Source organism: Pantoea sp. Acro-807 (genome assembly GCF_011752675.1).
Classification (GTDB): Bacteria; Pseudomonadota; Gammaproteobacteria; order Enterobacterales; family Enterobacteriaceae; genus Pantoea; species Pantoea eucrina.
Map to the genome: position 1 here is coordinate 286,523 of NZ_VWXE01000003.1, position 57,671 is coordinate 344,193.

General features: G+C 58.4%; 49 protein-coding genes and 1 other RNA gene (2 of these 50 running past the window's edge). 37 read left to right on the top strand and 13 right to left on the bottom strand.

Annotated features, from left to right (window positions below):
- The 5 genes from F3J39_RS10065 to speB form a co-directional block, all read left to right on the top strand.
- A protein-coding gene (locus tag F3J39_RS10065) for an Ig-like domain-containing protein (protein WP_166714137.1) crosses the window boundary here: on the top strand, nt 1-1,266 show its end. It extends 13,272 nt beyond the left edge of the window; only the last 1,266 of its 14,538 coding nucleotides appear in the window; the start codon falls outside the window, past its left edge; its stop codon occupies nt 1,264-1,266.
- Between the two features lie 71 nt (nt 1,267-1,337).
- Entirely contained in the window at nt 1,338-2,789 is a 1,452-nt protein-coding gene (locus F3J39_RS10070) for a TolC family outer membrane protein (RefSeq protein ID WP_166714138.1), read from the top strand.
- A complete protein-coding gene (locus F3J39_RS10075; RefSeq protein WP_039380067.1) occupies nt 2,786-4,963 on the top strand; it encodes a type I secretion system permease/ATPase in 2,178 nt (725 codons plus the stop codon). Before F3J39_RS10070 ends, F3J39_RS10075 begins: the two co-directional genes overlap by 4 nt.
- Complete coding sequence (locus F3J39_RS10080) at nt 4,960-6,183, top strand: HlyD family type I secretion periplasmic adaptor subunit (protein WP_104085461.1); 1,224 nt, start codon at nt 4,960-4,962, stop codon at nt 6,181-6,183. The genes F3J39_RS10075 and F3J39_RS10080 overlap by 4 nt, the downstream gene beginning before the upstream one ends.
- A gap of 144 nt (nt 6,184-6,327) precedes the next feature.
- A complete protein-coding gene (speB, locus tag F3J39_RS10085) occupies nt 6,328-7,248 on the top strand; it encodes an agmatinase (protein ID WP_094111525.1) in 921 nt (306 codons plus the stop codon).
- A gap of 45 nt (nt 7,249-7,293) precedes the next feature.
- Here the strand turns inward: speB and F3J39_RS10090 are convergent, their stop codons facing one another.
- Entirely contained in the window at nt 7,294-8,049 is a 756-nt protein-coding gene (locus F3J39_RS10090) for a M48 family metallopeptidase (protein WP_094111524.1), read from the bottom strand.
- A gap of 272 nt (nt 8,050-8,321) precedes the next feature.
- Here F3J39_RS10090 and tkt point away from each other — a divergent pair, with 272 nt between their 5' ends.
- From tkt to F3J39_RS10125, 7 genes are all read left to right on the top strand, one after another.
- A complete protein-coding gene (gene tkt / locus F3J39_RS10095) occupies nt 8,322-10,313 on the top strand; it encodes a transketolase (RefSeq protein WP_039380061.1) in 1,992 nt (663 codons plus the stop codon).
- Between the two features lie 353 nt (nt 10,314-10,666).
- Nucleotides 10,667-11,686 (top strand): erythrose-4-phosphate dehydrogenase, encoded by a 1,020-nt coding sequence (epd, locus tag F3J39_RS10100; protein ID WP_039380059.1) that lies wholly within the window; start codon nt 10,667-10,669, stop codon nt 11,684-11,686.
- 51 nt (nt 11,687-11,737) lie between these two features.
- Entirely contained in the window at nt 11,738-12,901 is a 1,164-nt protein-coding gene (gene pgk, locus F3J39_RS10105; RefSeq protein ID WP_166714139.1) for a phosphoglycerate kinase, read from the top strand.
- 102 nt (nt 12,902-13,003) lie between these two features.
- On the top strand, nt 13,004-14,083 hold the full coding sequence (fbaA, locus tag F3J39_RS10110; protein ID WP_039380055.1) for a class II fructose-bisphosphate aldolase: 1,080 nt from the start codon (nt 13,004-13,006) through the stop codon (nt 14,081-14,083).
- Nucleotides 14,084-14,391: 308 nt separating this feature from the next.
- Complete coding sequence (gene mscS, locus F3J39_RS10115) at nt 14,392-15,273, top strand: small-conductance mechanosensitive channel MscS (protein WP_039380053.1); 882 nt, start codon at nt 14,392-14,394, stop codon at nt 15,271-15,273.
- Between the two features lie 131 nt (nt 15,274-15,404).
- Nucleotides 15,405-16,025 (top strand): arginine exporter ArgO, encoded by a 621-nt coding sequence (gene argO / locus F3J39_RS10120; protein ID WP_166714140.1) that lies wholly within the window; start codon nt 15,405-15,407, stop codon nt 16,023-16,025.
- 76 nt (nt 16,026-16,101) lie between these two features.
- The gene (locus F3J39_RS10125; protein WP_166714141.1) at nt 16,102-16,800 is read left to right on the top strand and encodes an IclR family transcriptional regulator; all 699 of its coding nucleotides are present in this window, start codon (nt 16,102-16,104) and stop codon (nt 16,798-16,800) included.
- Here F3J39_RS10125 and F3J39_RS10130 read toward each other — a convergent pair.
- Nucleotides 16,784-18,097 (bottom strand): MFS transporter, encoded by a 1,314-nt coding sequence (locus F3J39_RS10130; RefSeq protein WP_104085464.1) that lies wholly within the window; start codon nt 18,095-18,097, stop codon nt 16,784-16,786. The two genes, F3J39_RS10125 and F3J39_RS10130, sit on opposite strands and share 17 nt — an antisense overlap.
- A gap of 214 nt (nt 18,098-18,311) precedes the next feature.
- Here F3J39_RS10130 and F3J39_RS10135 point away from each other — a divergent pair, with 214 nt between their 5' ends.
- Complete coding sequence (locus tag F3J39_RS10135; protein WP_104085465.1) at nt 18,312-19,046, top strand: oxidative stress defense protein; 735 nt, start codon at nt 18,312-18,314, stop codon at nt 19,044-19,046.
- A gap of 39 nt (nt 19,047-19,085) precedes the next feature.
- Here F3J39_RS10135 and F3J39_RS10140 read toward each other — a convergent pair whose 3' ends face one another.
- Nucleotides 19,086-19,991 (bottom strand): LysR family transcriptional regulator ArgP, encoded by a 906-nt coding sequence (locus F3J39_RS10140; RefSeq protein ID WP_094111519.1) that lies wholly within the window; start codon nt 19,989-19,991, stop codon nt 19,086-19,088.
- Nucleotides 19,992-20,173: 182 nt separating this feature from the next.
- On the opposite strand from F3J39_RS10140, the gene rpiA reads away from it, so the two are divergent.
- Together rpiA and serA are read left to right on the top strand one after the other, a co-directional pair.
- Nucleotides 20,174-20,833: a ribose-5-phosphate isomerase RpiA gene (gene rpiA, locus F3J39_RS10145; RefSeq protein ID WP_039380041.1), complete on the top strand. Its 660-nt coding sequence runs from the start codon at nt 20,174-20,176 to the stop codon at nt 20,831-20,833.
- 278 nt (nt 20,834-21,111) lie between these two features.
- Complete coding sequence (gene serA, locus F3J39_RS10150; protein ID WP_039380039.1) at nt 21,112-22,350, top strand: phosphoglycerate dehydrogenase; 1,239 nt, start codon at nt 21,112-21,114, stop codon at nt 22,348-22,350.
- Between the two features lie 21 nt (nt 22,351-22,371).
- On the opposite strand, the gene F3J39_RS10155 is transcribed toward serA, so the two are convergent.
- From F3J39_RS10155 to zapA, 3 genes are all read right to left on the bottom strand, one after another.
- Nucleotides 22,372-22,974, bottom strand: coding sequence for a 5-formyltetrahydrofolate cyclo-ligase (locus tag F3J39_RS10155; protein ID WP_104085466.1), 603 nt, complete (start codon nt 22,972-22,974; stop codon nt 22,372-22,374).
- Between the two features lie 134 nt (nt 22,975-23,108).
- Nucleotides 23,109-23,292: non-coding RNA, 6S RNA (gene ssrS / locus F3J39_RS10160), on the bottom strand.
- A gap of 39 nt (nt 23,293-23,331) precedes the next feature.
- Nucleotides 23,332-23,661 (bottom strand): cell division protein ZapA, encoded by a 330-nt coding sequence (gene zapA, locus F3J39_RS10165; protein WP_034823204.1) that lies wholly within the window; start codon nt 23,659-23,661, stop codon nt 23,332-23,334.
- A 169-nt stretch (nt 23,662-23,830) separates the two neighbouring features.
- On the opposite strand from zapA, the gene F3J39_RS10170 reads away from it, so the two are divergent.
- The 8 genes from F3J39_RS10170 to F3J39_RS10205 all read left to right on the top strand — a co-directional run bounded on the left by F3J39_RS10170 (nt 23,831) and on the right by F3J39_RS10205 (nt 34,053).
- A complete protein-coding gene (locus tag F3J39_RS10170; protein ID WP_039380033.1) occupies nt 23,831-24,412 on the top strand; it encodes a YecA family protein in 582 nt (193 codons plus the stop codon).
- A 51-nt stretch (nt 24,413-24,463) separates the two neighbouring features.
- Nucleotides 24,464-25,786 (top strand): Xaa-Pro aminopeptidase, encoded by a 1,323-nt coding sequence (gene pepP, locus F3J39_RS10175; protein WP_108570044.1) that lies wholly within the window; start codon nt 24,464-24,466, stop codon nt 25,784-25,786.
- Nucleotides 25,783-26,961 (top strand): 2-octaprenyl-6-methoxyphenyl hydroxylase, encoded by a 1,179-nt coding sequence (ubiH, locus tag F3J39_RS10180; protein ID WP_166714142.1) that lies wholly within the window; start codon nt 25,783-25,785, stop codon nt 26,959-26,961. Before pepP ends, ubiH begins: the two co-directional genes overlap by 4 nt.
- A gap of 13 nt (nt 26,962-26,974) precedes the next feature.
- Nucleotides 26,975-28,177: an FAD-dependent 2-octaprenylphenol hydroxylase gene (gene ubiI, locus F3J39_RS10185; protein ID WP_039380028.1), complete on the top strand. Its 1,203-nt coding sequence runs from the start codon at nt 26,975-26,977 to the stop codon at nt 28,175-28,177.
- A 599-nt stretch (nt 28,178-28,776) separates the two neighbouring features.
- A complete protein-coding gene (gcvT, locus tag F3J39_RS10190) occupies nt 28,777-29,874 on the top strand; it encodes a glycine cleavage system aminomethyltransferase GcvT (RefSeq protein ID WP_039380026.1) in 1,098 nt (365 codons plus the stop codon).
- A 20-nt stretch (nt 29,875-29,894) separates the two neighbouring features.
- Nucleotides 29,895-30,281 carry a glycine cleavage system protein GcvH gene (gene gcvH / locus F3J39_RS10195; protein ID WP_039380024.1) on the top strand — a complete coding sequence of 129 codons (387 nt, stop codon included), beginning with the start codon at nt 29,895-29,897 and terminating at the stop codon, nt 30,279-30,281.
- Nucleotides 30,282-30,377: 96 nt separating this feature from the next.
- Nucleotides 30,378-33,251, top strand: a complete 2,874-nt coding sequence (gene gcvP / locus F3J39_RS10200; RefSeq protein WP_166714143.1) for an aminomethyl-transferring glycine dehydrogenase — start codon at nt 30,378-30,380, stop codon at nt 33,249-33,251.
- 58 nt (nt 33,252-33,309) lie between these two features.
- Entirely contained in the window at nt 33,310-34,053 is a 744-nt protein-coding gene (locus F3J39_RS10205) for an SDR family oxidoreductase (RefSeq protein WP_166714144.1), read from the top strand.
- Between the two features lie 19 nt (nt 34,054-34,072).
- On the opposite strand, the gene F3J39_RS10210 is transcribed toward F3J39_RS10205, so the two are convergent.
- Together F3J39_RS10210 and F3J39_RS10215 are read right to left on the bottom strand one after the other, a co-directional pair.
- On the bottom strand, nt 34,073-35,512 hold the full coding sequence (locus F3J39_RS10210; RefSeq protein WP_166714145.1) for a 6-phospho-beta-glucosidase: 1,440 nt from the start codon (nt 35,510-35,512) through the stop codon (nt 34,073-34,075).
- Between the two features lie 125 nt (nt 35,513-35,637).
- Nucleotides 35,638-36,369 (bottom strand): MurR/RpiR family transcriptional regulator, encoded by a 732-nt coding sequence (locus tag F3J39_RS10215; RefSeq protein ID WP_039385630.1) that lies wholly within the window; start codon nt 36,367-36,369, stop codon nt 35,638-35,640.
- 174 nt (nt 36,370-36,543) lie between these two features.
- Between F3J39_RS10215 and F3J39_RS10220 the strand changes: the two genes are divergently transcribed.
- Entirely contained in the window at nt 36,544-37,197 is a 654-nt protein-coding gene (locus F3J39_RS10220; protein WP_166714146.1) for a hemolysin III family protein, read from the top strand.
- A gap of 55 nt (nt 37,198-37,252) precedes the next feature.
- Here the strand turns inward: F3J39_RS10220 and ygfZ are convergent, their stop codons facing one another.
- A complete protein-coding gene (gene ygfZ / locus F3J39_RS10225; RefSeq protein WP_039380012.1) occupies nt 37,253-38,236 on the bottom strand; it encodes a tRNA-modifying protein YgfZ in 984 nt (327 codons plus the stop codon).
- 226 nt (nt 38,237-38,462) lie between these two features.
- Here ygfZ and sdhE point away from each other — a divergent pair, with 226 nt between their 5' ends.
- Both sdhE and F3J39_RS10235 read left to right on the top strand, forming a co-directional pair.
- Nucleotides 38,463-38,729, top strand: a complete 267-nt coding sequence (gene sdhE, locus F3J39_RS10230) for an FAD assembly factor SdhE (RefSeq protein ID WP_039380010.1) — start codon at nt 38,463-38,465, stop codon at nt 38,727-38,729.
- Complete coding sequence (locus F3J39_RS10235; protein ID WP_166714147.1) at nt 38,704-39,120, top strand: protein YgfX; 417 nt, start codon at nt 38,704-38,706, stop codon at nt 39,118-39,120. The genes sdhE and F3J39_RS10235 overlap by 26 nt, the downstream gene beginning before the upstream one ends.
- Here F3J39_RS10235 and fldB read toward each other — a convergent pair.
- Complete coding sequence (gene fldB / locus F3J39_RS10240) at nt 39,117-39,635, bottom strand: flavodoxin FldB (protein WP_071668567.1); 519 nt, start codon at nt 39,633-39,635, stop codon at nt 39,117-39,119. The two genes, F3J39_RS10235 and fldB, sit on opposite strands and share 4 nt — an antisense overlap.
- A gap of 68 nt (nt 39,636-39,703) precedes the next feature.
- Between fldB and xerD the strand changes: the two genes are divergently transcribed.
- The 5 genes from xerD to lysS all read left to right on the top strand — a co-directional run bounded on the left by xerD (nt 39,704) and on the right by lysS (nt 45,823).
- Entirely contained in the window at nt 39,704-40,630 is a 927-nt protein-coding gene (gene xerD / locus F3J39_RS10245; protein ID WP_104085473.1) for a site-specific tyrosine recombinase XerD, read from the top strand.
- Nucleotides 40,631-40,652: 22 nt separating this feature from the next.
- On the top strand, nt 40,653-41,366 hold the full coding sequence (dsbC, locus tag F3J39_RS10250; protein WP_071668566.1) for a bifunctional protein-disulfide isomerase/oxidoreductase DsbC: 714 nt from the start codon (nt 40,653-40,655) through the stop codon (nt 41,364-41,366).
- Between the two features lie 9 nt (nt 41,367-41,375).
- Nucleotides 41,376-43,100, top strand: a complete 1,725-nt coding sequence (gene recJ, locus F3J39_RS10255) for a single-stranded-DNA-specific exonuclease RecJ (protein WP_104085474.1) — start codon at nt 41,376-41,378, stop codon at nt 43,098-43,100.
- A 94-nt stretch (nt 43,101-43,194) separates the two neighbouring features.
- Nucleotides 43,195-44,293, top strand: a protein-coding gene (gene prfB, locus F3J39_RS10260; RefSeq protein ID WP_104085475.1) for a peptide chain release factor 2 whose coding sequence is annotated in 2 segments (ribosomal slippage) — nt 43,195-43,269 and nt 43,271-44,293 — 1,098 coding nt in all. Because the reading frame shifts where the segments join, the coding sequence is not laid out codon by codon here.
- 9 nt (nt 44,294-44,302) lie between these two features.
- A complete protein-coding gene (gene lysS, locus F3J39_RS10265) occupies nt 44,303-45,823 on the top strand; it encodes a lysine--tRNA ligase (protein ID WP_039380000.1) in 1,521 nt (506 codons plus the stop codon).
- Between the two features lie 51 nt (nt 45,824-45,874).
- Here lysS and F3J39_RS10270 read toward each other — a convergent pair whose 3' ends face one another.
- Complete coding sequence (locus F3J39_RS10270) at nt 45,875-46,501, bottom strand: hypothetical protein (protein WP_104085477.1); 627 nt, start codon at nt 46,499-46,501, stop codon at nt 45,875-45,877.
- 291 nt (nt 46,502-46,792) lie between these two features.
- On the opposite strand from F3J39_RS10270, the gene F3J39_RS10275 reads away from it, so the two are divergent.
- On the top strand, nt 46,793-47,956 hold the full coding sequence (locus F3J39_RS10275; protein ID WP_071668563.1) for an MFS transporter: 1,164 nt from the start codon (nt 46,793-46,795) through the stop codon (nt 47,954-47,956).
- Here the strand turns inward: F3J39_RS10275 and F3J39_RS10280 are convergent.
- Entirely contained in the window at nt 47,932-48,873 is a 942-nt protein-coding gene (locus F3J39_RS10280; RefSeq protein WP_094112156.1) for a LysR family transcriptional regulator, read from the bottom strand. The two genes, F3J39_RS10275 and F3J39_RS10280, sit on opposite strands and share 25 nt — an antisense overlap.
- A 109-nt stretch (nt 48,874-48,982) precedes the next feature.
- On the opposite strand from F3J39_RS10280, the gene lysA reads away from it, so the two are divergent.
- Nucleotides 48,983-50,236, top strand: coding sequence for a diaminopimelate decarboxylase (gene lysA, locus F3J39_RS10285; protein ID WP_104085478.1), 1,254 nt, complete (start codon nt 48,983-48,985; stop codon nt 50,234-50,236).
- A complete protein-coding gene (locus tag F3J39_RS10290) occupies nt 50,236-50,688 on the top strand; it encodes a GNAT family N-acetyltransferase (RefSeq protein ID WP_175540455.1) in 453 nt (150 codons plus the stop codon). Before lysA ends, F3J39_RS10290 begins: the two co-directional genes overlap by 1 nt.
- 626 nt (nt 50,689-51,314) lie before the next feature.
- Here the strand turns inward: F3J39_RS10290 and galR are convergent.
- Nucleotides 51,315-52,316 (bottom strand): HTH-type transcriptional regulator GalR, encoded by a 1,002-nt coding sequence (gene galR / locus F3J39_RS10295; RefSeq protein WP_039379986.1) that lies wholly within the window; start codon nt 52,314-52,316, stop codon nt 51,315-51,317.
- Nucleotides 52,317-52,510: 194 nt separating this feature from the next.
- On the opposite strand from galR, the gene F3J39_RS10300 reads away from it, so the two are divergent.
- The 3 genes from F3J39_RS10300 to aas form a co-directional block, all read left to right on the top strand.
- A complete protein-coding gene (locus F3J39_RS10300; protein WP_039379984.1) occupies nt 52,511-54,784 on the top strand; it encodes a molybdopterin guanine dinucleotide-containing S/N-oxide reductase in 2,274 nt (757 codons plus the stop codon).
- A 274-nt stretch (nt 54,785-55,058) separates the two neighbouring features.
- Nucleotides 55,059-56,789 (top strand): penicillin-binding transpeptidase domain-containing protein, encoded by a 1,731-nt coding sequence (locus F3J39_RS10305; RefSeq protein WP_071668559.1) that lies wholly within the window; start codon nt 55,059-55,061, stop codon nt 56,787-56,789.
- A gap of 346 nt (nt 56,790-57,135) precedes the next feature.
- Nucleotides 57,136-57,671, top strand: the 5' end (the start) of a protein-coding gene (aas, locus tag F3J39_RS10310; RefSeq protein ID WP_039379979.1) for a bifunctional acyl-ACP--phospholipid O-acyltransferase/long-chain-fatty-acid--ACP ligase. 1,615 nt of this gene lie beyond the right edge of the window; the window shows 536 of its 2,151 coding nt (coding positions 1-536); the start codon lies at nt 57,136-57,138; its stop codon lies off the right edge, out of view.

Sequence of the window (57,671 nt, forward strand, 5' to 3'; positions counted from 1 at the left end):
TCGCTAAACCTCTACACGCAGCTGAGTAACGGCTCCTGGCAGCTGGTGAGTTCGCAGAGCAACTACATCAGCTCTCTGCTCTCAATCGGAACGATTCGCGGCGGTAACGTCACCTACAGCAATCTGAGTACCGGTAACTACGCGGTAGTGGTCGGCGCGAATACCAACCTCAGCGTACTGCCCACCACTACCGTGAGCACGGTGTCAGACTACACCACGCTGGCGGTGACCACGGCGGCCACCGTCACCGGTAATCTGCTGGCGAACGACACCAGTTCGATAGCCGGTACGGTACCGGCCGGTGTGGCGGTTACAACGGCGGGCGGCGCAACGGTTGCTGGCACGGGTAATACGGTGATCAACAGCAGCTACGGTACGCTGACCCTGGATGCGCGAGGCAACTATACCTATGCGCTGAAAGCGGGACTGAATATCGACACGCTGCCGGCGACGGATACCTTTACCTATTCAGTGCGGGACGCCAGCGGCACGGTAACCTCCGCCACGCTGACGGTAACGCTGCATAACGGCCCGGCGGCCACGCTGTTTGCCGCCACCAGTCTGCTGGCGGAAAGCAGCAGCGCTGAGCATGACGCGAGCGGCAGCATCTGGGCTGACAGCGCCGGCACGCACAGCGGAACCTTAACCATCACTAATGCTCTGGGGGCAGAAACCACGGTGGGAGCGGCCGGTATGACGCAGGTAGCCGGTGAGTTCGGCGTGCTGCAGGTCAGCGCCAGCGGAAGCTACACCTACTCACTCAATGCGGATGTTAACGTCCAGAACATTACGCATAAGGAGGTATTCAGTTACACCCTGGCGGGCCGGGACGGCACCCTGACCAGCCACAGCTTCACCATTGAGCTGCACCCGACCATTAACGGAACCGGCGGTAACGATACGCTGACCAGCAGCGCCTACGATGACACCATCACCGCTGGCGCCGGCGCAGATACGCTGGTTTACCATCTGCTGGATCGCGCTGACGCCACCGGCGGCAACGGCCACGACACCTGGACCGACTTTAACGTCGCCCAGGGAGACAAGATTGATATCAGTGAACTGCTGATCGGCTGGAATGATTCCACAAGTAATATTAATGATTTCGTGAAAGTGGACCATACTTCTGATGGCAGCACCGTGCTTTCAATCGATCGTGACGGTAGCGGGACGGGCTACAGCACTACGCAGCTGATCACGCTGGAAGGCGTTAACGTGTCACTGGAGGAGCTGCTGCAGCAACCGCACCAAAACCACACGGCATAGTGGTGTGTGACGCAGGGAAGCATCACGGGCACAGGAGGTGCCCTTTCTCTATTCTGACTGGTGGATAATCGATGGATCTGATGCAATCCGGCGCACCTTTTCGCCGTTCCTCTCTGCCCGCCGCAGTAAGCGCGGGCTTTCTGTTGTTTTACAGTGCGCATCTTAGTGCCGCCAGTGAGACGCTGATACGCGCTGGATCTATTACGCAAAGCGAGCTGGTTCAGCAGCAGGAGCTGCCGTCGCTCGCGGGCGAAGTCGCCGAACCGGCGCTAAGCCGCGTGCCGGACACCCTGACAATTGAGCAGGCGGTGCAGCGTGCGGTGCAGTGGCATCCTGATATCGCGCAGGCGATTGGCACCATGCTGGAGCAGGCGAATCAGGTCGATGTGGCAAAAGCAAAATATTATCCGCAAATCAGTGCGGGCATGAACAATGGCTATAGCAACAGTTACAGCGGCAGCGGCTTCAGCCCCTCATTTGTGCTGTCGGTGTCGCAGATGCTTTATGACTTTGGCAAAGTCAGCAGCTCGGTGCGCTCTGCCGAGGCGGGCGTGGCGCAGGAGCAGGCAAACGTGCTGGTGAGTATCGATAGCGTGGCGCACGATACCGCAGCGGCACTGGTTCAGGTGCAGGGCTATCAGCAGCTGGTAAAGATTGCCCGCGATCAGCTCAGCGCCCTGAGCCGGATTGGCGTACTGGCGCGGCAGCGTAATGAGGAGGGCGCGGCCTCGCTCTCCGACGCGACCCAGACCGATGCGCGTATTGAAGGCGCGCGCACCACCCTGACGCAGTATCAGGCGAGCCTTAACCGCTGGCGCGCAACCTTAGCCACCTATCTGGGCTGGCCGCTGGTAAAGCAGGTCAGCGACCAGTTTCCCGCAACGCTGACCCGCGGCTGCGCCAGTGGCAAAGCGGATGACAAAACCAATCCGGCGGTGCTGGCCGCGTGGGCGCAGGCTAATCAGGCGCAGGCCAAACTTGATAACGCCAGCGCGCAGAACCTGCCGACTATCTCGCTGGAACCGCAGGTTACCCACTATCTCAACGATCGCTACGCCGGCAGTCAGTCGCTGGACCGCACGCAGTACTCTGCCTTTGTCAAAGTCGAGATGCCGCTTTATCAGGGCGGCGGGATCACCGCCGCGCGCGACGCTGCCGCCAGCGCGCTGCAGGCGGCAAACGCAGCGGTAAATTCCGCACGGCTGAAGGCGCGTCAGCAGCTGAGCGAATCGCAGAATGAGGCGCTCAGCCTGTCGCAGAGTCTGGCGATCATGGGGCGCCAGCAGGCGCTGGGCGAGAAAACCCGCCAGCTCTATCAGGATCAGTATCTGCAGCTTGGCACGCGCCCGCTGCTGGACGTACTGAATGCCGAACAGGAGGTGTGGCAGACCCGCTTTACGCTACAGCAGACCGTAAGCCAGCTGCGATCGCTGCAGCTCGACTGCCTCTACAGCACCGGACAGATCCGTTCAGCCTTTACGCTTAATAACCAGCGCATCCAGACCGTGGAGATTCAGCCATGACCCAATTACCGATTCCGGACGCGCCTGAGGGCCAGTCCGCCAGCGGCGGCGAGCTGCCGCTTAACGGCTGGGCCACGGCCATTATTCAGATCGCCACCCACTACCGGCTGCCCTGTTCGCCGGGCATGATCATGGCGGCAGCGGAGTGGCAGGGCAAACAGACGCGCGATAAAGCGCTGCGCCATCTGGCACGTCAGGCGGGGCTGTCGCTGCAGCTGTTTGCAGAGGAGAGCCGGGAGATCACGCGCTGGCGCCTGCCGCTGGCAGTAGAGCTGGATGATGGCCAGGTCGGCGTGGTGACGGCGTTTGATGGTGATGACCGCGTTCGGGTGCACTTTTCCGGCGATGAACAGCCGACGCCGGTGATGCTCACCGATCTGCTGCCCGCCCTCCGCGTGGTGGCCGCGCTGCGACCGGTGGCGGCGGCGAAAGATAGCCGGGTCGATCGCTATCTCGCCACCGTTCGCCCCGACTGGCTGCGGCGGCTGGTGCTGCACGATCTGCGTCCCTACGGCTATGTGATGCTGGCGTCCTTCTTGATCAATCTGCTGGCGCTGGTAGGGATTGTGTTTTCGATGCAGGTCTATGACCGGGTGATCCCGGCGCAATCTTATCCCACGCTCTATGTCCTCTATGCTGGCGTGATCATTTCGGTGGTATTTACCTATATTCTGCGCGTGGGCCGCGATCACGTCACCGATCTGCTGGGCAAGCGCGCCGATATGCGCGTCTCCGATCGGGTGTTTGGTCATGCGCTGCGGCTGCGCAACAGCGTGGTGCCGCGCTCTACCGGCACTTTTATCTCCCAGTTGCGTGAACTGGAGGCGATCCGGGAAATGGTGACCTCAACCACCGTGACGGCGATTGTCGATATGCCATTTTTCCTGCTGTTTCTGCTGGTTATGGCGATTATCGCGCCACAGCTGGCGTGGATCGCCCCGGTGGCGGTGCTGCTGATGGTGTTGCCGGGCCTGCTCAGCCAGAAAAAACTGGCGAAGCTGGCGCAGCAGGCGCTGAAAGAGTCCACGCTGCGTAACGCAGTGCTGGTGGAGAGCGTACAGGGGCTGGAGGATATCAAGCTGATGCAGGCGGAAGATCGCTTTCTGCAACAGTGGAACAGTTATATCCGTATTACTGCGCAGTCAGGCGTGGCGATGCGTAAGGTGATGCACTCGCTCATTAGCTGGGGTGTAACGGTGCAGGGGCTGGTTTACGCCAGCGTCATTGTGGTGGGCGCGCCGATGGTGATCAACGGCGATATCACCACCGGGGCGATTGTCGCGGCGTCGCTGCTCTCCTCGCGCATGATTGCGCCGATGGCAACGCTGTGCGGCGTACTGGCGCGCTGGCAGCAGGTCAGGGCGGCGAAAACCAGCCTCGACGGCCTGATGAATCTGCCGGTAGAGAACAGCAGCGATGAGACGCGTATTCACTGTCCGGTGCTGTTTGGCCACTATCAGTTCACCGACGCCATGTTTCGCTACTACAGCGACTCGCTGACCATGGCGCTGCGCATTAAATCCCTGACCATTCAGCCTGGGGAGCGTATTGCGGTGCTGGGCCGCAACGGCTCCGGTAAATCCACGCTACTGCAGGCGATGGCGGGCGGCATGGATCTGGTGAGCGGTGAGCTGCGGCTTGATAACCTCAGCCTGCCGCACATTGACGTGGCCGACGTGCGGCGCAACGTCGGGCTGCTGACGCAAAACGCGCGTCTGTTTCACGGTACGCTGCGTGAAAACCTGACGCTCGGCGCGGCGCACGCTACCGACGACGCCATCTTCTCTGCGCTGACGGTGAGCGGCGGAGCGGAATTTATTCGCCGCCTGCCGCTGGGGCTGGATCACCCGATCATGGAGGGGGGCACCGGCCTCTCCGGCGGGCAGCGGCAGTCGCTGCTGCTGGCGCGCATGCTGCTGCGCGATCCTAATATCGTGCTGCTGGATGAACCCACCGCCGCGCTCGACGACCATACGGAGAAAGAGTTTATTGAGCGCCTCGGCGCATGGCTGAACGGCCGCACGCTGATCGTGGCGACGCATCGCGCCGCGATTCTGTCGCTGGTGGATCGGATACTGGTGCTGAAAGAGGGGCAGCTGGTTATGGACAGTCCGAAAGAGAAAGCGCTGCCGCCAGCGCGCAGCGGCGGAAATCTGCCGGAGGTGAACGCATGAAGCAGCTGCCGGCAAAACTGCGGCTGGTCACGGCTGCTGAAACAGACGCGTCAGACGATCTGCTGGGCGAACTGAAATCGGAAACGCACTACAGCGGGGCGGTGCGGCTGATTGTTATCAGCGCCGCGCTGATGCTGGTCGCGCTGATCTGGGCGTGGTTTGGCGTGCTGGATGAAGTCTCAACCGGGACCGGCAAGGTGATCCCCAGCTCGCGCGAGCAGGTGCTGCAGTCGCTGGAGGGCGGTATTCTGACGGAGCTGTACGTGCATGAGGGCGATCAGGTGCAGGCGGGTGAGGTGGTGGCGCGTCTCGATCCGACCCGTTCCCAGTCAAGCGTGGGTGAGAGCGCGGCACGCTATCGCGCCGCGCTGGCGGCGGCGTCACGCCTGCGGGCAGAGGTTAACGACACCCGGCTGACCTTTCCGGATGAGCTCAGAGGCTGGCCCGATCTGATCGCGGCAGAAACCCGTCTCTATAATACTAAACGGGCACAGCTCAACGACGCGACGAAGCAGTTTAACGCGTCGCTGGCGCTGGCTAACCGCGAGCTGGCGATTACGCAGCGGCTGGCAAAGAGCGGGGCTGCCAGCAATGTGGAGGTGCTGCGCCTGCAGCGTGAAAAATCCGATCTGGAGCTGAAGCTGACCGATATGCGTTCGCAATATTATGTCCAGGCGCGTGAAGAGCTGGCCAAAGCGAGCGCGGAAGCGGACAGCCTCGCTGAAGTGATTAAAGGACGCGAAGATACGGTGACGCGACTGACGATCCGCGCCCCGATGCGCGGCATCGTTAAAAATATTAAAGTCTCCACGGTCGGTGGCGTGGTGCCGCCTAACGGCGAGCTGATGAACATTGTCCCGCTCAACGACCGGCTGCTGGTGGAGGCGCGCCTGTCGCCGCGCGATATCGCCTTTATTCATCCGGGGCAGCGCGCGGTGGTGAAGATCTCCGCCTACGATTACGCCATCTATGGCGGTCTTAACGGCGTAGTGGAGAGCATCTCGCCGGATACCATCCAGGATGAGGTGAAACCAGAGATCTACTACTATCGGGTGTTTATCCGCACCGATAACGACTATGTGCAGAACAAAGCGGGCCGGCGCTTTTCTATCACGCCCGGCATGGTCTCCACGGTGGATATCAAAACCGGAGAGAAAACCGTGATGGATTATCTGGTCAAGCCGTTTAATAAAGCTGAAGAGGCGATGCGCGAGCGCTAAGCGGATGAGGATTGCAGGGGAGTATATTCCCGGCGATAATCACGCCATCAATCCCTTCCTCGTCGGGCTTAACGACGCGGAAGGGATTTTTTTATACCTGACCCGTAATCAGGCCGGTGCTGCCTGACGTAAAGAGGATGAATTATGTACAACACCCTGGGCAATCAGTATGACAACTCCCTGGTTTCCAACGCCTTTGGCTTCATGCGTTTTCCGCTCAACTTTCAGCCGTATGACAGCGATGCTGAGTGGGTGATCACCGGTGTGCCGTTTGACGCCGCTACGTCGGGCCGTCCGGGCAGCCGTCTGGGGCCGGGCGCGATTCGTCAGATCTCAACTAACCTGGCGTGGGAAGGGTGCCGCTGGCCGTGGGAGTTTGATCTGCGTCAGCGCCTGAATGTCGTGGACTGCGGTGACCTGGTTTACGCATTTGGCGACTCGCAGGATCTCTCAGACAAACTGCAGGCGCATGCGGAAAAACTGCTGGCCAGCGGCAAGCGCATGCTGACCTTTGGCGGTGACCACTACATTACGCTGCCGCTGCTGCGCGCCCACGCGAAGCATTTCGGCAAAATGGCGCTGGTGCATTTTGATGCGCATACCGACACCTACTCTAACGGCCCGACGTTTGACCACGGCACCATGTTTTTCACTGCGCCAAAAGAGGGGCTGATCGATCCGCAGCACTCGGTGCAGATCGGTATTCGTACTGAATATGATAAGAGTCTGGGCTTTAACGTGCTGGACGCGGCGCAGGTTAACGATCGCAGCGTGGATGATATTCTGGCGGAGGTGAAGCGCACCGTGGGCGACCTGCCGGTCTACCTGACGTTTGATATCGACTGCCTCGATCCGGCGCACGCGCCAGGCACCGGTACGCCAGTGATTGGCGGCCTGAGCAGCGACAAAGCGACCAAACTGGTGCGCGGTCTGCAGGGAATGAATATTGTCGGCATGGATCTGGTTGAGGTGGCGCCGGGTTACGATCACGCCGATCTGACCGCGCTGGCAGCGGCTACGCTGGCGCTGGATATGCTGCACGTGCAGGCAGCGAACAAAGGCTGATAGCAGCAGCCCTTCTCCCGTCGGGAGAAGGGCTGCATCAGGCGCTTATTTACCGTCTGCGGCGATACGATCGCGGATATGCTGCGCGCGCGCTTCTGAATCAGGATGGGAGTCAAACATCGAACTCTGATGCCCCTGATCCATCTTCGCCAGCTTCTCAAAGCTGGTGGCTAAACCGAGCGGATTGATGCCGCGCTTTTTCAGCAGATCATATGAGTAGTCATCTGCCTGCGACTCCTGAGTCTGCGAGAACTGCGCGTTAACCAGCTTCTCGCCGATATCGCCCAGCTGCGACTGCGACAGCGAACCAATAATACCGCCGACCGAGGCGGCAGCCCCGCGTGCGGCTTCGGTGGCAAAAGCAACCTGCATCGCTTTACGCGTGTGGCCCAGTGCGACGTGACCCATCTCATGGCCCAGCACGCCTTCCACTTCATTATCGGTCATCATATCCATCAGGCCGCTGTAAACGCGGATGCAGCCGTTGGCCATCGCCCAGGCGTTGACATCTTTGGTGACGTACACCTTGTAGTTCGCCGGCGTGCCGTTGATATTGTCGCCCAGCGCGGCAGCGATCTTATTCAGACGCTGCTGATAGCTGCTGTTTGCCGCCGCGACCTGATTCTCTTTATCCATTTGTGCACAGGACTGGTCACTCAGCTGTTTTACCTGCGCATCGCTGAGCGAATAGGCCTGATAGGCCTGCGCGCCCGACTGCAGCAGCGCGTTGTTATCAAACCCCTGACAGCCGCTCAGTAGCGCTGCCATTCCGATTGCCGTAACCGTAGCCCGGATTTTCATATCATCATCCTTTAAGTAACTCGTCGTAAAAACAGACACCTGAAAGCAGGCCAGATGTATAAACCCGATGTTTATAGCGCGCCCGTTTCGCGGTTGCTAGCAGACGCGACTTAAAATGCAATCGCAGCCATGATAATTAGCACGCGGATGCATGTACTTTTGTGCCGATTTTCATGTACATTGATGGGCGACTTCTTTCACGCTTCGCCTTATAACTGATTAATTACAATACGTTAAGCGCGGCGGAGCCTTAATCCGATCTGGAGTAGAACATGCCCTCTCGTAAAGAGCTTGCCAACGCCATTCGTGCGTTAAGTATGGACGCAGTACAGAAAGCTAAATCGGGACACCCGGGTGCCCCGATGGGCATGGCGGATATCGCTGAAGTGCTGTGGCGCGACTTCCTGAACCACAACCCGGTTAACCCGCAGTGGGCTGACCGCGACCGCTTCGTGCTCTCGAACGGGCATGGCTCTATGCTGATCTACAGCCTGCTGCACCTTGCCGGCTACGATCTGCCAATGAGCGAGCTGCAGAACTTCCGCCAGCTGCACTCTAAAACCCCAGGTCACCCGGAATATGGCTACACGCCAGGCGTGGAAACCACAACCGGCCCGCTGGGTCAGGGTATCGCCAACGCCGTGGGCTTTGCGATCGCCGAGCGCACGCTGGCCGCACAGTTCAACCGTCCGGGTCATGATATCGTAGACCACCATACCTATGTTTTCATGGGTGACGGCTGCATGATGGAAGGGATTTCGCACGAAGTCTGCTCTATTGCCGGTACGCTGAAGCTGGGCAAGCTGGTCGCGTTCTATGACGACAACGGTATCTCCATTGATGGTCACGTTGATGGCTGGTTCTCCGACGACACCGCAGCACGTTTTGAAGCCTACGGCTGGCATGTTGTGCGCGGCGTGGATGGTCACGACGCAGAAGCGATCAAACAGGCGGTGGAAGAGGCGAAGCGCGTCTCTGACAAGCCGTCACTGCTGATGTGTAAAACCGTTATCGGTTTCGGTTCACCTAACAAAGCGGGCACGCACGATTCACACGGCGCGCCGCTGGGCGACGATGAAATTGCGCTGACGCGCAAGCAGCTGGGCTGGAGCCACGCGCCGTTTGAGATCCCGGCCGATATCTATGCGCAGTGGGATGCCAGAGAGGCGGGCCAGGCGAAAGAGTCAGCGTGGAATGAGAAATTTGCAGCTTATAAGGCGGCTTTCCCGGCGCTGGCTGAAGAGTTTACACGTCGCGTTAACAATGAGCTGCCGGCTAACTGGCAGGCGGAGTCGCAGCAGTTTATTGAGCAGCTGCAGGCGAACCCGGCTAAAATCGCCAGCCGTAAAGCCTCGCAGAATGCGATTGAAGCTTTTGGCAAGCTGCTGCCGGAGTTCCTCGGTGGTTCTGCCGATCTGGCACCCAGCAATCTGACTATGTGGTCCGGTTCTAAACCGATCAATGAAGACGCAGCGGGTAACTATATCCATTACGGCGTGCGTGAGTTTGGTATGACCGCGATTGCCAACGGCCTTGCGCTGCACGGCGGTTTCCTGCCTTATACCGCGACCTTCCTGATGTTTGTTGAGTATGCCCGCAACGCAGCGCGTATGGCGGCGCTGATGAAGATCCGTCAGATCATGGTTTATACCCACGACTCTATCGGTCTGGGTGAAGATGGCCCGACGCACCAGCCGGTTGAGCAGATGGCCAGCCTGCGTACGACGCCAAACATGAGCCTGTGGCGTCCCTGTGACCAGGTTGAGTCTGCTGTCGCGTGGAAATATGCCATTGAGCGCGTCGATGGCCCGTCAGCGCTGATCTTCTCCCGCCAGAACCTGGCGCAGCAGGATCGTACCGCTGAGCAGCTGGCAAATGTAGTACGCGGTGGCTATGTGCTGAAAGATTGCAACGGCACGCCGGAACTGATCCTGATCGCTACCGGCTCTGAAGTTGAGCTGGCGGTAGCTGCCGCTGACAAACTCAGCAGCGAAGGCCGCAATGTGCGCGTGGTCTCCATGCCATCAACGGATGCGTTTGATAAGCAGGATGCCGCCTACCGTGAAGCGGTGCTGCCGAAAGCGGTTGGCGCACGCGTTGCCATTGAAGCGGGTATTGCCGATTACTGGTTTAAATATACCGGCCTGCACGGTGCGGTCGTGGGTATGACCTCATTTGGTGAATCTGCACCGGCAGAGCTGCTGTTTAAAGAGTTCGGCTTTACCGTTGAGAATGTGGTTAATACCGCAAAATCTATTCTGTAATCCGGAGTCGCCTTAAAGGGCGGGTTACCAGATCAGATATTGTGAACCACAGGGTGCGCATTGATGCGCGCCCTGTTTTATTTTCTTCGCCTTCTCCACCTGAAACGTTTCAATTATTCCTGCAGTAATCGATTAATCGCTGCATTTTTGTGACGCAGATCCAATAATCATCACCATCCTTGATCGCAATCATTCCGGTTATTCCTCGCATGCTTTATTCTGGCTGAACCGTTTCAGTTAGCAGGATATCTCTCAGCAATGCTCCAGGCGCTGCGTAAGAATTCCCTGTACAAAATGGCATGAAACGCTCAAGGTATCTGGCACATTTCAGAGGTGCAGTTGCAGGAAAAGCGATGACCATTCGTATTGCTATCAATGGCTTTGGTCGTATCGGGCGCAATGTGTTGCGTGCGCTCTATGAAACGGGACGCCGGGCGGAAATTACGGTTGTGGCGATTAACGAGCTGGCAGACGCCGCCGGTATGGCGCATCTGCTGAAGTACGATACCAGCCACGGTCGCTTCGCCTTCGACGTGCGGCAGGAGCGCGATCTGCTGTGGGTAGGGGAGGACACTATCCGCATCCTGCATCAGGCTGAGATCGGCACGCTGCCGTGGCAGCAGCTGGATGTTGATGTGGTGCTGGATTGTACCGGCGTTTACGGCAGCCGCGCCGACGGTGAGGCGCATCTGCAGGCGGGCGCCAGAAAAGTCCTGTTTTCGCATCCGGGCGGCAACGATCTGGATGCAACCGTGGTGTTCGGCGTAAACGAACAGGCTCTTAAACAAACTGACCGCATTGTGTCTAACGCATCCTGTACCACCAACTGCATTATTCCGGTGATCAAGCTGCTGGATGATGCCTTCGGGATCGAGTCTGGCACCGTGACCACGATCCACTCAGCGATGCACGATCAGCAGGTGATCGACGCCTATCACAGCGATCTGCGCCGCACCCGTGCAGCGAGCCAGTCGATCATTCCGGTCGATACGCGGCTGGCTGCCGGCATCACCCGCATTTTTCCGAAATTCAACGATCGCTTCGAAGCGATAGCGGTGCGCGTACCCACTATCAACGTGACGGCGATTGATCTGAGCGTCTCGGTACGGGCGGCGGTAAAGGCGTGTGAGGTCAATGCGCTGCTGCAAAACGCATCAGCAGGGGCATTTCGTGGTATAGTTGACTATACGGAATTACCGTTAGTCTCAGTAGATTTTAACCACGATCCGCACAGTGCCATCGTTGATGGTACGCAGACGCGGGTCAGCGGTCATCACCTGATCAAGACGCTGGTCTGGTGTGACAACGAATGGGGCTTTGCTAACCGGATGATCGATACTACGTTAGCAATGGCCGCAAGCGGTTTCAGGTAAGACGCGGATGGCGTCTGGCAAAACTTACGAGAATCAACGAGAGGATTCACCATGTCTGTAATTAAGATGACCGATCTGGACCTTGCTGGTAAGCGTGTTCTGATCCGTGCCGATCTGAACGTGCCAGTGAAAGAAGGAAAAGTGACATCTGACGCACGTATCCGAGCTTCCCTGCCAACCATCGAAGCGGCACTGAAACAGGGCGCGAAAGTGATGGTTACCTCTCACCTTGGTCGTCCGACCGAAGGTGAATATAACGAAGAGTTCTCGCTGCTGCCGGTTGTTAACTATCTGAAAGAAAAACTGAACGGTACCCAGGTTACGCTGGCGACAGAGTATCTTGACGGCGTGGAAGTCGGCGCGGGCGAGCTGGTCGTGCTGGAAAACGTGCGCTTCAACAAAGGCGAAAAGAAAGATGACGAGACGCTGGCGAAGAAGTATGCCGCGCTGTGTGACATCTTTGTAATGGATGCGTTTGGTACCGCGCACCGCGCGCAGGCTTCGACTCACGGCGTGGGCAAGTTTGCGCCAGTCGCCTGCGCAGGCCCGCTGCTCTCTGCTGAGCTGGAAGCGCTGGGTAAAGTCATGAGCAACCCGGAGCGTCCGCTGGTTGCCGTAGTCGGCGGTTCAAAAGTATCGACTAAATTTGATGTGCTGCAGTCGCTGGTAAAAATTGCGGATACCGTGATTGTGGGCGGCGGCATCGCCAACACCTTTGTGGCTATCGACAACAAGGTCGGTAAATCACTCTACGAGCCGGATTTCGTTGAAGCGGCCAAAGGCCTGCGTGACCAGTACGGTATTCCGGTGCCGACCGATTCCCGCGTAGGCACGGAATTCTCTGAAACTGCACCTTCTACCGTGAAAAAGGTTTCAGAAGTGCAGGATAACGAAGAGATTATGGACTTCGGTGATGAAACCGCACAGAACATGGCGAAGATCCTGAAAGAGGCCAAAACCATTCTGTGGAACGGCCCGGTAGGCGTCTTTGAGTTCCCTAACTTCCGTAAAGGCACCGAAATTGTGGCCAATGCAATTGCCGACAGCGACGCGTTCTCTGTAGCAGGCGGCGGCGACACTCTGGCGGCTATCGATCTGTTCGGTATCGAAGAGAAGATCTCTTACATCTCAACCGGTGGCGGTGCATTCCTGGAGTTCGTGGAAGGCAAAAAGCTGCCTGCGGTGGCGATGCTGGAAGAGCGCGCTAAGCAGTAATTCTGGGGGCAGCGCTCCGGCGCTGCCTTAAAACTGGCCCCGAGCGGGGCAAATAAATCCCATTCCCTTCGGGAATGAACGGTAACGAAACGGGACACAACCATGTCTAAAATTTTTGATTTCGTAAAACCCGGCGTTGTCACTGGTGATGACGTTCAGAAAGTCTTCAAGGTAGCGAAGGAGCACAAATTCGCTCTGCCTGCAGTTAACTGCGTCGGCACGGACTCCATCAACGCGGTACTGGAAGCTGCTGCCAAAGTTAAAGCGCCGGTCATCGTTCAGTTCTCTAACGGCGGTGCTGCATTTATCGCCGGTAAAGGTTTCAAAACCGACAAACCACAGGGCGCGGCAATTTTCGGCGCTATCGCCGGTGCGCACCATGTGCATCTGATGGCTGAGCAGTATGGTGTGCCGGTTATTCTGCACACTGACCACTGTGCGAAAAAACTGCTGCCGTGGATCGACGGTCTGCTGGATGCCGGTGAAGAGCACTTCAAAAAAACCGGTAAGCCGCTGTTCTCTTCACACATGATCGACCTCTCTGAAGAGTCGCTGGAAGAGAATATCGAAATCTCCAGCAAATATCTGGCGCGCATGGCGAAAATCGATATGACGCTGGAAATCGAACTCGGCTGCACCGGCGGTGAAGAAGATGGCGTGGACAACAGCCATATGGACGCTTCAGCTCTCTACACCCAGCCTGAAGATGTGGATTACGCCTACACCGAGCTGAGCAAAATCAGCCCGCGTTTCACTATCGCCGCCTCTTTCGGCAACGTGCACGGCGTGTACAAGCCAGGCAACGTGAAGCTGACCCCAACCATCCTGCGCGACTCACAGAAATATGTGTGCGAGAAGCATGGTCTGGAACATAACGCGCTGGACTTCGTGTTCCACGGCGGTTCCGGCTCTTCCGCAGCAGAGATTGAAGAGTCAATCAGCTACGGTGTGATCAAAATGAACATCGATACCGATACCCAGTGGGCAACCTGGGACGGTATTCTGCAGTACTACAAATCTAACGAAGCGTACCTGCAGTCGCAGCTGGGCAACCCGAACGGCCCGGATAGCCCGAACAAGAAATACTACGATCCACGCGTCTGGCTGCGTGCAGCACAATCTTCAATGGTTGTGCGCTTAGAGCAGGCGTTCAAAGAGCTGAACGCAGTCGACGTACTGTAAGTCCGCTGCAGTAAAAAGGCCCCATTGGGGCCTTTTTTATGTGCTTTTCACGATGCGGCACCGTACTCTCTTCCCGACAAAACCACACGCCAGCCCGCCATACTTTGCCGCATACGTACCAGCAACCTGCAGGTCTGTGCTGCGCTAATCTGCATCAATTCCGGTACGTTTTTCCCTCAATACAATGTTAAATCAGCTTAATTTTGGCGCTTCATGCTGTTTTTGTTTAACCTTGAAGCCTGGAGTGCCGGAGTCAATCTGGCCGTTTTTGTAATTTCCTGCGGGAAACTCAACAACAGGGCTGACAAATGGAAGATTTAAATGTCGTAAATGGCATTAACAGTGCAGGTGGATGGCTGGTGCGTAACCAGGCGCTGATCCTGAGCTATGCGGTCAATATCGTGGCAGCAATTGCGATTATTATCGTGGGTATGATTATCGCGCGTATTGTTTCAAACGGCGTGAATCGTCTGCTGGTGGCACGCCACATCGATGCGACCGTGGCAGATTTTCTCTCAGCCTTAGTCCGCTATGGCGTTATCGCATTTACTATCATCGCAGCGCTGGGGCGAGTGGGTGTACAGACCGCGTCAGTTATCGCCGTGCTGGGTGCAGCGGGTCTGGCCGTAGGCCTGGCACTGCAGGGCTCGCTCTCTAACCTTGCCGCAGGGGTACTGCTGGTGACTTTCCGTCCATTCCGCACCGGCGAATTTGTTGACCTCGGTGGTGTGATGGGTACCGTTCAGAATGTGCAGATCTTCTCAACCACGCTGAAAAGCGCGGACGGTAAAATGGTGGTGGTGCCGAACGGTAAAATTATCGCCAGCAATATCGTTAACTTCTCCCGTGAGCCGATCCGCCGCAACGAATTTATTATCGGCGTGGCCTATGACGCGGATGTCGATCAGGTAATCGATCTGCTGCGAGAAGTTGTGGAAGCGGATGAGCGCGTGCTGAAAGATATGGGTATTCAGATTGGTTTGAACGAGCTGGCGGCTTCGTCACTGAACTTTGTCGTGCGCTGCTGGAGCAAAAGCGGCGACCTGCAGAACGTTTACTGGGATCTGATGAAAAACTTTAAGCGTACCCTGGATGCGCACGGCATCGGCATCCCTTATCCGCAGATGGATGTGCATCTGCACCAGGTTAAGGGTGAGGCGCAGGAGCAGCCGGTTAACCTGACTAAATAACGTTAGCGTAAGGCACCTGCGGGTGCCTTTCTTATTAACAACGCTAATGACCGATTAAATCTTTCAATTTCCGCTAATACCCTCCGGCCGATATACTGCGTCCATCCTCTTCTCTTTTCAGGTTATTCAACGTGTTATCAATTTATCTGCAGGGGCTGGCGCTGGGCGCTGCACTGATTTTGCCGCTGGGCCCGCAAAACGCCTTTGTTATGAATCAGGGCATCAAGCGCCACTATCATCTGATGACTGCCACGCTCTGTACCCTGAGCGATATTGCGCTGATCTGCGGCGGCATATTTGGCGGCAGCGCGCTGCTGCATCAGTCACCGCTGCTGCTGACGCTGATCACCTGGGCTGGCGTTGCGTTTCTGCTCTGGTATGGCTGGGGAGCGTTACGCAGCGCATGGCGCGGCGGTATTGCGCTGGAGCAGGACAGCGCGCTGAAACAGGGGCGCTGGCGCATCGTCGCCACGATGCTGGCGGTGACCTGGCTCAATCCGCATGTCTATCTGGATACGTTTGTGGTGCTGGGCAGCCTCGGCAGTCAGCTGCCCTCCGCCGATGCCCGCCGCTGGTTCGCGCTGGGCACCGTCAGCGCCTCCGTAATCTGGTTTTATGGTCTGGCGCTGCTGGCGGCCTGGCTGTCGCCCCGGCTGCGCACCGTGCGCGCGCAGCGCATCATCAACCTGCTGGTCGGCAGCGTCATGTGGCTTATCGCTTTCCAGCTGGCGCATCAGGCGCTGACGGATTAAAAAGTAAAACGCGCAGGGGGCATTATTGACGCGACGAGGCTGCTAAGATTGAGTTTTTAGCGCCAGGAGGTGACCGATGTCTTCTCAACCTAACCAGAGCCTGATTGACGGTATCCGCTGCCTGCAGTATCTGGTCTCCAGCGACAGAGCCATTGGCGGGCGTGAGCTGGCGCGTCAGATGGGTATGAACAGCACGCGCGTTAACCGCCTGCTGATGACGATGGCGTCGATCGGCCTCACCGTTCAGGATGAGCAGCGTCGCTATCTGCCAGGACCGGGGGTTCACGCCCTGGCGGCGCAGGCGATTCGGGGTTCCTCGCTGTTTGCGCAGGCGCTGCCGCAGCTGGAGCTCTATGCACCGCACGATATCGTGGTGGCGCTGGGCGTGCTGTGGGAAGATCAGGTCATCTATATCTGGCACTCAGAACCCGGTGAACGCACCCGCACCAGTCAGGCGCTGGCCGGATTTCGCATGCTGCCGGCGTGGCAGTCGGTGATTGGCATGGCGCTGCTGGCCGCAGAGCCCGATGTGCAGCTGCAGCCGCGTTTTGCCGCGGCGCAGTGGACGCAGATGGCGCCTCTGCTGGCGCGCAAGCGCCAGAGCGATCATCTCATCTGGCAGCGTGATGATGGTGAGATTGGTATGGCGCTGCCGATCAATCATAATCGCGCAGCGCTGGCGTTCGCTAAAATCTGGCAGAGGGATGACGAGCATCTGGCGCAGCGGGTGACGCAGCTGAAAAAGCTGGCGCAGAAGATCACCGGCGAGCAGTAATCTCATCGGGGCGGCCAACGATAAACAGATAGCTGCCGATCCCCACCAGCGCCAGGGCGGCGATAAATATCAGCGCCGGAGCAAAATCACTGCCGTCGATCAGCGCGCCAATTGCAATCGGCACCACAATCGCGGAGAGCGCACCGGTAAAGTTAAACATCCCGCCTGCCAGCCCGACCAGATGACGCGGAGCCAGCGTGGTGACAAAAACCCAGGTTATGGTTGCCAGCCCGTTGCCGAAAAAAGCCAGCGACATAAATAGCACGATCAGCGTGGTGTTATCCGTGTAGTTGGCGCCGAGAATAAACAGCGTCATCGTCAGCCCGAGCAGAACCGGCAGCTTGCGCGCTACGCTCGCTGAAACGCCGCGCCGCATCAGATAATCGGAGATAAACCCCGCCAGCAGCACGCCACAAAACGCCGCCAGATAAGGCAGCGAGGCGACATAACCGCTTTTGATGAAATTCATATGCCGGTACCGGACCAGATAGGTCGGAAACCATGTCAGAAAGAACCAGAACGTAGCGGAAATAGAAAACTGGCCCAGACAGATGCCCAGCAGTCTGCGGTTGCACAGCATCTGCTGCACGTCGCTCAGGCGTAGCGATGTGCGCCCGGCGGATGCGCTGTCGGGCAGCGCGCCATTCTCCAGCAGCCAGGCGCGCTCTGCGGCTGATACCCGTTTATGCTCGCCAGGCTCGCGATAGAGCGCAAACCAGACGCCCGCCCACAGAATGCCGGTCAGGCCGGTGATAGCGAACAGCCCGCGCCAGCCAAATGCGGCTTCAATATGAAACAGCAGCGGCGTGACGCAGGCGAGACCAGCAAACTGCGCCGAAGAGTAAATGCCAATGGCGCTGGCGCGCTCATGCAGGGGAAACCAGCCGGAAATAATACGGTTATTCGCCGGCATCACCGGCGCTTCAAGCGCGCCGACGCCAAGCCGCAGTCCGACCAGCGCCGCCACGCTGCTGGCGCAGACGTGCAGCAGGGTGATAAGCGACCAGCCGATCATCGCCACGCCATACACCATACGCGCACCAAGTCGATCAATCAGCCAGCCGCCCGGGATCTGCAGCGCGGCGTAGATCCAGCCGAACGCAGAAAAAATCAGCCCCATCTGCAGCGGCGTGAGCTGTAACTCAGCGCTCAGCGCTGGTGCTGCCACGGCCAGATTAGCGCGATCCATATAGTTGATAATGATGTTCACAAACACCAGCGCCAGCATCAGAAAACGCGTGCGCCCGACGCGCACGTCAGCAGCGGGCGCGCCAGGGCTTGAGGGATCGTGCGCCATGGGCAGGGTTCCTGGAAACAGAGAGTATCCATCAAGCGAAACGCACAATGCTGTTTTTAGCAACCCTGTAGTGATAAGTTTGCAGCCGGCAGCAGGTTAAAACGCAGCGCGAACGAACTTTTCTGTCTGCGTAAACTCAGAGCATCACGCATAGTAAAGCGGTAGCGGTTTCGCCATAGTGGCAGCCGGTAACCCGATTTCCAAGGAGGAGTTTGTGAAACTGAAAGCACTGGCGCTGGTCGCCGCAATGAGCACTGTCGCACTGTCGGGCATGGTACAGGCCGGAGAAGTGCCTGAAGGACCGCACGTGGTCACTTCCGGCCAGGCAAGCGTTGATGCGCGTCCGGATATGGCGACGCTCTCAATTATGGTCAGCGTCGCCTCCAAAGAAGCCGCCGATGCTAAAAAACAGGCTGACGCGCGCGTGGCGCAATATTTTGATTTTCTGCAAAAGAGCGGTATCGAAAAGAAAGATATCGATGCGGCTAATCTGAGCACCCAGCCAGAATATGACTACACCAAAGAGGGTAAGTCGGTACTGAAAGGCTACCGCGCGGTACGCCAGGTGGAAGTGACGCTGCGTCAGCTGGATAAGCTGAACGATCTGCTGGATGGCGCGCTGAAGTCGGGTCTGAACGAAATCCGCACCGTTGAGCTGGGTGTGGCAGACGCAGAAAGCTATAAAGAGCAGGCGCGTAAAGCCGCAATTGCTAACGCGACGCAGCAGGCCAGCGCGCTGGCAGAAGGCTTTAACGCGAAGCTGGGACCGGTCTACAGCGTTCGCTATCACGTAGCCAACTATCAGCCGATGCCGATGGCGCGCATGTATAAAGCTGCCGCCGCGCCGGCGGATACCACCGCGCAGCAGACGTATGAACAGCAGAGTATTCACTTTGACGATCAGGTCGATGTGGTGTTTGAAATCAAACCAAACGCCGCGACGCCCTGATAGCTGACAGCCGCAGCGGCATCTGCCGCTGCGCTATGCTCAGGCTGCGACCTCATCCTGACGCAGTACCCGATGCCCGTGAGCAATCAGCGCGTCGGTGACGCTGCGCATCAAACGACTCTCAGGCGCAAAGCGGTGCCAGTAGAGCATCCGGCGCTGATAGAGCCCCGGCGTCAGATCCACCAGCTCTCCCTGCGCCAGTTCGCGCTCAATCTGCAGATGCGGGATCATACAGCAGACCGATCCCTGCCGCGCCAGCTGCACAAACGCCTCTGACGAGTTAACGATATGGCAGGGTACGCTGCCCGGTGACAGATCAAAATTCTGCTGCAAAAACGCCTGATGCATATCATCCAGATGGTCAAACGCCACCGCCGGCGCTTTCAGCAAAGCAGATCGCGTCACGCCGTTGGGGAAATAGCGGGCGGCAAAATCGGGTGAGGCGCAGAACAGGTAGTCGAGCGCTCCCAGCTGATCGACCAGGCAGCTCGGCAGCGGCTGCGGCTGGATACTCACGGCGCCCACCACTTCACCGCGGCGCAGACGTTCCTGCGTACGCGTTTCATCTTCTACCTGCAGATTCAGCCGCACCGGGGAGTCCGCCAGCACATCTTTCAGCGCCGGCAGCAGCCAGGTAGCAAGGCTGTCGGCGTTGACCGCCAGCGAGAGCAGCAGCGGCGTGGTCCCGCTCTGATCGTCACCCAGCCACTCCTCCTCCAGCAGCTCTACCTGATGCAGCAGCGCCAGCAGCTTCTGCCCCTGCTCAGTCGGGCGGGGCGGAACGGTGCGCACCAGCAGCGGCTGACCAAACAGGTTTTCCAGCTGTTTGATACGCTGCGATACGGCTGACTGGGTAATACAAAGCTTCTGTGCGGCGCGTTCAAAGCCGCGCTCGCGAATCACTGCATCCAGCGCCTGAAGCGTACGGTAATCCGGGCGTTTCATTATTGTTCTCTCTCGTTCAGGGTGGAAAGTACTATGCCACAAAATGGCCGCGCTGTGCGGCGGGTGCATTTTTGCGGACTGGCTTCCAAAGGTAAAAATCGGTGGTGCGTGAGTCGCGCACTTTTACAGCGCGTTGTTTTATACTACGCGCACTTTGATGTCGCACAGGTTTTAAACATACCATGACCCAGGATGAACTGAAAAAAGCGGTAGGGTGGGCGGCGCTGCAGTATGTGCAGCCAGGCACCATTGTTGGCGTAGGCACCGGCTCAACGGCCGCGCATTTTATCGACGCGCTGGCTACCATGAAGCACCAGATTGAGGGGGCGGTCTCCAGCTCTGAAGCCTCCACCCTGAAGCTGAAATCGCTGGGCATACCGGTTTTCGATCTTAACGACGTGGATGATATCGCGGTCTATGTCGATGGTGCCGATGAGATCAACCCGCATATGCAGATGATCAAGGGCGGCGGCGCGGCGCTGACGCGCGAGAAGATTGTGGCGGCGGTCGCACGGAAGTTTATCTGTATCGCGGATGCGTCCAAAGAAGTTGATATCCTTGGCCGTTTCCCGCTTCCGGTTGAGGTGATCCCGATGGCGCGTGCCTATGTCGCGCGCGAGCTGGTTAAGCTTGGTGGCCAGCCGGAGTATCGGCAGCAGGTGGTGACCGATAATGGCAATATCATCCTCGACGTGCACAATCTGCAGATCCTCGATCCTGTCGCGATGGAAAAAAACATCAACGCGCTGGCGGGCGTGGTCACGGTCGGCCTGTTTGCCACGCGCGGCGCTGATGTCGCGCTGATTGGCACGCCGGATGGCGTCAAAACCATTCTCAAATGATCTCTCCGGCGCGCCTGACGCGCCGTTTTTCCCCCGGCTAATTCTGCTTTTCTTTATCAGCCTGAATTTGGTGACTTATGTCACAAACAGAGCATGGAGAGCCGATTCCTGCTCTCTGCTCCCGGCATCCTGCGATTTTGTATGGATTTGTGCTGCCTGAAAGCCGGGGCGTGCTGCCGTGGTCGCAATCGTTTGTATTGCCGCATTGCCAGAATTTGTTATTTTGGCAGAAGGTAATCTTATGGCACTCCACGTTGAATTCTGAATAGGGTCGGGAAATGGCAAAGGTATCACTGGATAAAGACAAAATTAAATTTCTGCTGGTGGAGGGCGTGCATCAGAGCGCGCTGGAGAATCTGCGCGCGGCAGGCTATACCAACATTGAGTTTCACAAAGGGGCGCTGGATGCGGAGTCGCTGAAAGCCTCTGTCCGTGATGCGCACTTTATCGGTATCCGCTCCCGCACCCAGCTCACGGAAGAGATTTTCGCCGCAGCGGAAAAACTGGTCGCGGTCGGCTGCTTCTGTATCGGCACCAATCAGGTCGATCTCAACGCCGCCGCCCGGCGCGGTATTCCGGTCTTTAACGCGCCTTTCTCCAACACCCGCTCCGTGGCTGAACTGGTGATTGGCGAGATGCTGCTGATGCTGCGCGGCATTCCGGAAGCGAACGCCAAAGCGCATCGCGGTATCTGGAACAAAGTGGCAACCGGCTCCTATGAAGCGCGCGGCAAAAAGCTGGGTATCATTGGTTATGGTCATATCGGTATGCAGCTCGGCGTGCTGGCTGAAGGCCTGGGGATGCACGTTTTCTTTTACGATATTGAAAACAAGCTGCCGCTGGGGAACGCCACGCAGGTACGTCACCTGTCGGATCTGCTTAATATGAGTGATGTGGTCAGCCTGCATGTGCCGGAGACCGCCTCAACCCAGAACATGATTGGCGCGGAAGAGCTGGCGCTGATGAAGCCGGGCGCGCTGCTGATCAACGCCGCACGCGGCACCGTTATCGATATTCCGGCGCTGTGCCATGCGCTCTCCAGCAAACATCTGGCGGGTGCGGCTATTGACGTCTTCCCGACCGAACCGGCAACCAACAGCGATCCGTTTAATTCACCGCTGTGCGAGTTTGATAACGTTATTCTGACGCCGCACATTGGCGGTTCAACGCAGGAAGCGCAGGAGAATATCGGCCTGGAAGTCTCGGGTAAGCTGGCAAAATACTCCGACAACGGCTCGACGCTCTCTGCGGTTAATTTTCCGGAGGTATCACTGCCGATGCACGGTGCCAGCGCCAGCCGTCTGCTGCACATTCACGAAAACCGTCCGGGCATTCTTACCGCCATCAACCAGATTTTCGCTGAGCAGAATATCAATATCGCGGCGCAGTTCCTGCAGACCTCGCCACAGCTTGGTTACGTGGTGATTGATATCGATGCGGAAAAAGATGTGGCGGATAAAGCGCTGCAGCTCATGCGCGCTATTCCGGGCACTATGCGCGCGCGCCTGCTTTACTGATTAGTGACGGGCATATGCCCGTCAGAACGAAGCATCCCACTGCCACAGCTTTGCCGGCGTCAGCACGGCGGGTAGCGGGATGTCCCATGCGGCTGCCGGCAGCGCCTCAACGCGCTGGCAGTCGTGGGCAATGCCAATCGGCAGACAGCCGTGGCGCTGCCAGTTCTGCAGCGTGCGATCGTAAAAGCCGCCGCCCATCCCCAGCCGTTGTCCACTTTCATCAAACGCCACCAGCGGAACCAGCATGACATCCAGTCGATCCAGCGTCGTCATCTGCGTAATATCCAGTGGCGGCTCCGGAATGCGCAGCTTATTCATGACCAGCTGCGTCTCAGGGGTATAACGCAAAAACAGCAGGTTGCCTGGCGCAAACGGATGCAGTACCGGCAGATAAACCGCTTTTTTTTGCTGCCAGAGACGGGCAATCAGCGGGCGGGTATTGATTTCACCGTCGGTAGAGAGAAACAGCGCAATGCTTTGTGCCGCTGAGACAGGTGCCAGGTTAATCGCGTGCTCAGCCAGCTGTTCGGCCGCTTCACTCTGCTGTTCAGGCGTCAGATGCCGGCGCAGGTGGCGGATATGCTGACGCAGCAGCTGGCGTTCAGAATAATCGATAGCGGACACAGGATCCCCCTAAAGAGTGGGTTAGCTTGCGCTGACTATAACATGCAAAAGAAGGGGAAGGGGACTGGCTTCAGGTAGCAGCCGCAGTCTCGGCTGACGCTACTACCTGAAATGATGCCGGATAAAACAGAAAAGAGATCTCCGAGATGCCGCCGCAGGCTGTAACCCTTGAACCCTTGGTTCAAGGTGAGTATGCCGTCGCAACCATCAGGCTTCTCGGACGAACCGAGCATGCTCACAGGCTACAGAGCGTCACACTCTGTTGGTATGAAATATCGGCTCAGGGGACTGGCCCGCTTGCAAACATCTCAGAGAAACAGGACTTCATCGTTGCTCTGGCATGAGAACCATGAAGTATTATTCGAATTTAGGGCCCTGGCGGTCGGTAATGCGACCCTGCTCAACTAAAGCCTGTTCAATCGTCTGCTGCAGCATGCGGATACGTTGTTCCATGTTTGCTGCGTAGTCTCGCGTTTTACCTTTCTCTTGCGCCAGCTCGTGGCAGATATTTAACGCGGCGATGAACACCAGTTGCTCTGTATTTGTGACTCTAGTGCGAACTTTTAAATCTTGCAACCGTTGATTGAGGTCCTCTGCGGCAAGATTTAGTGCATCCTGCTGTTCAGGCGGACAATTTACTCTCAAAGAACGACCAAAAATTTGTATATCTACCGGTTGTGCAGACATGCCACCATCCTGACTGATTACTTCGTTCGCTCCACCCGGCTCGCCACTGGCCCGGAAGGTGCGCAACTATATAGACGCGGGTAAGAAGATACAACCCCTTTTCTGGAAACCCTGAGGCACCTGGTGGTAGCATATCACGAACTTATTCTGCCAACGACGACCAAAGCTTATGTCTTTACAGAACGCAACACCCACTTACAACGCGCTGGCCGCAGCCCTCTCTCAGCAGGGTGTGGGCATGACGCCTGCCGAAATGCATGGACTGCTGTGTGGCATCCTGTGTGGCGGTAATCAGGACGCCAGCTGGAAGACGCTGGTGCACGATCTGGCTAATGAAGGCATGGCCTTCTCGCAGAGCCTGGCGCAGCCGCTGCAGGCGCTGCATGACAGCCTGACTACGACCCTGGAAGAGGATGGCTTTCTGTTTCAGCTGATGCTGCCGGATGAAGATGATATTACCGTGTTTGACCGGGCTGATGCGCTGGCGGGCTGGGTTAATCACTTCCTGCTTGGCCTGGGCGTTACGCAGCCTAAACTGGATAAAGTCACCGGTGAAACCGGCGAGGCGATTGACGATCTGCGTACCATTGCTCAGCTTGGCTATGAAGAAGATGAAGATCAGGAAGAGCTGGAGCAGTCGCTGGAAGAGGTGATTGAGTATGTGCGCGTCGCGGCGCTGCTGTGTCACGACACCTTCACACGCCCGCATACGCCAACCGCACCGGAAGTGCAGAAACCTACGCTACACTAAGCGCGTCATTGCGGGCAGCGCTGCTGCCCGTTATCAACAGGGAGTGCAACTATGATCACACTGGAACAGTTCCGGCAGCGTCGTCAGGCGCTGATTACGCAGATGGCCCCCGGCAGCGCGGCGCTGATTTTTGCAGCACCTGAAGTCACGCGCAGCAACGACACCGAATATAGCTACCGCCAAAACAGCGACTTCTGGTATTTCACCGGGTTTAACGAGCCGCAGGCGCTGCTGGTGCTGATCAAAAGCGATGAACATCACAATCACAGCGTGCTGTTTAACCGCATACGCGATCTGACTGCCGAGGTGTGGTCTGGCCGTCGCCTCGGGCAGGAGGCTGCGCCGGCGAAGCTGGGTGTTGATCGCGCACTGCCGTGGGATGATATTGGCGAACAGCTGCACTTGCTGCTGAACGGGCTTGACGTGGTGTATCACGCGCAGGGCGAATATGGTTACGCTGACCAGCTGCTGTTTAGCGCACTGGAAAAATTACGTCGCGGTTTCCGGCAGAATCTTAGCGCACCAGCCAGCGTGACCGACTGGCGTCCCTGGGTGCATGAGATGCGGCTGTTTAAAAGCGCAGAAGAGATTGAGATACTGCGTCAGGCGGGAAAAATCAGCGCGCTGGCGCATACCCGCGCCATGCAGCAGTGCCGCCCCGACATGTATGAGTATCAGCTTGAAGGGGAGATCCACCATGAATTCTCCCGCCACGGCGCGCGCTTTCCTTCCTACAACACCATTGTCGGAAGTGGCGAAAACGGCTGCATTTTGCACTACACCGAAAATGAAAGCGCAATGCGCGACGGCGATCTGGTGCTAATCGACGCCGGCTGTGAGTTTCACGGTTATGCGGGTGATATTACCCGTACCTTTCCGGTAAACGGCAGGTTTACACCGCCGCAGCGGGAAATCTACGACATTGTGCTGGCTTCGCTGCATAAAGCGCTGTCGATGTTCCGGCCCGGCGTCAGCATTCATGAAGTGAATGATGAAGTTGTGCACATCATGATCACCGGCCTCGTTGATCTCGGTATTCTTGACGGCAATATCGACGAACTATTTGAAGCGCAGGCGCATCGCCCTTTCTTCATGCACGGCCTCGGCCACTGGCTGGGCCTGGATGTGCATGACGTCGGCGATTACGGTACGCCGAGCCGCGACCGCGTGCTGGAGCCGGGCATGGTGCTTACGGTAGAGCCGGGCCTCTATATTGCACCTGATGCCAGCGTGCCGCCGCAGTACCGCGGCATAGGCGTGCGCATTGAGGATGATATTGTGATTACGGCGACAGGCCATGAGAATCTTACTGATAGCGTGGTGAAAGATCCGGATGCGATTGAAGCCCTGATGGCAGCGGCGCGCGGCGTATGACCATTCTGATTGCAGGCGGGGGCATGACCGGCGCCACGCTGGCGCTGGCGATATCGCATCTGACGCAGGGCAGGTTACCGGTCACGCTCATTGAGCGCAGCGAGCCGGCCAGCCGTGCGCACCCCGGTTTTGATGGCCGGGCGATTGCGCTGGCTGCTGGCACCTGCCAGCAGCTGGCAGCAATCGACCTCTGGCGTTCGCTGGCGGACTGCGCCACGCCGATCACCCGCATTCATGTCTCCGATCGCGGTCACAGCGGCTTTGTGCAGCTCAGCGCAGAGGCGTATCAGCTGGCTGCGCTGGGGCAGGTGGTGGAGCTATTCGATGTCGGACAGCGCCTGTTTGAGCGTCTCCGGCAGGCGCCCGGCGTAACATTGCGCTGCCCCGATTACGTCACGCAGGTCACGCGTGATAAAGCGCATGCGCAGGTGACGCTTAACAGCGGCGAAACGCTGGAGGGTACGCTGCTGGTGGCTGCAGATGGGTCGCGCTCATCGCTGGCGGCATCATGCGGTATTCAGTGGCAGCGCGAGGATTATCAGCAGCTGGCGGTGATTGCCAACGTGTCCACTCAGCTGCCGCATCAGGGGCAGGCGTTTGAGCGTTTTACGCCGCACGGGCCGCTGGCGCTGCTGCCGATGTCCGGCAATCGTATGTCGCTGGTGTGGTGCCATCCGGCAGCCGCAGAATCCCGGGTGCGGTCGTGGGATGAAGAGACATTCCGGCGCGAACTGCAGCGCGCATTTGGCTGGCGGCTGGGTCGCTTTACCCATGCCGGTCAGCGTGAAATTTACCCGCTGGCGCTGCAAACCGCCGATCGTCAGGTGACGCACCGGCTGGCGCTGGTCGGCAATGCTGCCCAGACGCTGCATCCGATCGCCGGACAGGGCTTTAACCTTGGCCTGCGCGATGTCATGTCGCTGGCGGAAACGCTGGCCGGCGCCTGGCGCCAGCAGCAGGATCCTGGCAGTTATGCGGTGCTGCAGCATTTTGCCGCCCGGCGTCAGGCTGACCGCGCGGCGACAATCGGCGTGACTGACGGCCTGGTGCGCCTGTTCGCTAACCGTTATGCACCGCTGGTTGCAGGACGAAATCTCGGGCTGGTGGCTATGGATCACCTCCCCTGGCTGCAACATCCGCTGGCCGCGCGTACGCTCGGCTGGGTAAAGCGTTAATAAAGAGGCAGCAATGCAAACATTTGATGTGGTGATTGCCGGTGGCGGCATGGTCGGTCTGGCAGTGGCCTGCGGTTTGCAGGGAAGTGGTCTGCGCGTTGCAGTACTGGAGAAAGCGGCGGAACCGCAGTTCGATCCGGCAGCCGCCGCTTCGATTCGGGTATCCGCAATTAATGCAGCCAGTGAACGTCTGCTACAGAAACTCGACGTCTGGTCATCTATTCTCGCCCTGCGCGCCAGCGCGTATCACGGTATGGAAGTGTGGGATCAGGACAGCTTTGGATCTGTCAGCTTTGATGATGAGCAGCAGGGGCTGTCGCATCTTGGTTATATTGTTGAAAATGAAGTGATTCACAGTGCGCTGTGGCAGCGTGCCAGCCAGTGTAAAGATGTTACGCTGTTTGCACCGGCCCGCCTGCAGCAGGTCGCGTTTGGTGATAATGAAGCCTTTATCACGCTGGAAGATGGCACCATGATGAGCGCCCGGCTGATGATAGCCGCCGACGGCGCCGGCTCCTGGCTGCGCGAAAAAGCGGATATCCCGCTGACGTTCTGGGATTATGAGCATCATGCGCTGGTCGCGAACGTGCGTACTGATATGCCGCATGATGCTATCGCGCGTCAGGTATTTCACGGCGAAGGTATTCTCGCCTTTCTGCCGATGCAGGATCCGCACCTGTGCTCAATCGTCTGGTCGCTGGCTCCACAGGAAGCAGCGCGCATGCAGTCGATGCCGGCAGCGCTGTTTAATCAGCAACTCTCTGTAGCCTTTGATATGCGGCTGGGATTATGCAGCGTTGAGAGCGAACGTAAAACGTTCCCGCTAACGGCACGCTATGCGCGCAATTTTGCAGCTCATCGTCTGGCGCTGGTCGGCGATGCGGCGCACACCATTCATCCGCTGGCCGGGCAGGGCGTGAATTTAGGCTTTATGGATGCGGCTGAGCTGATTGGTGAGATCCGCCGCCTGCATCAGGCGGGTCGCGATATCGGTGAGCATCTCTCACTGCGTCGCTACGAACGCAGCCGCAAGCACAGCGCAGCGCTGATGCTGGCCGGCATGCAGGGATTCCGCGAGCTGTTCGCCGGCACGCATCCGGCGAAAAAGCTGCTGCGTGACGTCGGGCTAAAGCTGGCCGATACGCTGCCAGGCGTGAAGCCGCGTCTGCTGAAGCAGGCGATGGGGCTGAACGACCTGCCAGAGTGGATCCGCTAGCTAACCAGGACGTTGTCGTTTCGTATCCGCATCAACCCGGGCGCCATAAATGGCGCCCCTACGGTGGCTCAATACCGGACGTCATCGTTTCGCATCGCCCTGGCGTAGGGGGCGCATTAATGCGCCCCGGCAACCCCATCCCCCGGACGTTACATTTCGCACCCGCCCTATGGTAGGGGGCGCATTTATGCGCCCCGGCAAAAACCTCCTCCTGACTCCCTGTTCGCACTAAAACAGAGCGCTCTGCGCCATAATGATGCCTCGTTTGATTTATTCTAATTTTACCGCCAGATTCGCATTAGTTATTTTCATGCAGGATTAATCGCACAGCCGTGCCATTTAGCTCCTCACCCGCGGTGGCGTGTTTTATTTACTGAGATATCGCCCCGGAGTTGCATAATCTGCGCGTTTAATCACACAAAGGCAGCGGATTATGCTGCATGCTATGGGATGCACTGCAAAGATGAGGCCCGGCTTCGACCTCGTTTTGCTTATGGTTAAATCTGTTTTTCAGTGGTAACGTCAGCTGAAAGAGAACGTTTGCGTCGGCGTTTATTACCGCGCAGGCGAGCCCCGCTTATTGGTTTCACAGGATGGTTATGACTCAGCAAACGCCTCTGTTTAAGCAGCACCAGCAGGACGGTGCACGCATGGTGGACTTCCACGGCTGGATGATGCCGCTGCACTACGGCTCGCAAATCGATGAGCACCACGCAGTGCGCAGCGACGCCGGCATGTTTGATGTATCGCACATGACTATCGTTGATCTGCACGGCGCACGGACCCGCGAGTTTCTGCGTTATCTGCTGGCAAATGATGTCGCAAAACTGACTCAACCCGGCAAAGCGCTCTACAGCGGCATGCTTAACGCATCGGGCGGCGTGATAGACGATCTGATCGTCTACTTCATGCAGGAGGATTTTTTCCGCCTGGTGGTCAACTCCGCCACGCGAGAGAAAGATCTCGCGTGGATAACGCAGCACGCCGCACCGTTTGGCGTGACGCTGACCGAGCGTCATGACCTGGCGCTGATTGCCGTGCAGGGTCCGAATGCGCAGCAGAAAGCACAGACGCTGTTTGATGAGAGCCAGCGTGCCGCCGTTGCCGGCATGAAGCCTTTTTATGGCGTGCAGTCAGGCGACCTGTTCATTGCCACCACCGGCTACACCGGCGAGGCAGGCTATGAAATTGCGCTGCCCGCTGACCAGGCGGAAATGTTCTGGCAGCAGCTACTGGCCGCGGGCGTAAAACCCGCCGGCTTAGGCGCGCGCGACACGCTGCGTCTGGAAGCCGGTATGAATCTCTATGGCCAGGAGATGGATGAAGGCGTTTCGCCGCTGGCCGCGAATATGGGCTGGACCATCAGCCGGGAACCGGCCGATCGTGATTTTATCGGACGTGAAGCGCTGGAAGCGCAGCGCGAGCAGGGCACTGAAAAACTGGTGGGGCTGGTCATGACGGAAAAAGGCGTACTGCGCGGTGGTCAGACGGTGCGCTTTACCGATGAGCAGGGCGTACCGCAGCAGGGTATGATTACCAGTGGTTCCTTCTCGCCGACGCTGGGCTGCAGCATCGCCCTGGCGCGCGTACCTGCCGGTATTGGCGGGCAGGCCATTGTGGAGATCCGCAATCGCGAAATGCCGGTAAAAGTGACTAAACCCGTTTTTGTACGCGCCGGTAAGCCGGTCGCTCAGTAAATTTTTCAGGAGAAATGGCGATGAGCAATGTGCCAAATACGTTGAAATACCGTGACAGCCACGAGTGGGTGCGTAAAGAAGAAGATGGCTCTTACACCGTGGGGATCACCGAGCATGCGCAGGAGCTGCTCGGTGATATGGTGTTTGTCGATCTGCCAGACGTTGGCGCTACGTTTAGCGCGGGCGACGACTGCGCCGTCGCGGAGTCGGTTAAAGCTGCTTCCGACATCTATGCACCGCTGAGCGGTGAAATTGTAGCGGTGAATGAGGCGCTGACCGACTCACCCGAGCTGGTGAACAGCGCGCCTTATGGCGATGGCTGGTTGTTCCGCCTGCAAGCCAGCGATGAAGCTGAACTCGACAGCATGCTTGATGCTGACGCCTATAAAGCCAGTATCGATGAGTAACCGGTAGCCTCTGAAGGTGTCGCAGTGCGGCACCTCTTCTTTATCTGCCTGTTGTAAGTCCTTTGTGTAACCCAGCCCGATGCAGGATCGACTGTAATGACCCAGACTCTCAGCCAGCTTGAACATAACGGTGCATTTATCGAGCGCCATATTGGTCCCACCGACGCCCAGCAGGCCAGCATGCTGGAAGCGATTGGTGCCGGTTCGCTAAACGAACTCATCAGCACCATCGTACCGGCGGATATTCAGCTGCCCGGGCCGCCGGCCACGGGTGACGCCGCGACCGAGCAGCAGGCGCTGGCAGAGCTGAAAGCGATGGCCAGTCAGAATCAGCGCTACAAATCCTGGATCGGCATGGGCTACAGTGCAGTAATCACTCCGCCGGTGATCCTGCGTAATATGCTGGAAAACCCTGGCTGGTATACCGCCTATACGCCGTATCAGCCTGAGGTGTCACAGGGGCGTCTGGAGGCGCTACTGAATTTCCAGACGCTGACGCTGGATCTGACCGGTATGGATATCGCCTCTGCGTCGCTGCTGGATGAAGCCACCGCGGCGGCTGAAGCGATGGCGATGGCGAAACGCGTCAGCAAGCTGAAGAGCGCCACCCGCTTCTTTATCGCCGATGATATTCATCCGCAGACGCTGGATGTCGTACGCACCCGCGCCGAAACATTTGGCTTTGATCTGATTATCGATCGGGCAGAGAAAGCACGCGATCATGAGGATCTGTTTGGTGTTCTTCTGCAGCAGGTGGGCACCAGTGGGGAAGTACATGACTATCACGATCTGATAGCAGAGCTGAAGAGCCGCAAAGTTGTCGTGAGCGTGGCCGCTGATTTCATGGCGCTGCTGCTGCTGGAGGCGCCCGGCAAACAGGGTGCTGACATTGTGTTTGGTTCCGCTCAGCGCTTTGGCGTGCCAATGGGCTATGGCGGACCGCACGCGGCCTTTTTTGCCAGCCGCGATGAGCACAAACGCTCAATGCCGGGCCGGATTATCGGCGTCTCACGCGATGCGGCGGGCAACACCGCGCTGCGCATGGCGATGCAGACGCGCGAGCAGCATATCCGTCGTGAAAAGGCGAACTCCAATATCTGTACCTCACAGGTTCTGCTGGCCAATATCGCCGGCCTCTATGCGGTCTGGCACGGTCCGCAGGGTTTGCAACGTATCGCCTCGCGCATTCATCGCCTGACCAGCATTCTGGCAACCGGCCTGCAGAAAGGCGGATTGACGCTGCGCCACGGCAGCTGGTTTGACACGCTGACCGTTGAGGTTGCTGACAAGGCCGGCGTGCTGAATCGCGCGCTGAGTTTTGGCGTAAACCTGCGCAGCGATATGCCTGACGCCGTAGGTATCACGCTGGATGAAACCACCAGCCGTGAAGATGTACAGGCGCTGTTTGCCATTTTTCTGGGCGACACGCACGGGCTGGATATCGATAAGCTTGATGCCGCCGTATCGGCGGAGAGTGCGGCTATTCCGGCAGGCCAGCAGCGCCGCAGTGAATATCTGACGCATCCGGTATTTAACCGCTACCACAGCGAAACAGAAATGATGCGCTACATGCACAGCCTGGAGAAAAAAGATCTGGCGCTGAATCAGGCAATGATCCCGCTCGGCTCCTGCACCATGAAGCTGAATGCCGCCGCAGAGATGATCCCGATCACCTGGCCGGAGTTTTCTGAACTGCATCCATTCTGCCCCGCTGAACAGGCTACCGGCTATCTGCAGATGATTGGGCAGCTGTCGCAGTGGCTGGTACAGCTCACCGGCTATGACGCGCTCTGCATGCAGCCTAACTCCGGGGCGCAGGGAGAGTATGCCGGCCTGCTGGCGATCCGCCGCTATCACGAAAGCCGCAATGAAGGCCGGCGCAACATCTGCCTGATCCCCGGGTCGGCACACGGCACCAACCCAGCCTCGGCGCAGATGGCGGGCATGTCGGTGGTTGTGGTTGCCTGCGATAAACAGGGCAATATCGATCTCGGCGATCTGCGTGAGAAAGCGGCTCAGGCTGGCGATGCGCTCTCCTGCATCATGGTGACCTATCCTTCTACCCACGGCGTTTATGAAGAAACCATCCGCGAGGTGTGCCAGATTGTGCATCAGTATGGTGGTCAGGTGTATCTGGACGGCGCCAACATGAACGCCCAGGTGGGCATTACTACGCCTGGCTACATCGGTGCCGACGTCTCGCATCTTAATCTGCACAAAACCTTCTGCATTCCGCACGGCGGTGGCGGACCGGGTATGGGACCGATTGGCGTAAAAGCACATCTGGCTCCGTTTGTGCCGGGGCACAGCGTGGTGCAGATCGATGGCGTACTGACGCAGCAGGGTGCCGTGTCGGCCGCCCCGTTTGGCAGCGCTTCAATTCTGCCTATCAGCTGGATGTATATCCGCATGATGGGCGCAGAAGGACTGAAACAGGCAAGCTCAGTGGCAATCCTTAATGCCAACTACATTGCGCGTCGTCTGCAATCGGCCTATCCGATCCTCTACACCGGACGCGACGGCCGCGTAGCGCACGAATGTATTCTCGATATTCGTCCGCTGAAAGAGCAGACCGGTATCAGCGAACTGGATATTGCCAAGCGCCTGATCGATTACGGCTTTCACGCCCCGACCATGTCTTTCCCGGTCGCAGGCACGCTGATGGTAGAGCCGACTGAATCAGAGGGCAAAGCAGAGCTGGATCGCTTTATCGATGCGATGCTGGCGATCCGCATGGAGATCGATCGCGTCGCCGCCGGTGAGTGGCCTGCTGATGACAATCCGCTGGTCAACGCACCGCATACGCAGATGGAAATCGTGGGTGAGTGGCAGCATCCCTATACGCGTGAGCTGGCGGTATTTCCGGCAGGCAGCGCGAACAAGTACTGGCCAACGGTAAAACGGCTTGATGATGTCTTTGGCGATCGCAACGTTTTCTGCGCCTGTGTGCCGATGAGCGAATATCAGTAAGTGCTGTAAACTGACCCTGGAAGGACCGGATGCCGGTCCTTTTCTTTTGGAGGCATATATGGATCTGGCACTGGTCACCGGCGGCAGCCGGGGCATCGGACGCGCCACCTCGCTGCTGCTGGCGCAGGCGGGCTACCGCGTGGTAATCAACTATCGTCAGCGGGCCGCCGATGCGGAACAGCTGGTTGCGGAGATTGTCAGCCAGGGCGGCAGCGCCTGCGCGCTGCAGGCGGATATCGCCGACGAGGCGCAGGTCGTGAGGCTGTTTGCGCAGCTGGATGAGCAGCCGGGTGCCCTGCGGATAGTGGTGAACAACGCCGGAATTCTGTTTACGCAGTGCCGGGTGGAGGCGCTAAGCGCTGAGCGTATTCAGCGGGTGCTGGCGACGAACGTCACCGGGACTTTTATCTGCTGCCGGGAAGCGGTGAAACGCATGAGCAGGGCGCACGGCGGGGAGGGCGGTGTGATTGTGAATGTTTCATCAGGCGCCGTACACAGCGGCGCGCCGGACGAATATGTGGATTATGCAGCATCAAAAGCGGCGGTGGACACGCTGACCCGCGGGCTGGCGCGCGAAGTGGCCGCCCAGGGGATCCGGGTAACCGGTGTGCGTCCCGGCTCCACGTATACCGACATGCATGCGGATGGCGGCGAGCCGGAGCGGGTTGATCGGGTGGCGCAGCGTATTCCGCTGGGACGCGGCGCGCAGCCGGAAGAGATCGCCCGCGCGATCCTCTGGCTGAGCAGCGATGCCGCCGCGTATGTCACCGGCAGCATGCTGGACGTGACGGGCGGACTCTGACATCCGCCCGCATCGCCGGTCAGAGCGTGGCGCCGTTGCTGGCGATCACCTGCTGATACCAGCTGAAGCTCTTTTTCTTTGAACGCGCAAAGGTGCCGCTGCCGTCGTCGTTTTTGTCGACGTGGATAAAGCCATAGCGCTTGCTGTACTGACCGGTGGTGAACGAGACGCAGTCGATGCAGCCCCACGGCGTGTAGCCCAGCAGCTCGACACCATCCAGCGCCACCGCTTTTTTCATCTCTTCGATATGCGCCCGCAGGTAGTCAATGCGGTAGTCGTCGGCGATAAAGCCCTCCGCATCAGGTTTATCGATCGCGCCGAAGCCATTTTCCACAATAAACAGCGGCTTCTGATAGCGCTCATAGAGTGAATTCAGCACATAGCGCAGGCCCACCGGATCGATCTGCCAGCCCCAGTCTGACGCTTTAACGTGCGGATTGGGTACCACGCCGTCAAAGCCGGTGATCGGATCATCCACGCCGCTGGCGCGGGTATCGACCGCGTTGCTCATGTAATAGCTGAAACCGATGTAGTCGCAGCAGCCCTGCTGCAGGGTTTCGGCATCATCTGCTGCCATCTCGATGTGGTAGCCTTTGCGCGCCCACTCTTTCAGCGTGTAAGCGGGGTAAGCGCCGCGCATCTGCACGTCGCTGAAAACGTAACGCTGATGCATCGCCTCCTGCGCCCGCATAACATCATCCGGATGACAGGAGAAGGGATAGACCGGCACCATGGCGATCATGCAGCCGATCTGAAAACCGGGATTGATCTCATGACCGCGTTTCACCACCTTTGCACTGGCGACAAACTGGTGATGCATAACCTGATACATCGTCTGCTCTGGCTTCTCATGCTCAGTAAACACCACGCCGGAACAGCAGTAGCCAAACAGCGGATATTGCCAGTTGCGCTGGTTGTTGATCTCGTTAAAAGTCATCCAGTACTTCACTTTGTGCTGATAGCGCGTCATCACCACATCGCTGAAGCGCACAAAGAAATCGACCATCCGGCGGTCAGCCCAGCCGCCATACTCTTTTACCAGATGATAAGGCATCTCAAAGTGAGAGAGAGTGATCACCGGTTCGATACCATATTTCAGCAGCTCATCGAACAGGTCATCATAAAACTGCAGGCCCGCCTCGTTGGGCTGCGCTTCATCGCCGTTGGGGAAGATGCGCGTCCAGGCAATCGAGGTGCGGAAGCACTTAAAGCCCATCTCAGCAAACAGCGCCACGTCCTGTTTGTAGTGTGAGTAAAACTCTACCGCCTGGTGATTAGGATAGTGTTTGCCCGGCTGTACGCCGTCGGTGATCACGCGGTCAACGCCGTGTGCACCACCGGTCAGCACGTCAGCGATACTGACGCCTTTGCCGCCCTGATCCCAGCCGCCTTCAACCTGATGCGCGGCTACTGCGCCGCCCCAGAGAAACCCTTGTGGTAACTGCAAATCATCACGCATTGTTCAGCCTCATCATACGTCGGGTGAAAACAGAATTTCCCGCAGTGTAACAAGCAGCCGGTGAATGTCACGCTATAACACCGCGTGCAGAATGTAACCTGTCACAGCTAAAAAACAGGGTGTTTTCAGGGGGATAGCATATGCGCCAGCGTGCGTCCCAGCGTTTCGATAATGTACATTACCGGCACTTGCGTGGTGATGTCGTGCTGCCCGGCCAGCGTGATCTGCGGCACGTGATAGGAGAGGGTAAAATCCGCCATTTTTGCCAGCGAGCTGGTGTCGTGATTGGTGATGGCGATGATTTTGCAGCGGTTAAGGCTGAACTGACTGGCGAAGCGCAGGATCTCTTCGGTCTCGCCGGAAACGGAGAGAATAATCGCCAGCGCGCCTTCACTGACTCCGGGCATAACCGGATAGTAAGGGTCGTCAATATGGTGGCTGAATTTGCCGACGTTGGAAAAGAAGCGTGCGCCATATTTACCGAGGCTGCCCGACGTGCCGGCACCAATAAAGAAAATATGCCCGGCCTGCAGGATCATCTGCGCGGCCTGCGCAATCTGCTGCTCAAACTCGGCATTGTGAATACTTTTGAAAAAACTCAGCATTTCGCCAGCGCCCGATGAGGGGATTGCAGGCGGGGTCTGCTCCTGAGCCAGGCGAAAGCGGATACGAAACTCTGACCAGCCGTCACAGTGCAGCTTGCGGCAAAAGCGCAGTACGGTGGTGGTAGAGACGCCCGCCTGCGCCGCCAGATCGCGAATGGTCATATAGCTGACGCTTTGCGGATGTTTGATGATGAAATGGTAAACCTGCATCTCAAGATCGTTCAGGCTGGAGAGATCGCGGTGTGCAAACATGCGGAACATCGCTCAGGCAGCAAAAGGAGCCTGCAGTGTACCAGATTGCACCGCAGGCCGGGTGACACACCCCGACACAGAAATAATTGAGCGTACATGTGTACACTGAAAATATTTCTGGTTAGGCTGAAGGGGTTAAAAAACACGCTCCTTTATCTTCAGGGATCCCGCACCATGGTAAAACCCGTACTCATTAAGCCCGGTTATTCGCTGGCCGAAGAGATAGCCAACAGCGTCAGCCATGGCGTTGGCTGCCTGTTTGGTATTATCGGTCTGGTGCTGCTGCTGACGCAGGCAGTGGAAACGCAGGCGAGCATCACTGCTATCACCAGCTACAGCCTCTATGGCGGCAGCATGATTCTGCTCTATCTCGCCTCTACGCTCTATCACGCCATTCCGCATCAGCGCGCCCGGCCATGGCTGAAGAAATTTGATCACTGCGCTATCTATCTGCTGATCGCCGGCACCTATACGCCGTTTTTGCTGGTCGGGCTGAAATCGCCGCTGGCACACGGACTGATGGTGGTGATCTGGAGTCTGGCGCTGGCGGGCATCATTTTTAAGCTGACAATTGCGCACCGTTTTAAGGTGCTGTCGCTGGTGACCTATCTCAGCATGGGGTGGCTGTCGCTGGTGGTGATCTATCAGCTGGCGATGCGGCTTTCCGCCGGAGGCGTCTGGCTGCTGGCGGCGGGAGGCGTGGTCTACTCCCTGGGCGTGATTTTTTACGTGTCGCGCCGGATACCCTTTAACCATGCGATCTGGCACGGCTTTGTACTCGGCGGCAGCGTGCTGCACTTCTGCGCCATCTACTTTTATGTGAAATAAACGGGCTTTATGCGCATTGCAGCGGGACGCCGGACGGCCTCCCGCTCTGTGCCTCTTACGCGTCCAGCGCGTAAGGCAGTGGCTGAATGGTGAGTTCACCACCTTCATCGCCTTCAGCACGCAGGATCGCATCTGGTTCCGGATCGTTATTCATCACCATCTGCACCCAGACGCTGCCATCCTCAAGCTGTACCGCACACAGTACCGTGCCGGTACGCCGCCAGCGATCGCCCATCTGCAGCTCCATTGAACTCCCCGCTTCCGGTACTTTACCGGCGCTACCCGCCAGCCAGAACAGGGCACGCTTGTTGGCACCGCGGAATTTTGCCCGCGCGACCATCTCCTGACCGGTATAGCAACCTTTCTTAAAGCTGATCGCATCCAGCGCCTGCAGGTTGGTGGCCTGCGGGATCAGCTGGGCGCTGGTAGCGCTATCGATAACCGGAATACCCGCTTCGATATCCAGCGCCAGCCACTGCCTGCTGTCGTTGAACTGCGCCTCACCCTCCAGTGCCGCTTTAATCGCTTCCGCTTTGGCGGGGGTAGTAATCACGACAAAACGTTCCGCAGGCTGATCCAGCCACAGCAGCGTGCTCTCATCCTGCTGCACTACCGCATGCGCGGCATCCGGCAGCGTGGCAAACAGATTCGTCAGTGCCGCACGCGCCTGAAAGCCGGCAACGCCCAGTACGACAGCTTCATCGTCAGCTTCGATGGTCACTTTGGCAAACACCGCATATTTTTTCAGTTCAGCAATCTGCTGGTCACGCAGGCTGCGGCGCACCAGATAAGCGTATCCCTCGCCGCGATGAAACAGACGCAGGTTGCTCCACATTTTGCCTTTGGCGTCGCAGTGGGCAGCCTGACGATGCTGCTCACTGGTCAGCGTTGCGACATCCAGCGTCAGCTGTCCCTGCAGATAGCTGGTGCTGTCTTTGCCCTGTACCGCCACCAGCGCCCACTCATCAAGCGACATCAGCGTCAGGGGCAGGCGTGCCGCAGCGACAGGCTGGCGGGGAGGGAGGGTAAAAATCGGCATGTGTCCATCCTGATTAATCAAGTTTGTCCGGAGTTGTTTGTTCAATGTTAAAAGAGCAGCGGGGCAATGCAAACTGTTTACGGAACCGGGCGCACAAATCGCGTGATGATGCGGCAACACAGCCTGCCGCTTTGCGTAATCCTGCGCAGGAAACAGCACTCAGCCTGCAGCAGGTAAAAAAAGCAGGTACACTGACCCTACTGTTTACAGCCGTGGAACACGACACATGGATATTCATGATAAATCACGCGTTAAGTGGGCCTGCCGTCGGGGCATGCTTGAGCTTGATGTCTCCATTATGCCTTTTTTTCACTATGAGTATGATTCGCTGAGTGATGAAGATAAGCGGGTGTTTGTTGCTTTACTGAAGAGTGACGATCCGGATCTGTTTAACTGGATGATGGACCACGGCGAGCCCGCGGATCCCGAGTTTAAGCGCATGGTAAAACTGATCCAGCAGCGCAACCGTGAACGTGGTCCGGTGGCAATGTAGCCTGCGTCCTTCACGCAGCGCCCGGCTGGCAAATCTGGCGGCGGGTTTCAGCTGCGTGACTCTGCTGCTGTTCGTCTGGCCTGCGGAGTGGCATGCGCTGCAGGCGCTGCTTTCCGTCGCGGTGCTGGCGGAAAGCTGGCGCACTGAGCGACGCTTACGGCAACGCTGCGGCGAGCTGACGCGGGATGTTCAGGGAAGCTGGGGCTGGCAGGGAACCCGCTGGTATACCGCCCGGACGGCGCAATGGCAGCCGTGGGGCGTGCTGCTGACCCTGCAGAATGCGCAGGGCCAGCGCTGGCGTTTCTGGCTGATGCAGGACGCCATGACGATGCGCAGCTGGCGGCAGCTGCGCGCGCAGGACGCGCTCAGTGGCACGGCAGACCAGCGTTAAAGCCGGTCAGCTGTTTCCGTGAGAATCTGCTCGCACCACTGCTCAATACGCTCGTCGCTCTGCTCAAACTGGTTAACATCATCCAGCGCCAGACCTACAAACTGTGTGCCGTCAGCGGTCAGCGGCTTGCGGCTGGTAAAGGTATACCCCTCCAGCGGCCAGTAGCCGACAAACTGTACGCCCATCGGCAGCAGCAGTTCGTGCAGCATGCCCAGCGCATCAAGAAACCACTCGCTGTACTCAATCTGGTCGCCCATACCGTACAGCGCCACAATTTTCCCCTGCAGGTTAAGTCCCGGCAGCTGCGGCCATACCGCTTCCCAGTCCTCCTGCAGCTCGCCAAAATCCCAGGTTGGAATACCGAGGATCAGCAGGTCATACTGCTCCATCAGCGAGGGGTCATCATCTTTGAGGTTGTGCAGCGTCACCAGCTCTTCACCAATAAAGTCGCGGATTTTTTCCGCTGCCATCTCGGTGTAACAGGTACTTGAACCGTAAAAAAGTCCGATATTCATGCGGTTAATGCTCTGTATGAAACTCACTCTGGCGCAATTGTACCAGAACCCCTCTGCTTTAAGGCATAATGAGCACGATTTCACACTGGCGAGAGGATAACGTGCAGGATAGCGATCTGATTGAACAGTTTCTTGATGCGCTCTGGCTGGAGCGTAATCTGGCGCAAAATACGCTGGCCTCTTATCGTCAGGATCTGCAAACCCTCACCGCATGGCTGCAGCATCACAATCTGACGCTGCTGACGCTGCAGGCGCTGGATCTGCAGCAGTTTCTTGCCGAGCGTATTGAAGGTGGCTATAAGGCCACCAGTTCAGCCCGCACGCTGAGCGCCATGCGCCGGCTGTTTCAGTATCTCTACCGTGAAAAGCTGCGCAGTGACGATCCCAGCGCGCTGCTCTCCGCCCCTAAGCTGCCACAGCGGCTGCCGAAAGATCTCAGCGAGAGTCAGGTAGACCGGCTGCTGCAGGCGCCGGCCACAGATATTCCGCTGGAGCTGCGCGATAAAGCGATGCTGGAGGTGCTGTATGCCACAGGTTTGCGCGTCTCAGAGCTGGTCGGGCTGACCATCAGCGATGTCAGCCTGCGGCAGGGAGTAGTGCGCGTTATCGGTAAAGGTAATAAAGAGCGGCTGGTGCCATTAGGTGAAGAAGCGATCCACTGGTTAGAGCACTATATGGAATATGGCCGGCCGTGGCTGCTAAACGGACAGACGCTGGACGTTCTGTTTCCCAGCCAGCGCGCGCAGCAGATGACGCGTCAGACCTTCTGGCACCGCATCAAGCACTACGCGACGCTGGCGGGTATCGACAGCGATAAACTGTCACCGCACGTGCTGCGGCATGCATTTGCCACACATTTACTGAACCACGGCGCTGATTTGCGCGTCGTACAGATGCTACTGGGCCACAGTGACCTGTCGACCACCCAGATTTATACGCATGTTGCCACCGAGCGGCTGCGTCAGTTACATCAACAGCACCATCCGCGCGCCTGAGCAGCGGCAACAAGGACTTATGATGAAAAAACAGTTTACCGTTCTGGCGCTGCTGGTCAGCGCCTTTTCCGCTCTGGCACAGGCTGATGACAGCGCTATTCAGCAGACGCTGAAAAAAGTGGGTCTGCAGCAGGCTGAGATCCAGCCCTCGCCGCTGCCGGGCATGAAAACCGTGCTGACGGAAAGCGGCGTGATTTACATTACTGAAGATGGCAAACATATGATTCAGGGCCCGCTGTATGACGTCAGCGGCGCACAGCCGGTTAATGTCACCAACCAGCTGCTGGACAAAAAAGTCGCCGCGCTGGCGCCGGAAATGATTGTCTATAAAGCGCCGAAAGAGCAGCACGTCATTACGGTGTTTACCGATATCACCTGCGGCTACTGCCGTAAGCTGCATGAGCAGATGGCGGACTACAACGCGCTGGGTATCACGGTGCGCTATCTCGCCTTCCCGCGCGAAGGGCTGAACGGTCAGGTTGAGAAAGCGATGAAGGCGATCTGGTGCAGTGCCGATCGCAACAAAGCGTTCGATCAGGCGATGAAAGGCGATACGCCGCAGATGGATGCGCCAGCGACCTGCAGCCTCAATCTCGATAAGCACTACAAACTCGGCATTCTGTTCGGCATTCAGGGTACGCCCGCCATTCTTACCGACAGCGGTATGATGATCCCGGGCTATCAGGGTCCACAGGAGCTGAAACAGGTGCTTGATGGTCAGAAGCGGGGCGGTTAATTCACAGTGATGCACACTACAGAACTGCGTCGGCGCACGCTGCCGGCTGATGCCAGCCTGTCTGACGACCTGCCGCCTCTGCTGCGCCGTCTCTATCTGCATCGCGGCGTTAAAACCGCAGCAGAGCTGGAGCGCGGGGCAAAATATCTGCTGCCGTGGCAGAGCCTCGGCGGTATAGAGGCTGCGGTTGCGCTGCTGCACCGGATGCTTACGGGCGGCCAGCGCATTATGGTCGTCGGCGATTTTGACGCCGACGGCGCGACCAGCACCGCACTGACCGTGCTGGCGCTGCGCAGCATGGGCGGCAACGTGGACTACCTGGTGCCTAACCGCTTTGACGATGGCTATGGCCTGAGTCCGGAAGTGGTGGAGCAGGCGCGTGCGCGCGGCGCGGAGATGATCCTCACCGTGGATAACGGCATCTCCTCGCACGCGGGCGTCGAAACGGCGTCAGCGCACGGCATCCCGGTCCTGATCACCGATCACCATCTGCCGGGCGAAACGCTGCCGGCCGCCGACGCTATTGTTAATCCTAACCTCAGCGACAGCGCTTTTCCGTCGCGCGCGCTGGCAGGCGTCGGCGTGGCGTTCTACCTGATGCTGGCGCTGCGCGCGCATCTGCGCGAGCAGGGCTGGTTTACCCCCCAGCGCAGCGAACCCAATCTGGCCGCGTGGCTCGATCTGGTCGCGCTCGGCACCGTAGCGGACGTGGTGCCGCTGGATGCGAACAATCGCATTCTGGTGTGGCAGGGGCTGAGCCGCATTCGCGCCGGTAAATGCCGCGCCGGTATTCGGGCGCTGCTGGAGATCGCAAACCGCGATGCGCGTCAGTTGGCAGCCAGCGATCTCGGCTTTGCCGTTGGCCCGCGTCTTAACGCGGCGGGGCGGCTTGACGATATGTCGGTTGGCGTGGCGCTCTTGCTGACCGAGGATATTGCGCAGGCGCGCATGCTGGCCAGCGAGCTGGATGCGCTGAACCAGACGCGCAAAGAAATTGAACAGGGCATGAAAAGCGAAGCGCTGGCGCTGTGCGATGCGCTGGAGCGTCAGCATAGCGACCTGCCGCTGGGCCTGGCATTTTATCACCCCGAATGGCACCAGGGGGTGGTCGGGATCCTCGCATCGCGCCTGAAAGAGCGTTTTCACCGGCCGGTCATTGCGTTTGCGCCCGCGGGCGATGGCACGCTAAAAGGATCGGGTCGCTCAATCGCCGGACTGCACCTGCGTGACGCGCTGGAGCGGCTGGATACGCTCTATCCGGGGCTGATTATCAAGTTCGGCGGCCATGCGATGGCGGCAGGACTCTCGCTGGAAACGGATAAGTATGATGCGTTTCGCGAGCGCTTTGCTGCGCTGATTGATGAGTGGCTGGATGGAGAAGCGCTGCAGGGCGTGGTCTGGTCAGACGGTGAGCTGCACGCGCAGGAGTTCAGCCTGCATACCGCTGAAATGCTGCGCGAGGCGGGGCCGTGGGGACAGGCGTTCCCGGAACCGGTGTTTGACGGCAAATTTAAACTGCTGCAGCAGCGGCTGGTGGGCGAGCGTCACCTGAAAGTGATGGTGGAACCGCTCGGCGGCGGACCGCTGCTGGACGGTATCGCGTTTAATGTTGATACCCGCCTCTGGCCGGATACCAGCGTGCGGCAGGTTGAGCTGGCCTATAAGCTGGATATCAACGAGTATCGCGGTAACCGTTCCGTGCAGCTGATAATCGATCATATCTGGCCGCTCTGACCGCGCGCGCCGCTACAAACCGCGCGCGCTTTCGGGTAAACTCATGCGTTACTTTATCTTTTCTCACCGTATCGCCAAAAAAGACTGAAAAGCCATGTTTGAAATTAATCCGGTCAAAAATCGTATCCAGGACCTTAGCGAGCGCAGCGGCGTTCTTAGGGGGTATCTTTGACTACGATGCCAAGAAAGAACGTCTTGAAGAAGTAAACGCCGAGCTGGAGCAGCCGGACGTCTGGAATGAACCTGAACGCGCGCAGGCGCTCGGCAAAGAGCGCGCGTCGCTCGAAGCCGTCGTTGAAACCCTCGATCAGATGCACCAGGGCCTGGAAGATGTGCAGGGCCTGCTGGAGCTGGCGGTTGAAGCGGACGATGAAGAAACCTTCAACGAAGCCGTGGTTGAGCTCGACGCGCTGGAAGTAAAGCTGGGTGAGCTGGAATTCCGCCGCATGTTCTCAGGCGAGTATGACAGCGCCGACTGCTACATGGATATTCAGGCAGGCTCCGGCGGTACGGAAGCGCAGGACTGGGCCAGCATGCTGCTGCGCATGTATCTGCGCTGGGCAGAAGCCAAAGGGTTTAAAACCGAGATCATTGAAGAGTCGGAAGGCGAAGTTGCGGGCACCAAATCCGCCACCATCAAGGTGATTGGTGACTACGCCTACGGCTGGCTGCGTACGGAAACCGGCGTCCATCGCCTGGTGCGCAAGAGTCCTTTTGACTCCGGCGGCCGTCGTCACACCTCGTTCAGTTCGGTGTTTATCTATCCGGAAGTGGATGACAATATCGATATCGATATCAACCCGGCCGATCTGCGCATTGACGTCTACCGCGCATCGGGTGCGGGCGGTCAGCACGTTAACAAAACGGAGTCTGCGGTGCGTATTACCCACCTGCCGACCAACATTGTGGTGCAGTGTCAGAACGACCGTTCACAGCACAAGAACAAAGACCAGGCCTTCAAACAGCTGCGCGCCAAGCTCTATGAATATGAGATGCAGAAGAAAAATGCTGACAAGCAGGCCGCAGAAGAGAACAAATCGGATATCGGCTGGGGCAGCCAGATTCGTTCTTACGTGCTGGATGACTCCCGCATCAAAGATCTGCGCACCAGCGTAGAGACCCGCAATACTCAGGCGGTGCTGGATGGCGATCTGGATCGTTTTATTGAAGCAAGTTTAAAAGCAGGGCTATAAGGAACCGACATGTCTGAACAACAACCGCAGAACGCTGACGCCGCACTTGAGTTAAATAATGAACTGAAAGCGCGTCGCGAAAAACTCAGCGCGCTGCGTGAAAAGGGCGTGGCGTTTCCCAACGATTTCCGTCGTGACACCACCTCCGATCGGCTGCACGCCAGCTATGACGACAAGAGCAACGAAGAGCTGGAAGCGCTGGGCGTGGAAGTGAGCGTTGCCGGTCGTATGATGACGCGCCGCATCATGGGTAAAGCGTCGTTTGCCACGCTGCAGGATGTTGGCGGTCAGATCCAGATCTACGTTTCACGTGACGATCTGCCGGAAGGCGTCTATAACGAGCAGTTCAAGAAGTGGGATCTGGGCGATATTCTGGGTGCACGCGGTAAGCTGTTCAAAACCAAAACCGGCGAGCTTTCAATCCATATCTCAGAACTGCGCCTGCTGACCAAAGCGCTGCGTCCGCTGCCGGACAAGTTTCACGGCCTGGCTGACCAGGAGACGCGCTATCGTCAGCGCTATCTTGATCTCATCTCCAACGATGAATCGCGCCACACTTTCCAGGTACGCTCGAAAATCATGGCGGGTATTCGCCAGTTCATGGTAAACCGCGACTTTATGGAAGTGGAAACGCCAATGATGCAGGTGATCCCGGGCGGCGCTTCTGCGCGTCCTTTCATCACCCATCACAATGCGCTGGATATCGATATGTATCTGCGTATTGCGCCGGAGCTTTATCTGAAGCGTCTGGTTGTAGGCGGCTTCGATCGCGTGTTTGAGATCAACCGTAACTTCCGTAACGAAGGCATCTCGCCGCGCCATAATCCTGAGTTCACCATGATGGAACTCTATATGGCGTATGCAGATTACAAAGATCTGATTGAGCTGACCGAAAGCCTGTTCCGCACGCTGGCGCAGGACGTACTGGGCACCACTGAAGTGGCCTATGGCGAACATACCTTTGACTTCGGTAAGCCTTTTGAGAAGCTCACGATGCGTGAAGCGATCAAAAAATATCGTCCGGAAACGGACCTGGCTGACCTGGAAGACTTTGATAAAGCGGTAGCGATCGCCAGTGCGCTGCATATCAAAGTGGAAAAAAGCTGGGGTCTGGGCCGCGTGGTAACGGAGATCTTTGAAGAGACGGCGGAAGCCCATCTGATTCAGCCAACCTTCATCACCGAATACCCGGCAGAGGTTTCACCGCTGGCGCGCCGTAATGATGAGAACCCGGAAATCACCGATCGCTTTGAGTTCTTTATTGGTGGTCGCGAGATCGGTAACGGCTTCTCAGAGCTGAACGACGCTGAAGATCAGGCAGAGCGTTTCCTGCAGCAGGTGAATGCAAAAGATGCCGGCGATGATGAAGCGATGTTCTACGATGAAGATTACGTCACCGCGCTGGAGCACGGACTGCCGCCAACGGCTGGCCTCGGTATCGGTATCGACCGTATGGTGATGCTGTTTACCAACAGCCACACCATTCGCGATGTGATCCTGTTCCCGGCGCTGCGCCCGACGGCGAAGTAACGGCAGGCGCTGCCCGTCTCTCTCCCGCTGGCGAGAGTCGGGCAGCAGTTATCACGGCGCAATCGCCTCTGCCAGCCACGTCTGAAAACGCGCATAGGGTATGTAGAGTGCCACATCGCTATACAGCGTTTTTCCGCTTTGGTTATCATCGATCCGCCGGCTGTATCCTGTGATCACCCCAGCCAGCGTGTCATCACTGGCGTTATAGACTGCGCCGCCTGACATACCTTTCACTACGCCAGCACTGGCCGCCACCACCACACAGTTTGCTTTGTTCCAGCTGTTTACCAGCGTGGTATTCACCAGGTTCTCTCCGCTGGAGGCGACCGGCAGGGCAGAGATAAAGCTATAGCCATAAAGATTTACGCGATCGCCAATGTGGCCGTTACGGAACGCCGGCGGCAGGTTGCCCGCCCGGTTTTTATGGTAAACCACGGCGAGATCGCAGTCGGGGTGCCAGGCTTTTACCCGGTAGAGTGAGTATTTCGCCACGTGTGCCGCCGTCAGGCTGTAGTCGGCGGTGAGCGGGATAGTCGTGCCCAGCGTGCCGACCCCAAGAATGGTGGGAATACCGGTAACGGTCATATCCACCCGGCGCGCAGCTTCTTTACTGTATTCATAGTGTCCAACCGAGCAGCCGCTGAGGCAGCACGCCGCCAGCGCAATTATCCAGCGCATCTCTTTTTTCTCCTGTGGGGCGCTCACCTGCGCGCTGCGTTCTGACCGTTACCCGCTTCCGCCGGCTGAAAACCGGGCAACGCTATCACTATCCGCCACCGCGCCACAAGCCGGACCGGCGCTGATTATTGCCGCGCCGGCAACATAGCCTTGCGGCGCACAGGGTGGTTGCGCTGCCAGGGCTGTGTTTTAATGCAGCGTGACGCAGTTCAAATATTAATAAGCGTTCTGTTTTACCGTGCTGTGTTCGCAGTACGGCCCGCCTGCAAAATTATCTTGGGAGAGTGTGTTATGCCTGTTGCATTACTGGCGCTGGCGCTGAGTGCGTTCGCCATTGGCACCACGGAGTTTGTCATCATGGGGTTGCTGCCGGAAGTGGCAGGCGATCTGCAGGTGTCGATTCCTTCAGCCGGCTGGCTGATCAGCGGTTACGCGCTCGGCGTGGCGATTGGCGCGCCGATTATGGCGCTGCTGACCGCCAGCCTGCCGCGCAAGCGCACGCTGAGTCTGCTGATGGTGATCTTTATTATCGGTAACGTGCTCTGCGCGCTGGCCTATAGCTATAACCTGCTGATGCTGGCGCGTGTGGTCACCGCACTCTGCCACGGCGCGTTCTTTGGCATTGGATCGGTAGTGGCCGCAAGCCTGGTGGCGCCCGGCCGTCAGGCGTCAGCGGTGGCGCTGATGTTTACCGGGCTGACGCTGGCAAACGTGCTTGGCGTGCCGCTTGGCACCTGGTTTGGTCAGCTGTTTGGCTGGCGTGCCACCTTCTGGGGCGTGGCGATTATCGGCATTCTGGCGTTTATCGCCCTGATTGTCAGTCTGCCGGCAAATAAAGAAGAGAAGCCGGTTCATCTGGCCAGTGAGATTAGTGCGCTGGCCAACGGACGACTCTGGCTGTCGCTGCTGATGACGGTCTGCTTTGCCGCGGCGATGTTTGCGCTGTTCAGCTATATTGCGCCGCTGCTGCTTCAGGTCACCGGCATCAGCGACCGCGGCGTGAGCTGGACGCTGTTCCTGATTGGCGCCGGCCTGACGGCAGGTAATATCATTGGCGGCAAGCTGGCGGACTGGAAAGTCTCTTTCAGCCTGATCCTCAGCTTCTCACTGATTGCGCTGTTCTCACTGCTGTTCAGCTGGACCAGCCATGCGCTCTGGCTGGCTGAAATTACGCTGTTCCTGTGGGCCATGGCGACGTTTGCCACTGTACCCGGCCTGCAGATCAACGTGGTGCGCCACGGCAAAGAGGCACCGAACCTGGTTTCCACGCTCAACATCGCTGCTTTTAACGTGGGTAACGCGCTGGGTGCCTGGGTAGGCGGCGCCGTTATTGCGCGCGGCTACGGCCTGACGGCAGTGCCGGTTGCGGCTGCCGCCATCGCCGCTGTCGGCCTGGTGGTGTGTGTCATCACCTTCCGCAACGCTAACGGTCAGGGCGATACGGTCCGCGTCTGATCAAGCTGCGCGGCGATAAGCCCCGGAAATGCTGCCACCTGCTGCTGCAGGTGGTGGCAGAAGCGGTCAACCAGCGCAGAGGCGGGCCGGTGCTGAGGGCGGATCAGGCTCACGGTAAACGGCACGCTGATACTGAAACGCCGCATCACCACGCCGCTCGCCGCGTAATCCAACGCGGTGAGCGGATTTACAATCGATAAGCCAACCCCGGCGCGCACCATCGCGCATACCGACGCGGCGCTGTGCGTCTCCAGCACCAGCCGTCGCTCAACCTTCTGTTCCAGAAACAGCGCATCCAGCAGCTGACGATAGCTGTCATGCCGCGACAGGCTGACAAAATTCTGCTGATGGAAATCGGCAGGTGTCAGCACATCACGCTGACAGAGCGGATGCTGCGGCGGCAAAACGCACACTTCATCGCAGGTCAGCAGCGAGAGGCGTTCCGTGCCGGATGGCGCATGCTGTGTCTCAGTCAGGCCAAGATCGTAGCGCTGCGCCGACAGCCACTCCTCCAGCAGCGGCGACTCCTGCGGAATGATGTTCAGATTCACCTGCGGATAGCGCTGCATAAAGGGCTGCAGCAGAGGCGGCAGCAGCGACTGGGAAAATACCGGCAGGCAGGCCACCGACAGCTCGCCATGCCGGAACTGCCGTAATCCTTCCGCCGCATCGAGAATCCGGTCCAGTCCGTACCAGGAGCGCTGCACCTCTTCAAACAGACTCAGCGCCTGCATCGTGGGCTGCAGACGACCGCGCACCCGCTCAAACAGCGTCAGTCCCAGCTGCTGCTCCAGACGCGCCAGCTCACGGCTGACGGTGGGCTGCGAAGTGTGCAGCAGCGCGGCGGCCTGCGTCAGATTGCCACTGGTCATCACCGCATGGAAAATCTCAATATGCCGCCAGTTGATGTTCGCCATCGCTCCTCCATTAAAGGCATATCATATTTGCATAGCTGCCGCTAAAACAGATATTTCTGTGAATTGATGTGGTGTGGCTAAATGAGGGCAACAGTACAGGAGAATTGTTATGCCACGTCCGTTAGACACCACCGAATCTGCGCTTAACGCTACCCATCTGCTGCCGCTGGCGCAGCGCTACAGCGGTCCGTTCTGGGCCTATGACGCCGCCATTATTCAGCAGCGTATTGCGCAGCTCAGCCAGTTTGATGTGGTGCGCTTTGCGCAGAAAGCCTGCTCAAACATTCATATTCTGCGCCTGATGCGTCAGGCCGGGGTAAAAGTCGATTCCGTCTCGCTGGGTGAAATTGAACGCGCGCTGGCGGCGGGATTTGAACCGGGCGGTGAGGACATTGTGTTTACGGCGGACCTGCTGGATCTGCCGACGCTTCAGCGCGTGGCTGAGCTGCAGGTACCGGTAAACGCCGGTTCGGTAGATATGCTGCACCAGCTGGGCGCGCGTTCGCCGGGCCATAAAGTGTGGCTGCGTATCAATCCTGGTTTTGGTCACGGTCACAGCCAGAAAACCAATACCGGCGGCGAAAACAGCAAGCACGGCATCTGGTATGGCGATCTGCCGCTGGCGCTGGCTGCGATTCAGCAGCACGGTCTGCAGCTGGTGGGGCTGCACATGCATATCGGCTCCGGCGTGGATTATGCGCATCTGCAGCAGGTGTGTGACGCCATGGTCGACCAGGTGATTGCGTTTGGTCAGGATCTCAGCGCCATCTCAGCCGGGGGCGGGCTCTCTATTCCCTACCGCTTTGATGAAGAAGCGATCGATACCGACCACTATTTTGGCCTCTGGAGCCGCGCGCGCGATCGGATTGCCGCACACCTCGGGCATCCGGTGAAGCTGGAAATTGAACCGGGCCGCTTTCTGGTCGCTGAATCAGGCGTGCTGGTGTCGCAGGTGCGGGCGGTCAAAGCGATGGGCAGCCGTCACTTTGTGCTGGTCGATGCGGGCTTCAGCGATCTGATGCGTCCGGCCATGTATGGCAGCTATCACCATATCTCGGTACTGCCCGCTGATGGCCGTACGCCGGGTGCAGCCACGCAGGAGAGTGTGGTCGCCGGGCCGCTGTGTGAATCAGGCGATGTGTTTACCCAGCAGGAGGGCGGCAAGGTGGAGACCCGCGCGCTGCCTGCGGTGCAGCCTGGCGACTATCTGGTGTTTCACGACACTGGTGCTTACGGCGCGTCCATGTCCTCTAACTACAATAGCCGCCCGCTGATCCCGGAAGTGCTATTTGAAAACGGCAGCGTGCGTGAGATCCGCCGCGCGCAGACGATTCAGGAGCTGCTGGCGCTGGAGCTGAACTGATGCGTATTTTGCCGCTCAGCAGCGTGCCGCATCACGCCAGTCAGATAACTGACTGGCTGTGGCAGGCGTTTGGCGATGGCACAACGCGTGAGTTTTATCACAGTGTCGTGCGCAGCAGCCTGAACGGTGCCGATCTGCCGGTGACGTTTGTCGCACTGGACGCGCACGATATTCCGCTGGGCACTATCGGTTTCTGGCGCTGCGATCTGATCAGCCGCCAGGATCTCTGGCCGTGGGCGGCAGCGCTCTATGTCGATCCCGCCTCACGCGGTCAGGGCGTGAGCGAGGCGCTGCAGCAGCACGTGATCGATTTCGCCCGCGATCGCGGCCACGCGCGTATCTGGCTCTGGTCAACGTTTTCCGGCTACTACGAGCGGCACGGCTGGGAGTATGTCTGCGAAGCGCTGGAGTTTCCCGCCGAGCGGGTGAGGGTGTATAAGCAGGATCTGTGACGGAGGCCGGTTCCGTTCGCCACGGGGGCGGGCGCCGGTTCCGTTCGCTGCGGGGCCCGGGGGCTGGTTCCGTTCGCTACGGGGCCCCGAGGCTGGTTCCGTTCGCCGTCAGCGGCGGCAGCAGCCTGTGCTCCGGCACGGCGACCGGGCAGAGGACGCCTGGCCGCGCCCTCTGCACTCCCCGGCCCTGCGCCAGCCCCGTCCGCCGCTGCGCGGTTCCCTCGCTCACGCCCGCTTCCCCGGGACCGGCCGCCATTCGCTCCTGCTCACCGCGGCCTTTCGCCGACGTCCTGTCGGCTCATCCCGGAACCGTGCCCTCCCTCGGCGGACCCGGATGGCGCTTCCCGCTGCTGCTGCTTTTTTTCTCTTCAACAAGTGTCTTATGGCTGAAGGTTCTGTAGAGAAGCCTCAGCGCACACCAAACCAAATTTAAAAAAAGAAACGAAGAACTTGCAGGCGGGGAGGGGGGCGCTATCCGCAGCGCCGGGCGCGGATTGCTAAGGGTCGCGCCCACCCGCCCCTTAGCCCGTCCGCGTGCGGGAATGCCGCTGAAACTGCCAGAAGCCAGGCGGGCGGAACCCCTCCGGTGCCGCGCGCTGCTTAGCGCAAAGCTCCCGGCGCATCACTTATCCAGGCCCACCCACTGAGTGACGCCGCACCAGCGTCGGACTGAACATATTAGTGACTTCAGGCAGCTCGCTGCCGTGCGCCAGCGCCAGCGCCAGCTGTGCCGCCTGCTGCGCCATAGTGACAATAGGATAGCGCACGGTAGTAAGGCGCGGACGCACGTAACGTGACACCAGCACATCATCAAACCCGATGAGCGACATCTCCTCTGGTACGCGGATGCCGTTATCACTTAGCACCGCCAGCGCGCCAGCAGCCATCGAGTCGTTATAGCAGGCGACGGCCGTCAGAGACTTGCCGCGGCCCAGCAGCTCCGTCATCGCCTGCTCACCGCCTGTTTCATCAGGCTCACCCCAGGCCACCAGGCGGTCGTTACAGGGCAGGCCGTGTTCCCGCAGCGCATCGTAATAGCCCTGCAGGCGATCCTCTGCATCAGAAATGGTGTGCGTGGAGCAGATAAAAGCGATGTGCGTATGGCCCTGCTGAATAAGATGCCGGGTGGCGAGCCAGGCGCCATAGCGATCGTCAAGCGCAATACAGCGTGACTCAAAGCCCGGGATCAGCCGGTTCAGCAGCACCATACCCGGCACCTGACGCATCAGCATCTCCAGATCGTCTGCCGGAATTTTCTTGGCATGCACCACCAGCGCCGCGCAGCGATGGCGCATCAGCTGCTCAATCGCCTGCCGCTCTTTTTGTTCATTATGGTAACCGTTACCAATCAGCAGAAAGTTGCCGGTCTCGCCTGCCACTTCATCCACCGCTTTTACCATCGCGCCAAAAAAAGGGTCGGATACATCACCCACCACCAGCCCCAGCGTTTCAGTAGATTGCTGTGCCAGCGCGCGCGCATTGGCGTTAGGGTGATACTGCAGCTGCTCCATCGCCTGGGTTACCGCGAGGCGTGAACCTTCGCTGGCTTTGGGAGAGTTATTGATAACACGGGAAACGGTCGCAACCGACACCCCGGCCATACGGGCAACATCCTTTATGGTAGCCATGCAATTATCGACATCCAGGGAAAACGTTTACACATCGCATCAGTGTTACGGAAAAGCCCCTGGGCCGCAAGCGATCAGAATGCCAGCGTTGTCGCAAAAGCGCGGAAAATCAGCCGCTCACAGGCAGGCTTCTGGCGGAGTGCAGCCTCATGCTATGCTGCCGCGCATTCTCTGTTTATCTGCCGGACACTCTCATGAAAACACGCGTGCCGCACCTGGCGCACTGGGGCGCTTTTACCGCCGTGACGGAAGATGGTCGCCTGACAGGCTGCGAACCTTTCTTTGCCGATACCGATCCTTCACCGATGATCCACACCATCCCCGAGCTGGTTTACTCCGACAGGCGTATCCGCCAGCCAATGGTGCGCCGCTCGTGGCTGAAATCGCGCGAGAACAGCGATCGCACCCTGCGCGGGCGTGAAGACTTTGTGCCGGTCAGCTGGGATACCGCGCTCGATCTGGTCGCAGAAGAGAACCGCCGCGTACGCGAGCGCTACGGGGCAGCCGGCATCTTTACCGGCTCATACGGCTGGTCCTCGGCCGGACGGGTCAACCATGCGCGGACGCTGGTGCGGCGTTTCTATTTTCAGGGCGGCGGCGGGGTCGATCAGCAGGGCAACTACAGCTGGGGCGCCGCCCAGTTCTTCCTGCCCTATGTGATTGGCACTTACATGCCGCTGACCGGGCGCGTAACCGACTGGCCGCAGGTGGTGGAGCATGCGGAGATTTTTGTCGCCTTTGGTGGCCTGGCGTTGAAAAATGCGCAGGTCGCGTCCGGCGGAGCGGGGCAGCACAGCCTGAAGCCGGCGCTGGAGCAGCTGCGCGCCAGGGGCACTCCGGTAATCAACATCAGCCCGCAGCGCGATGACTGTCCGGCGTGGCTAAACGCCGAATGGATCCCGATTCGCCCCAATACCGATGTCGCGCTGATGCTGGCGCTGGGCTATGAGATCCTGCGCAACGGCGCCACTGACGACACCTTCCTCGCCACGCACTGCACCGGCTGGCCGCAGCTGCGCGCTTACCTGCTGGGCGAAAGCGACGGCGTGGCAAAAACCGCAGCCTGGGCGAGCGCCATTACCGCTATTCCGGCCGCACGTATTGCACAGCTGGCACAGCAGCTGGCGGGCAGGCGCAGCTTTATGACCAGCGCTTACTCCGTGCAGCGCGCCCACCGCGGTGAGCAGCCCTACTGGATGATGATTGCGCTCTCCTGCATGCTGGGTCAGCCGGGCCTGCCGGGCGCAGGCTTCTCATTCGGGCATGGCTCAATGAACAGCGTAGGCAATCCGCGTCAGGAGGGACCGGCGCCGATGATGAGCACCGGGCCTAATCCGGCCAATCTGGCGATTCCGGTAGCGCGCATCAGCGACATGCTGCTGCAGCCAGGCGAACCTTACGACTTCTGCGGTGAGACGCTGCACTATCCTGATATCCATCTGGTGCACTGGGCGGGCGGTAATCCGTTTCATCATCACCAGCAGCTTAACCGGCTGGTCGCCGGCTGGCAGCGGCCCGATACGGTGATTGTGCAGGATATTGTCTGGACGCCTGCGGCGCAGATGGCGGACATTGTGCTGCCGGTGACCACCACGCTGGAGCGCAACGATATTGGCGGCTCGTCGCGCGATCGCTTTGTGCTGGCGATGCACCAGGCAGTCAGGCCACAGCATCAGGCACGCAACGACTTCGATATTTTTGCTGACATCGCCGATCGCCTCGGTTATCGCGACCGCTTCACGGAAGGGCGCAACGAGATGCAGTGGATTGAGCATCTTTATCAGCAGTGCGCACAGGCACATGCGCGGCGCGGTATCGCTTTCCCGGCCTTCAGTGAGTTCTGGGAGCGCGGGTTTGTGGAGATCCCCGAGGGCGGGAAACCCTATATCTTTATGGAGGAGTTTCGCGCCGATCCGCAGGCGCATCCCATCGCCACCGCCAGCGGCAAAATTGAGCTCTTTTGCCAGACCATTGCGGACTATCAGCTGGATGACTTCGCGGGTCATCCCACCTGGTGTGAGCCGCAGGAGTGGCTGGGTGCGCCGCTGAGCAGCGACTATCCGCTGCATATGATCTCAGTGCAGCCTGCCGACCGGCTGCACAGCCAGCTGGATGCAACCCCTGCCGTTCAGGCCAATAAAACTGCCGGGCATGAGACGCTGTCGATGCATCCGCAGGATGCCGCGCAGCGCGGCATTGCCGACGGGGAGGTGGTTGAGGTAAGCAATGCGCGCGGCCGTATGCTGGCCGGCGTGCGCCTGACCGACGGCGTCGCGCCGGGCGTACTGATTATCGCGACCGGTGCATGGTTCGATCCCGGCTTTGGCGGCACGTGGCAGCCGTGGGATCGCGCCGGCAACCCGAACGTACTGACGCTGGATATCGGGACCTCTTCCCTGACGCAGGGACCGAACGCCATGAGCTGCCTGGTCGAAGTCAGAAAACATCACGGTTGCACAAACCACTAACAATCTCACCGCTGGTTACATTTTGCGGGCAACTGTTGCGTTTAAGCAGGTGCAGGGCTGTCAGCTGGCTTGCTACAGTCAGGGTCCCAGAGGTATTGATGGGTGAATATCAAAACGTTTTCTTGATTACACCAACCTGCGCAGATGCGCAGGTTTTTTTTGTCCGTCATCTCTGCAAATAACTGAAACACAGTTTTCCTGTCAACTTGCCAGGCCTTTCTTTATAACAGCCGATAACCAGTCTGGATAACGACTCTCACCGCAGCGGAATGCTATGCCTCCGATTAAAAAATTTCTGGGTAAAGACCAGATTAAAGCCCCGTTTAACCCGTTTCGTTTTCGTCTGATCTGTCTGGGCGTGCTGACCTGTATGGGACTGCTGCTCGCCCGCGTCGGCGATCTGCAGCTGATCAACCATCCGATGCTGGAGCATGAAGCGGATCAGCGCTCGCTGCGCACCGTTACGCTGCCCACGAATCGCGGCACGCTGCTGGATCGCGACGGCCAGGCGCTGGCGCTGAGCGTACCGTCGCGCGACATCATTGCCGATCCTAAACGGGTGCTGGAGGCGAATCCCGACTTCAGCAGTGCAAAGTGGGGCTATCTGGCGGCGGCGCTCAGCATGCGGCCGGAAGATCTGCAGGCGCAGATTACGGCTAACCCGAAAAAGCGGTTTCTCTATCTGGGACGTAAGATTGAGCTGGGGATCGCCAAAGATATCGCCAAACTGCACCTGAAAGGGATCAGCTCGGTCTATAACGACAGCCGGTTTTATCCGATGAGTGAAGCGGCTGCGCCGCTGATTGGCATTGTGGGAGCTGACAGCAACGGGCTTAACGGGCTGGAGAAAGGGTTTGATCGGGTGCTGCAGGGCGAGCCAGGCAAAGAGGTCTATCGCCAGGATGGCGAGGGCAATATCATTTCGATGATCGATTATGAGCCGCCGAAGCAGCCGCCCACGGTGCAGCTCAGCATCGACAAGTTTGATCAGTTTACCCTCTACAGCAGGCTGCGCGACGGCGTGCTGCTGAACAAAGCGGACTCCGGCGCCGCGGTGCTGGTGAAGATCGATACCGGTGAAATTCTGGCAATGGCATCGTATCCCTCATTCAACCCGAATAATTTCGACAAGGCGACACCCGCGCAGATGCGTAACGTCGCCATCAATGACAGCTTTGAACCCGGCTCAACGGTCAAACCGCTGGTAGTGATGGAGGGTCTGGAGCGCCATCTGGTGAGGCCTGACTCGGTGATTGATACCACCCCCTACAGCGTCAATGGCCATCTTATCCGCGACGTCGGTCACTGGCCGCGTCTCACCATGACCGGCATTTTGCAAAAATCGAGTGATATCGGCGTATCGCATATTGCGCTGGCGATGCCGGCGGAAGCGCTGGTCAACACCTATCAGGCATTTGGTCTCGGCAAGCCTACCGGACTGGGATTAACCGGTGAGAGCGTGGGCTACTTTCCGCTGCATCGCGAGCGCTGGGCGGACATTGAACGTGCAACCTTCTCCTTTGGTTACGGCCTGCGCGTGACGCCGCTGCAGATTGCGCGCGAATATGCCACGCTGGGCTCGTTTGGCGTTTATCGTCCGCTGTCGATAACCAAAGTCACGCCACCGGTGCTGGGCAAACAGGTAGCCAATCCGCAGATTGTACAGACCGTGGTGCATATGCTGGAGAGTGACGTGCTGCCGGGCGGCACCGGTATCAAGGCTGCGGTACCAGGTTATCGCCTGGCGACCAAAACCGGTACCGCAGAGAAGATGGGCAGCAGCGGCAAATATGATGGCGGTTACGTGAACTATACCGCCGGGATCGCGCCAGCCAGCCATCCGGAGGTGGCGCTGGTAGTGATGATCAACCATCCGACCGCGGGCGATCACTTCGGCGGCTCGGTGGCCGCGCCCATCTTCGGCAATATTATGGGACCGGTGCTGAAGCACATGAACATTGCGCCGGATGCGCTTTACAGCAAGCCACCGTCAGATAAATCCTAGCTAAATCAAAATGTAACCAGCAGGATGTGCTGTTCATACCTGGTTGCATTTCGCTGAATACGGTTGCGTTTAGCCGCTGTTATTTCGCAGGGTGCTGCGCGACGATAGCGATCCCAGAGGTATGATTGGTGTGAAGATCGGCTGCTGCGGCAGCGATACCTGCACTGCAGGTATAACCCTGTTCGGTTGCACCGACCCACGCAGACGCGTGGGTTTTTTTTATCTTTTTTTTGCGGCCCCGCATCGCTGTTTGTCAGGGACTCCGCTTTAATTCTGCTCTGTACTTGTCGCCGCCCGGCAAATCCTGCAAGGTAATTACCATTTTTGACCTTGCTAAGGAGCTGGCATGCTATTTACCCTTTTGCGCACTCTCTGTCGCCTGCTATGGCGCGTGGAGCTGCGCGGCGATCTTACGGCGCTGCATAAAGAGAAAGTGCTGATCGCGCCTAATCATATGTCCTTTCTGGATGGCGTGCTGGTTGCGCTGTTTTTACCGATCAGGCCGGTATTTGCGGTCTATTCTGCTATCAGCACCCGCTGGTATATGCGCCTGCTGAAACCGATTATCGACTTTGTCCCGCTCGATCCCACTAAGCCGATGTCGATCAAACATCTGGTTCGCATGATTAACACCGGCCGCCCGGTGGTGATTTTCCCGGAAGGTCGTATCACCGTGACCGGGTCGCTGATGAAGATCTACAGCGGTGCCGGCTTTGTGGCGGCGAAATCGGGCGCGACGGTGGTGCCGATGCGCATTGAGGGAGCGGAGTACACGCCGTTTGGCCGTCTTGGCGGGGTATTTAAGCGTCGCCTGTTTCCCCGGATTACGCTGAGCGTGCTGCCAGCGACCCATATTCCGATGCCGGAGGCGAAACGCGCCCG

Excerpts from the sequence above, each read along its gene's own strand:
- lysS (WP_039380000.1), top strand. The coding sequence starts at position 44,303 with ATGTCTGAACAACAACCGCAGAACGCTGACGCCGCACTTGAGTTAAAT.
- rpiA (WP_039380041.1), top strand. The coding sequence starts at position 20,174 with ATGACCCAGGATGAACTGAAAAAAGCGGTAGGGTGGGCGGCGCTGCAG.
- ubiI (WP_039380028.1), top strand. The coding sequence starts at position 26,975 with ATGCAAACATTTGATGTGGTGATTGCCGGTGGCGGCATGGTCGGTCTG.
- F3J39_RS10075 (WP_039380067.1), top strand. The coding sequence starts at position 2,786 with ATGACCCAATTACCGATTCCGGACGCGCCTGAGGGCCAGTCCGCCAGC.
- F3J39_RS10275 (WP_071668563.1), top strand. The coding sequence starts at position 46,793 with ATGCCTGTTGCATTACTGGCGCTGGCGCTGAGTGCGTTCGCCATTGGC.
- F3J39_RS10220 (WP_166714146.1), top strand. The coding sequence starts at position 36,544 with ATGGTAAAACCCGTACTCATTAAGCCCGGTTATTCGCTGGCCGAAGAG.
- tkt (WP_039380061.1), top strand. The coding sequence starts at position 8,322 with ATGCCCTCTCGTAAAGAGCTTGCCAACGCCATTCGTGCGTTAAGTATG.
- fbaA (WP_039380055.1), top strand. The coding sequence starts at position 13,004 with ATGTCTAAAATTTTTGATTTCGTAAAACCCGGCGTTGTCACTGGTGAT.
- recJ (WP_104085474.1), top strand. The coding sequence starts at position 41,376 with ATGCACACTACAGAACTGCGTCGGCGCACGCTGCCGGCTGATGCCAGC.
- zapA (WP_034823204.1), bottom strand. The coding sequence starts at position 23,661 with ATGTCTGCACAACCGGTAGATATACAAATTTTTGGTCGTTCTTTGAGA.
- gcvP (WP_166714143.1), top strand. The coding sequence starts at position 30,378 with ATGACCCAGACTCTCAGCCAGCTTGAACATAACGGTGCATTTATCGAG.
- F3J39_RS10300 (WP_039379984.1), top strand. The coding sequence starts at position 52,511 with ATGAAAACACGCGTGCCGCACCTGGCGCACTGGGGCGCTTTTACCGCC.
- F3J39_RS10290 (WP_175540455.1), top strand. The coding sequence starts at position 50,236 with ATGCGTATTTTGCCGCTCAGCAGCGTGCCGCATCACGCCAGTCAGATA.
- xerD (WP_104085473.1), top strand. The coding sequence starts at position 39,704 with ATGAGCACGATTTCACACTGGCGAGAGGATAACGTGCAGGATAGCGAT.
- F3J39_RS10090 (WP_094111524.1), bottom strand. The coding sequence starts at position 8,049 with ATGAAAATCCGGGCTACGGTTACGGCAATCGGAATGGCAGCGCTACTG.
- pepP (WP_108570044.1), top strand. The coding sequence starts at position 24,464 with ATGATCACACTGGAACAGTTCCGGCAGCGTCGTCAGGCGCTGATTACG.
- F3J39_RS10280 (WP_094112156.1), bottom strand. The coding sequence starts at position 48,873 with ATGGCGAACATCAACTGGCGGCATATTGAGATTTTCCATGCGGTGATG.
- F3J39_RS10215 (WP_039385630.1), bottom strand. The coding sequence starts at position 36,369 with ATGTTTGCACACCGCGATCTCTCCAGCCTGAACGATCTTGAGATGCAG.
- ygfZ (WP_039380012.1), bottom strand. The coding sequence starts at position 38,236 with ATGCCGATTTTTACCCTCCCTCCCCGCCAGCCTGTCGCTGCGGCACGC.
- dsbC (WP_071668566.1), top strand. The coding sequence starts at position 40,653 with ATGAAAAAACAGTTTACCGTTCTGGCGCTGCTGGTCAGCGCCTTTTCC.
- F3J39_RS10210 (WP_166714145.1), bottom strand. The coding sequence starts at position 35,512 with ATGCGTGATGATTTGCAGTTACCACAAGGGTTTCTCTGGGGCGGCGCA.
- F3J39_RS10170 (WP_039380033.1), top strand. The coding sequence starts at position 23,831 with ATGTCTTTACAGAACGCAACACCCACTTACAACGCGCTGGCCGCAGCC.
- epd (WP_039380059.1), top strand. The coding sequence starts at position 10,667 with ATGACCATTCGTATTGCTATCAATGGCTTTGGTCGTATCGGGCGCAAT.
- F3J39_RS10125 (WP_166714141.1), top strand. The coding sequence starts at position 16,102 with ATGTCTTCTCAACCTAACCAGAGCCTGATTGACGGTATCCGCTGCCTG.
- lysA (WP_104085478.1), top strand. The coding sequence starts at position 48,983 with ATGCCACGTCCGTTAGACACCACCGAATCTGCGCTTAACGCTACCCAT.
- F3J39_RS10070 (WP_166714138.1), top strand. The coding sequence starts at position 1,338 with ATGGATCTGATGCAATCCGGCGCACCTTTTCGCCGTTCCTCTCTGCCC.
- sdhE (WP_039380010.1), top strand. The coding sequence starts at position 38,463 with ATGGATATTCATGATAAATCACGCGTTAAGTGGGCCTGCCGTCGGGGC.
- mscS (WP_039380053.1), top strand. The coding sequence starts at position 14,392 with ATGGAAGATTTAAATGTCGTAAATGGCATTAACAGTGCAGGTGGATGG.
- F3J39_RS10270 (WP_104085477.1), bottom strand. The coding sequence starts at position 46,501 with ATGCGCTGGATAATTGCGCTGGCGGCGTGCTGCCTCAGCGGCTGCTCG.
- F3J39_RS10205 (WP_166714144.1), top strand. The coding sequence starts at position 33,310 with ATGGATCTGGCACTGGTCACCGGCGGCAGCCGGGGCATCGGACGCGCC.
- gcvH (WP_039380024.1), top strand. The coding sequence starts at position 29,895 with ATGAGCAATGTGCCAAATACGTTGAAATACCGTGACAGCCACGAGTGG.
- speB (WP_094111525.1), top strand. The coding sequence starts at position 6,328 with ATGTACAACACCCTGGGCAATCAGTATGACAACTCCCTGGTTTCCAAC.
- pgk (WP_166714139.1), top strand. The coding sequence starts at position 11,738 with ATGTCTGTAATTAAGATGACCGATCTGGACCTTGCTGGTAAGCGTGTT.
- fldB (WP_071668567.1), bottom strand. The coding sequence starts at position 39,635 with ATGAATATCGGACTTTTTTACGGTTCAAGTACCTGTTACACCGAGATG.
- ubiH (WP_166714142.1), top strand. The coding sequence starts at position 25,783 with ATGACCATTCTGATTGCAGGCGGGGGCATGACCGGCGCCACGCTGGCG.
- gcvT (WP_039380026.1), top strand. The coding sequence starts at position 28,777 with ATGACTCAGCAAACGCCTCTGTTTAAGCAGCACCAGCAGGACGGTGCA.
- serA (WP_039380039.1), top strand. The coding sequence starts at position 21,112 with ATGGCAAAGGTATCACTGGATAAAGACAAAATTAAATTTCTGCTGGTG.
- galR (WP_039379986.1), bottom strand. The coding sequence starts at position 52,316 with ATGGCTACCATAAAGGATGTTGCCCGTATGGCCGGGGTGTCGGTTGCG.
- F3J39_RS10080 (WP_104085461.1), top strand. The coding sequence starts at position 4,960 with ATGAAGCAGCTGCCGGCAAAACTGCGGCTGGTCACGGCTGCTGAAACA.
- F3J39_RS10130 (WP_104085464.1), bottom strand. The coding sequence starts at position 18,097 with ATGGCGCACGATCCCTCAAGCCCTGGCGCGCCCGCTGCTGACGTGCGC.
- F3J39_RS10140 (WP_094111519.1), bottom strand. The coding sequence starts at position 19,991 with ATGAAACGCCCGGATTACCGTACGCTTCAGGCGCTGGATGCAGTGATT.
- F3J39_RS10305 (WP_071668559.1), top strand. The coding sequence starts at position 55,059 with ATGCCTCCGATTAAAAAATTTCTGGGTAAAGACCAGATTAAAGCCCCG.